Genomic DNA, 57,671 nt, shown 5'->3' with positions numbered 1-57,671 from the left:
TTGAAGAGTTTATCCACCGCCAGAGCAGCAGTGGCCTGTTGCTGATGCTGTGCGCTGTCATTGCGCTGGTGGTTGCCAATTCCCCCTGGCAGGTGGCCTACGAGCATATCCTGCACTTACCGGTCGGTTACAACTTCGGTGACTGGTCACTGTCGATGAGTTTCCATCACTGGATCAACGACGGCCTGATGGCCATCTTCTTCCTTTTGGTGGGGCTGGAGCTCAAGCGCGAGTTTCTCGTCGGCGAGCTGTCGGAACTCAAACACGCGGTATTGCCGGTAATGGCGGCGATTGGCGGTATGGTGGTGCCGGCACTGATCTTTGCGGCCCTGAACGGCGGCACCCCGTCTGAGCGCGGCTGGGGTATCCCCATGGCTACGGATATCGCCTTCGCGGTTGGCTGTATCGCGCTTCTCGGAAACCGGGTGCCTCGCGCGGTGGTGACCTTCCTGGTTGCGCTGGCCATCGTCGACGACCTGGGCGCGATTCTGGTGATCGCCGTCTGGTATACCGAAAGCGTGAACATGACCGCGCTGGCCGCGGCTTTCGGCCTCGTGGTGCTGCTGTGGCTGTTGAATGTTGCGGGAGTGCGTCGTTCCCCGTCGTATATCTTCGTGGGCATTGCCCTGTGGTACGCGCTTTACAAAACCGGGGTGCACGCCACCCTCGCCGGGGTGATTACTGCCATGGCGATTCCGGCGCGTCCCAAATACGACCCGGTGGCGTTCAGCACCTTCGTCAAGGACATCATTCGCAGCTTTGACCGCTGTTTCCGCCCCGGCGACAAGATCATCGCCAACGACGCCCTGCGCGCCCGTGTGTCCGCGCTGGATAACGGCATTCACCTGGTGCAGTCACCGCTGCAGCGGATGGAGACCCGTTTGCATACACCGGTGGCCTTTATCGTGGTGCCGATCTTTGCTCTGGCCAATGCCGGTATCCCGGTGGACAGCTTTACCAATCCAACGGCGGTCTTCAATCCGCTGACACTCGGTGTCATTTGTGGCCTGGTGTTCGGCAAGCTGATCGGTATCACCGGCGCAACCTGGATTGGCTGGAAACTGGGCTGGGGTTCACTGCCCAATCATGGGACTTTCCACCACATTATTGGTGTGGCACTGCTGGGCGGTATCGGCTTTACCATGTCGATCTTTATTGCCGAGCTGGCATTTACCGGGGAACAGGAAATGCTGATTCAGGCGAAGGCCGGTGTGTTGCTGGCATCGCTGATCGCGGGGGTTGCCGGTTTTATGGTACTGCGCCGCGCACCGGTTGATGAGTCTACCGACAGCAATGGTGAGCTGGAGCATGCGGAACATTAGCAGCGGGCCATTAGCCGCGCGCCAGTAGCGGTGTGATGTTGCCTGGCCCAGGGGGAGTACTCGGGGCCAGGCGGGTTTTTTTTCAGGCGGGCAGTGACCGCCAGCCGATGCCCAGTAACGCGGCCCAGGCGGCGACGGCGCAGGCCAGCTGCCAGGGACGCGGCGCCTTGGCGAGAATCCCTGAGCCGTACACCACGCCGATACAGAGCCCCAGCAACAGCAGACTAACCTGTGTGTGGCTGGGGGCCTGTCCACCGCGGTACAGCAGCACCGGCCAGAATGTGACGATCAGTGCCGCAATCAGGCATGTAATGAACGTGGTGACTCTCAAAGCATTCATGGGCTGTCCAGCGATTGCCGGCGATTAAATTCGCTTGCGGCGTTTTCTCTCATTCGTCGAATTCAGTCTGGCGGCGATCCATATCTTCCGTTACCTCAAGCCACAGGGCGTTGACGATGGCAAAGGCGCACGCCAGAAGTACGCCGAGAATCCAGGTGAAATACCACATAGTTCCGCTTCCTGTTCCGTTCCTTCAGTAGCTGCTGTGTGAGTTCTCTTCGATATATTCCTTGGTGACCCGGCCGAACATCTTGCGATAGCACCAGCTGGTGTAGAGCAGGATGAGGGGCACGAAAATTACCGCAGCGGCAAACATCAGTCCCAGGGTCAGCTGGCTCGAGGTGGCATCCCACATGGTGAGGCTGATGTTCGGGTCGCGGGAAGAGGGCATCACAAACGGGAACAGCGCCACGCCAGCGGTGAGAATCACGCAGGCGACACACAGCGAGCTGGACAGAAATGCCAGTGGCCTTTCCGCGCGGCTCAGCAGCAGGGTGATCGCCGCCATCACAAACCCCAGCAATGGAATTGACCACAGCAGCGGGTGTTGCAGGTAATTCGCCTGCCAGCCCGGATTGCCATAGGCCACCGTTTTCATCAGCGGATTGATTTTGTCGCCCACAGGTTTGCTGTCGACGACCTGCATGCCGTCAATACCCAGCAACAGCCAGATACCAGCGAGGACAAACAGAATGACCACCGCGGCTGCGCAGAGCTGGGTCATGGACTGGGCCCGCATCAGCAGCAAGCCGCGGGTTTTCAACTGCAGCCAGGCGCCGCCCTGCATGGCCAGCATGGCCACCGCCAACAGTCCGCAGATCAGCGCGAAGGGGTGGAGAAGCTGCCAGAAGGCACCGTGGTAACTGGGGCGCAGCAGCGGATCCAGCTCGAACGGAAGCCCCAGCATCAGGTTGCCGAAGGCCACGCCAAATATCAGCGGCGGTACCAGGCTGCCGATGGTCAGGCCCCAGTCCCACAGGTTGCGCCAGCGCGGGTCATCGATTTTCGAGCGGTAATCGAAACCCGCCGGGCGGAGAAACAGTGCGCACAGGGCGATGATGAGCGCCGCATACAACCCGGAAAACGCCGCCGCGTAGACCATCGGCCAGGCGGCGAAAATGGCACCGCCGGCGGTGACGAGCCACACCTGGTTGCCTTCCCAATGCGGGCCCACGGTATTGATCATCACCCTCCGATCCATATCGGTCTTGCCGATGACCCGCAGCAGCATGCCCACGCCCATAACGAAACCATCGGTAATCGCAAAACCGATCAGCAGTACCCCAATGAGCGCCCACCAGATCAGCTTGAGTGTTTCGTAGTCCATGGGGATTGCCTCTCCTGCCGATATTCCTAAGCCTGGGGTTCGGGTTTGCCGGCCAGCTCAAAGTGGTACTTGCCGGTGCCCAGGCTCGACGGCCCGAGGCGGGTAAAACGCAGCATCAGGTATACCTCCACCACCGCCAGTGCCGTGTAGAAGGCGATGATCGCCGTCAGGCTGCCAATCACTTCACCGCGGCTGATGGAAGAGGCCGACATGTAGGTGGGCAGGACTTCAGCGATGGACCAGGGCTGGCGGCCGTATTCCGCCACGATCCAGCCGCACTCTGCGGCAATCCATGGCAGCGGCAGTGACCACAGGCTGGCATACAGGATGGCGCGGCTGCCGGCACTGCGGTGACGGGCGGACTGGATAAATGCGGCGATAAAAACAAACAGCATGATAAAGCCGGCGCCCACCATGATGCGGAACGTCCAGAACAGGGGAGCGACCCTGGGGATGGAATGTTCCGCGGCCTGTTTGATCTGCTCGTCGGTCGCATCGGTAATATTTTCCGTATAGCGCTTCAGCAGCAGCCCGTAGCCGAGGTCGAACTGCATGTCGGCAAAGGCATTTTTGGTTTCCTGGCTGGTGTCGCCGGCGCGCAGTTTTTCCAGCAGGGTATAGGCTTCGATCCCGCGCCGGATACGCTTTTCGTTGTCCGGGATAATGCGGTCGAAGCCGACCACTTCTTCATCCAGTGAGCGGGTTGCAATCAGTCCCAGGGCCCAGGGCACTTTCACTTCGAAGCGGTTCCGCCTTTCCTCCTGATCCGGTATCGCAAACAGGGTGAAAGACGCGGGCGGTTTCTGGGTTTCCCACTCCGCCTCGATGGCGGCGAGTTTCACCTTCTGCACATCGCCGACGGTGTAGCCGCTTTCATCCCCGAGCACGATCACCGACAGAATCGATGCGAGGCCGAAGCTGGCGGCGATGGCGAACGAGCGCCGTGCAAAGGGAACATCGCGCTTTTTCAGCAGGTAGTAGGAAGACACGCTGAGCACGAACATGGCCCCGGTCACATAACCCGCTGCCACGGTGTGCACAAATTTGACCTGGGCGACCGGGTTGAACAGCACATCGGAGAAGCTGGCCAGCTCCATGCGCATGCTCTCGTAATTGAATTCTGCGCCAATGGGGTACTGCATCCAGCCGTTGGCAATCAGTATCCAGAGCGCAGACAGGTTGGAGCCGATGGCCACCAGCCAGGTACAGATCAGGTGCTGTACCTTGCCCAAGCGATCCCAGCCGAAAAAAAACAGGCCGATGAACGTGGACTCGAGGAAAAAGGCCATCAGTCCCTCGATTGCCAGCGGCACCCCGAAGATATCGCCCACATAGTGCGAGTAGTAACTCCAGTTAGTGCCGAACTGGAACTCCAGGGTGATGCCGGTGGTGACGCCCAGTGCGAAGTTGATACCGAACAGCTTGCCCCAGAACTTGGTCATGTCCCGGTAAATCGTCTTGCCGGACATCACATAGCAGGACTCCATGATCGCGAGGATGAATGAGAGCCCCAGCGTCAGCGGCACGAATAGAAAGTGGTAGAGCGCCGTCAGTCCAAATTGCAGCCGGGATAAATCGACAACAGCTTCATCAATCACTTAACGCTCCTTGTCACCGTGATCACGAGGTGGGGTGTTGGCTTCCGAATGCAGCAGGCGAGCAGGCACCGGCTCGACTTTTTCCGGATCAGGGCTGAAAAAGAAAATTTTGAGCAGGGCGATCAGGATCAATTTGATAATCAGCACCGCGCCAAGCTCCAACAGCAGGCGACGATCGGCAAGGGTCATGGGAATTCCGCCTGTTCATCCGGGCCACGTTATTTTGGCCGAGTCATTCGGGAAGAGACGCTGCGCGCAACCAGCCTAGCAACGATGTGGCGACAGCGGCATTCGGCGGGGCACTTTTGGCGCGGCAGTTTGCTTCTAGTCTGTGTTAGCATCGCAGCGGTTATTTTTGGTCAGGCCAAAAGGTGGCTGTGCATGTTTTTGGTCGGCTGGTTTCATGGGGCGTTTAATGCAGGGGAGGGAAGTCGATGCGAACTGGAATGAGCCGGGGCCGGGTACTGCTGGCGTTCAGTGTGCTCTTGTTTGCGGCTGTGGCCGAGGGCAAGCCGGTGGGCGAAGGATTCCCTGTGGATAACAGCTTTACCCTGGACAAGGCCTTTGCCAAGTACCGCAGGGACTTCCCGCACATTGAGATAGCCCGGGTAGCGCCGGCCGCCGGCGTTGCGGTTGAGCGCGGCCTTGTGTACCGCCAGCTCGGCAAACGGCCGTTGCACCTGGATCTGTTCCGGCCGGCGCCAGGGACAGAAGTCCATGGTGCTGTGCTGTTAGTCCATGGCGGTGGCTGGCGCTCGGGTAATCGCACACTGCAGGAGCCCATGGCCACCTTCCTGGCCAACCGGGGTTTTGTGGCGGCCACGCTGGAGTACCGCCTGTCACCGGAAGCCCGCTATCCCGCTGCGGTTGTGGATATCAAGGCGGCGCTGCGCTGGCTGCGGCAGCGGGCCGGGGATTACGGCTTTGATCCGGGCAATCTGGCGATACTCGGCGCTTCGGCAGGCGGCCAGCTGGCCAATCTGGTTGGGGTTACGCCGGGCGTCGAAATCTTTGGCGGAGACGGTGATCCCGCGGCCGAAGCCGTGAAAGCCATCGTCAACCTCGATGGGGTGGTCAGCTTTACCACGCCGCTGGCGCTTAAATATGAAAACGACCCGCGCAAGCAGCCTTCGGCGGCGGGCGCCTGGTTTGGCGGAACCTATGAAGAAGTGCCGGAACTGTGGCGGCAGGCATCGCCGCTGGTCTATGTGGATAACCCGGGCCGCGGCGAAGGTGGTGCCGGAGAGGGTTTGGAAAAGGCTGGGGAAAACCTGGTGCCGACGTTGTTTGTTAACAGCAGCCAGCCGCGCTTCCACGCCGGGCGGGATGACTATCGGGCAAAACTGCAGCGGGCCGGTGTGGCCACAGAGGTGATGACCCACCCGCAAACGCCCCATGCGTTCTGGCTGTTTGAGCCCTGGTTTGCGCCGACGGCCGCCCGCGTCGAAGCCTTCCTGCAGCAGCATTTTTCCCGCTGACTGACGGTCAAAATGGCCGGGCTGCAACGCGCTAAATAACTGTCGCCGTGGCGAAGGATTGCTGGATATACTCGCTGCCCATTACCTACTTTCTTGTGGAGGCGACAGGCCCATGCAGCAGGCCGACCAGTTTATCGATTTGCTCAAGTTACTGGTGCGCAGCCCCAGTGTTGTGGGCGCAGAGCACTCGTTTCTCCGCGTCCTGCAGCGGGAGCTGGAAGAGCGCGGTGCGAAGGTGACCTGGTACGAGGGCCTGCTGGTGGCACAGGGCAGCCGTCCCCACAGCGCGATGTTTTCCGCACACATCGACCGCCATGGCCTCATCTGTACCGGCCCTAATGAGTTCCAGTACGCGGCGTTTGTGTCCGGGCGTCGCTCCGACCTGCTGGGTAACTCGGTTTCCGAAAAGCTGATGACGAAAATCGTCGACCGCTTCCGGGGCGTCCCGGTAACCGCGTACGAACCCTGGTCCGGCTCTTATTTTGGCTCCGGCGTGATCCGCCGCGCCTATGTGTGTGAGTACCGCAATAACCTGATCTTTGAAGTGACCGGCCTCGAACACCTGGTGGCGGGGACGCCGGTGGCGTTTACCGATCGCCTGCGCATGGCCGATGGCATCCTCAGTGCCCAGCTCGACAACGTGCTGACCGCTGCTCACCTGGTTCACCTGTTTTCGCTCGGATTTGAAGGCACGGCCTTTTTTACCGCTCAGGAAGAGTCCGGCAGTAGCTGGCGCTATCTGCTGGAATGGTTCCGCCGGTTCAACGGCGGTACGGACAATCTGATTGTGGTGGATACCAGTCCCTATCCGGATCGCCGCGCGGCGGACCTGCAGCAAGTGGTGCTGCGGCGCCGGGATGCCAACGCCGAGTTTCACCGCGACACTACCACGCGGCTGGAGAAACTGTGTCTGCAGAACGATATTGCCTACAGCTTCAAGGACGCCTATATCGACGAGCAGAACAGTATCGCCCTGGCGCAGGGGCAGGAGCCGCAATCACTGGGCAGTACCGAGCTGGGGCGGATCGTGGCGGCCTCCAGTGGCTACGTGCAGGGCACCACCCTGCAGATTCCCACCACCGGCTATCACACCATGGAAGAGTCGGCAGCCATGAGCGCCAACAGTGCCTTCAGCGAACTGCTGGTGGCGATTGCTGCCGAGGGCGACGGCTTCAGAACTCTTCGCTGAGTGAATACTGGTTGCAGCGATTGTTGCAGTAGGGCCGGTCTGACCGAATAACGCCAGTTTCCGGGTGTACCGTAAGCTGGCGTTTTTTATTGCCGTGATAGGCGACCACGTTCCAGTAGCCGTTGCGGAAGCTGATGCTGCTGAAGCTGTGGAACCCGAGGCGCTGCAGGCGGGTTCGCACCAGGCCGGCACTGAGTGCCACCTCTGAAGGCGTGTTGCCGTCCAGGTCGGGGCCATACAGGTGCGGCGGGATCTGGGTCTGCCCCGAGGGGCCGGAAAACTGGAAGTCATTGGCGGTGAACGGGCCCGGTTGCTGGGCGGCCGCACCGGATCCCAGCCCCAGGGCCAGGAAAGCAGCGGCGGCGAAGGCCGGAAGCCGGTGTCGCAGGGCGTCGGCAAACTGCATGGAATTCCCCAAATTGCCTTTATCAGGACATTGGTAGGGTGGGGTACCCAGGAATCCAAGGGGAATATTGCCCTGCGAGGAGGAATGGCACCGGCAGGCTGTGGATACGACCAGTGGAGCCGCTGGCACGTTGGCCGAGGCCCTATAGAATGGCCGGTCACGGAAACGCTGCTAGAATGGCGCGCTATTTATCATTTTCGATGAGAATGGCGTCCACTATGACTCTAAAAACCCTCTGCCGTCGCCTGGGGACGGTGTTGCTCGGATTTGCCGGCAGTACTGCGGCAATCGCCGCCGACCCCCTCAATGTAACCGGTGACAAGTTCCGCCAGCTGGAAGAGCTGCTGCCCACCCCGAATACCTACCGCGCGGCCTCCGGAGCGCCGGGACACGCCTACTGGCAGCAGCAGGCCGACTACGACATCAAGGTCTCCCTCGACGACGAGAAGCAGCGCATCACCGCGTCTGAAACCATCACCTATATCAACAACTCCCCGGACACCCTGCGCTACCTGTGGCTGCAGCTGGACCAGAACCGCTTCAAGCCCAACTCCTCGGGCAACCTGGCGGCGCCGGTGGATGTTGAATCCATCGCCCCGGACACCATTCCCTTCGGCAGCTTCCGCCGCGAAGTGGTTTCCGCGGAGTTCGATGGCGGTTACCAGATCACCAAGGTGGCCGACGCCAATGGCCGCGACCTGCGCCACACCATCGTCGACACCGGCATGCGCATCGATCTGCCGCAGCCGCTGAAGCCGGGTGCCAAGGTCAGCTTCCGAGTGGACTGGGCCTACAACGTGATCGAGCAGAAGGCCCTCGGCGGCCGTTCCGGCTATGAGTTCTTCGAGCGCGATGGCAACTACCTGTATGAGATTGCCCAGTGGTTCCCGCGCATGGCGGCGTACAACGATGTCAGCGGCTGGCAGAACAAGCAGTTCCTGGGCCGCGGCGAGTTTGCCCTGGAGTTCGGCAATTACCGCGTGGCCATCGATGTGCCGGCGGATCACGTGGTGGCTTCCACCGGTGTGCTGCAGAACCCGGAAGATGTCCTGACCCGTGAGCAGCGCGAGCGCCTGAAGAAGGCCCGCACGGCGAAGAAGCCGGTGATGATCATCACCAAGGACGAAGCGCTGGAAAACGAGAAGAGCCGCAGCAAGCAGCGTAAGACCTGGGTCTTCGAAGCTGACAATGTGCGCGACTTCGCCTGGGCGTCCTCGCGCAAGTTCCTGTGGGACGCGCAGGGCTACAAGAAAGGCGGCACCGACACCATGGCGATGTCTTTCTACCCGGAAGAGGGTACGCCGCTGTGGGACAAGTACTCCACCGAGTCCATCATCCACACCATGGATGTGTACAACCGCTACAGCTTTGATTATCCGTACCCCACCTCCATCTCCGTGAATGGCCCGGTCGGCGGTATGGAATACCCGATGATCACCTTCAACGGCCCGCGCCCGGAGATCGACGAGGAAGACCGCAGCAAGCGCACCTACTCCCGTCGCACCAAGTACGGACTGATTTCTGTGATCATCCACGAGGTAGGCCACAACTACTACCCGATGATCATCAACTCCGATGAGCGCCAGTGGACCTGGATGGACGAAGGCCTCAACACCTACGTTCAGTTCCTCGCCGAGCAGGAGTGGGAAGAGAAGTACCCGTCGCGCCGCGGCGATGCGCGCAAGATTGTCGAGTACATGAAGAGCGAGAACCAGGTTCCGATCATGACCAACTCGGAATCCATCCTGCAGTTCGGCAACAACGCCTACGGCAAGCCGGCCACTGCACTGAACATCCTGCGCGAGTCCATTATGGGCCGCGAACTGTTCGACTTCGCCTTCCGTGAATATGCCGAGCGCTGGAAGTTCAAGCGCCCGATGCCGGCGGATTTCTTCCGCACCATGGAAGACGCTTCCGGTATGGATCTGGACTGGTTCTGGCGCGGCTGGTTCTACACCACCGACCACGTGGATATCAGCCTGGACCAGGTGCGTCACTACAACGTGGGCACCAAGAACCCGGATATCGAGAATCCCTGGAAGCGCAAGAAGTTCGAGCAGGAGCCGGAGACGGTGACCGAGCGCATCAACCGCGCGAACAAGATGACCCGTATTGTTGATGGCAAGCCGGAACTGGCTGACTTCTACAACGAACACGACGAGTTCGATGTTTCCAACGCGGACCGCAACAGCTACACCGGCATGCTGGAAGGTCTGGAAGACTGGGAAAAAGACCTGCTTAAGGTCGAGAGCAATGTGTACGTGCTCGACTTCAGCAACATTGGTGGCCTGGTTATGCCGCTGATCCTGAAGCTCGATTACGAAGACGGCAGCAGTGAGGAACTGCGTATCCCGGCCGAGATCTGGGCGCGCAATGCCCAGAAGACCTCCAAGATGCTGGTGCGCGGCAAAGACAAGGTACTGAAGTCTGTGGTGCTGGATCCGCATTGGGAGACGGCGGATGTGGACGTGGAGAACAACTACTTCCCGCGCCGTATCATCAAGTCCCGCCTGGAGCTGTTCAAGGACGAGGAGTCCCGCAACCTGATGAAGGATTGGGAAGCCGAGCTCAAGGAAGACTGATCAACGCCCTGATCTACCGGGGTGGCCGTTCTGGCTGCCCCGCCTTTTCCTTACACTTCCATAACCGTTTGCCCGCATTCCGGGAACCATGTCCGGATTCTTTGCGGCAACCAGAGGTTTTCAGCCATGCATAAAGCATTCGCGCGTTTCTTCAGTTTCAGTGTTATTGCACTGGCCACTTTCCTGCTGGCGGCGCAGGCCCAGGCGCACCGCTACCACTTCGGTATTACCGAGCTGGCGGTGAATGAGCGCACCCAGTCCCTGGAAATTTCCCACCGCTTTTTTGTCGCCGATATGGAGCGCGCGCTGTCACTGAGTGCCAGCAAGGAAATCAAGGACGCGCAGCAGCCGATGGAGGCTTACGTGAATGAGCGCTTCCAGATCCGCACCGCCGACGGCGAAATCCTGAAGCCCAAGTGGGTGGGGGTGGAGTCGGATGTACACGATGTGTGGGTCTACCAGGAACTGCCACTGGCTGCGGTGCAGGGCAAGACATTGCAGGTGCGCCAGTCCATGCTGATGGAAATTGAGCGCGACCAGGTCAATACGGTCAACCTCACCCGCGCGGGCAAAACCGAGAGCTTTACCCTGAAGCCGGGCGCCAGTGAGGTCGCGATCAGCCTGTAACTGGCAGTCGCTAAGGGACGTCAGCCGCAGCTGCAGCAGCGCCGGGTCTTGTCGGTTTTGCCAATGCCCGGGTTGAAGGTATTGGTAGGATCCAGTTGTTCAAAGAACTGCCGCTGCGCGTCTGATGCCTGGTACAGGTGCCCGACGTTATGTTCTGCCGGGAAGCGCGCACCGCGCTGTTCGAGCAGTGCCAGCATGGCGTTTTTGACCGCCTTGGTATCGGCACCTTTTTTCAGGATGTAATCCTGGTGGAACACATTGCACAGGAAGTGCCCGTAGTACAGCCGGTGTTCTATCTGGCTGTCGATCTCCGGCGGCAGCTGTTCCTCCCAGTTGAGGTCGTTGCGGCGCAGGGCAATGTCCAGCGCCAGCAGCTCGCCCACTTCCCGGTGGTGCACGTTCTGGTAACGCATGGCCGCGCCGGCGGAAACGAAACGGTGCAGCATGGCCTTGGCCGCTTCCTGCTCCGTGCATTCAAAATAATCCCCGCTGTTTTCCCCATTGCTGAAGAACCTGTTCAGCCACTGCCGTGTGGGCTCTATGCCGTCGTCGGCCACTTTCAGGATCAGGTGGTGTTCATAGGCTTTGCGGTATTCAAGCATCCTTGCCGGCAGGTGCTGCGGCAGTAGCTTGCTGAACGCCTGCAGCAGCCGTTCGGTTAAAAACGTGGGCAGGAAACGGCGCTTTTCCAGCCACGCATCCAGTCTTCCCTTGGTGCTGAAAAACTGCGGCATATTTTCAGTACCCAGTTTTTCGATTACAAAGAAGTTGTCTTTGCCGTACTTCGCCGCCAGATCAAACATGTTTCGGTGCAGGTACTCGCCGAGTACCGGCAGCGTCGGCAGTTCCGAGAGCAAACCGCGCCGCAGGCGGGCAAATACCGCGGGATCATTGCTGCCGATGTAGAACGTCTGGGTGGCCTGTGGCGTGGGATAGGTATCCAGGCGCACGGCAAACACCGCGACCTTGCCGGCGCAGCCACTGGCTTCGAACAGCCGCCGCGCGTCGCCGTTAAAGCGGGAAGGGGTGTCGGCATGCACTTCGCGGATGCGCTGCAGATATTCCCGGTCTGAGGCCATGCGGGGGGTGGGGTCGGTTGTGGATCGGGGGAGGTCGCCTACTGCCTGGAATTTGCCGCGCTCAAGATTGTGCAGCATTTCTTCCGGCGTTTTGCCGAGGTCGATGCCCAGGTGATTGACGAGTTCCAGCTGGCCGTCTGCGTTGACCTGCGCATACATCGCCAGCTCGGTGTAGGCCGGGCCCCGCTGGCACAGGGCGCCGCCGGAGTTATTGGCAATACCGCCAACAATCGACGCACCGATACAGGACGAGCCGATCTCCGAGTGGGGCGCGCGCCCGATTGGCCCGAGCATTTTTTGCAGCTTGTGCAGGGTGGCGCCGGGCAGGGCGACCACCTGGCGGCCGTCGTCCAGCAGGTGAATTGCGTCCATTTTTAGCGTGCTGATAATCACCACCGGGCGATCGTAATCGCTACCGCTGGGCGTCGACCCTTCGGTGAGCCCGGTATTGGCCGCCTGCAGGATAATAATGGCTCCGGCATCGACACAGCATTGCAGTGCGCGCCACAGATCCACCAGCCGTCGCGGGAACAGAACCGCAAGCGCGTCGCCCTCTCCGGAGCGGAACCCCTTGCGGTAGTGCTCGGTGCGCACGGGATCCGTGAGTATGTCCCTGGTATCCAGGATGTCCTGCAGTTGGTCTATCAGTGTGTGCATAAAGTCTGGCTGTTCCGTGCCGGCCGTGGCGAGCGTTTATGAGTGCACGGCAAGCGCCATGTGCACACTCACTCTGTATCTGTTTTGGACTCCAGGATCTCGCCACTGTTGGGATCGACGAGGAGTTCGTACTTTTCCCCTTCTTTGAACGCCTCAATCTCCCAGCGCTCCTTCTCCAGGGACACCTCAATGATCGGGGTAAAACCCTGCTGCTCCAGCTTGGTGAGCACCACCGACAGCGCCATGGCGCCGGGAGGTGGTTTTTCATCTGCGAGCAGCGGTTGCGCGAATGCCAGAGTGCCGAGGGCCATCCCGGCCAGCGTCGTGCGGAGTTTTTTCATCTGATCACCATGTCGTTGAATGTCTCAGATCTGGGTTGTCGGTGCAATTCACTCTTGGTCGGAGCCGGTTGGTGAAAGTCGCTGTTGCATCATGAAACACCACTCATCGCTGCCGCCGTCAGGCCCGTGCGCGCCATCGCCGCCGGTGAGCTTGTCGACCGCAGCAAACCACTCGTCACTGCCGACCGCCGGCAGTCCGGATGGATACTGGTTGGCGACGTCCTGGCTGTGGATACTGAGCACCTGCTGGTTGACCCACTCAAACCACGGATCCGTGCAGATGAGCTGTCCCATTGAGTTCGGGCCAGAGTTCTGGCTGTCGACAGATGAGTCGTCAGCTGAGCTTTCAGTGCCCGCACTGCTGTCGCTCTGTGATGCGGCATCATTGTCTTCCTGACCGGGGCTGGTCGGCTGGGCGGCGGGGGCTACGTCGGGATCGTGGGTTTCCGTTTGCCTGCCACAGCCAGCGAGGGCGAGAGTGGACAGCAGGGCAATGATCCAAAGGTTGGATCCCGCGGATACTCTCTTCATCGATGCTCTCTTCATGGATACTCCATAGGCATTGCGGTTATCCGGTTCGCTAGTAAGCATAGGTTGAAATTTGCGACTTGCTAAATCGCATTTTCAGTGTCCCCGGGCATCGCGGGCACCTGGCCGCGCGACAGGCCTTTGTGCGGCAGATGATTGACTTTACTGTGGCTTTTAAATGAGAATCCTTCTCAAATTGAGACATGCTAAGGATCAAAAATGGATATTCGGTCGAGAATTGCTGCGTTGGTTTGTGCCCTGGGCGCGATGTCCGGGCCGGTGGCTTCGGTGCACGCCGCAGAACAGGTGAACATCTACTCCTACCGCCAGCCGTTTCTGATTCAACCGGTGCTGGACAAATTTACCGAAGAGACCGGTATCGAGACCCGGGTGGTATTTGCCAGCAAGGGGCTGAATGAGCGGTTGCAGCGGGAAGGGCGCAACAGCCCCGCAGATGTGGTGCTGACTTCCAATACCAGCAACCTGACCGAGCTGGTGAGCAAAGGCCTGGCACAGCCCGTCGAGAGTGAGATCCTGGAGAAAAATATCCCGGCGCAGTTCCGCGACCCGAAAGGCGAATGGTTTGGCCTGACAACCCGGGCGCGCCTGATCTACGCGTCTAAAGACCGGGTAAAGCCCGGTGAAATCACCCGCTATGAAGACCTGGCCGATCCCAAGTGGAAGGGGCGCATCTGCACCCGCAGCGGCAAGCACCCGTATAACCTCTCGCTGTTCGCTTCGATGATTGCCAACCACGGCGTCGAGGAAACCCGCACCTGGCTCGAAGGCGTCAAGGCGAATTTGGCGCGCAAGCCGCAGGGCAATGACCGTGCCCAGGTCAAAGCGATCAGCGAGGGCGTGTGTGACCTGTCGCTGGGCAACAGCTATTACTTCGGCAATATGATTACCAACACCGAGCAGCCGGAACAGATCGAGTGGGCCAAGTCCGTCAATCTGGTATTCCCCAACCAGCAGGATCGCGGAACCCACATGTTCATTTCCGGTGCGGCGGTGACCAAGCACGCGCCGAACCGCGACAACGCGGTAAAACTGCTGGAGTTCCTGAGCGGACCGGGCGCTCAGCACCTGTATGCGGAAATGAATTTTGAATTCCCGGTACGCCCCGGCACGCCGCGCTCTGCGCTGATCAATCAGTACATTGGTGACTTCAAGGAAGACAGCATGAGCCTGACGGAAATCGGGGCGCATGTACCGGAAGCGTCCAGGCTTGTGGATGAAGTGGGCTTCGATTTCTGACGTTGTGGATAAACGCCTTTAGAATGCCGGGTCAATGCCCGGCATTTTTTTGTTTGCGAGATGTGATATTCCCGTGCTGAATCTGTTCAAAACCCGATGGGGACTGACGGTCGCCCTGATCGCTGGCGTGGTTGCGCTGCCAGTGCTGTCCATTTTCTGGCTGGCGTTCTCCCCGGAGGAGAACATCTGGCCGCACCTCTATGAGACAGTGCTGTTCCACTACGTAGGTGCCACGCTGGTGCTCGCTGCCGGGGTCGGTCTGCTGACACTGGTTGCGGGGGTAGGCGCGGCCTGGCTGGTGACCATGTGCCGCTTTCCGGGGCGGGGTTTCTTCCAGTGGGCGCTGTTACTGCCATTTGCGGTGCCCGCTTACGTGATCGCCTACGTGTACACCGACCTGCTCGAGTACGCCGGGCCGGTACAGCGCGCGCTGCGCGGCTGGTTTGGCTGGCAGAGCAGCCGCGAATACTGGTTCCCGGAAATCCGCAGCATGGGCGGCGCCATCGCCATGCTGTCGCTGGTGCTCTATCCCTATGTGTATATGCTCGCGCGCGCCGCCTTCCTCGAACAGTGCGGCACCATTCGCGCGGCCAGCCGGGTGCTCGGTTGTTCGCCGTGGCACAGCTTCCTGCGTGTCTCCCTGCCCATGGCGCGGCCGGCGATCGCGGTGGGCCTCTCGCTGGTGTTGATGGAAACCCTGAACGATTTCGGCACGGTGGATTTCTTCGCAGTGCGCACCCTGAGCGTGGGTATCTACGATACCTGGCTCAGCCGCGGCAACCTGAGTGGCGCCGCGCAGATAGCCTGCAGCACACTGGTGTTTGTGGTGCTGCTGGTAGCACTGGAGCGGCTGGGGCGCCGGCGCCAGCGGCATTTCACCAGCGCGAGCTCGCGCCGCGACGACAGCTACACCTTGCGCGGCAGCCGGGCGCTGGCGGCAGCCGCCTTCTGTTCCCTGCTGGTCACCGGTGGCTTCGGTATCCCGCTGCTGGTACTGGGCAATTATGTCCTGCAGAACTTCGCCAGCTACTGGGATTCCCGCTTTATCGAAATCGCCGGTAACAGCCTGTTATTGTCGGTCGCAGCCGCTGCGGCAACCGCCTTTCTGGGGTTGCTGCTGGCCTATGGACGGCGCCTGCAGCCCGGCCGCTCGATCTCGGCTCTAGTGGGACTGTCCAAGCTCGGATATGCGATGCCCGGGGCGGTACTGGCGATCGGTGTGCTGATCCCGCTGGCGGCGTTCGACAATGCCCTGGATGCTTTCCTGCGCACACATTTCGACGTATCCATCGGGCTGCTGCTCAGTGGCAGCCTGTTCGCGGTGCTGTTTGCCTACACGGTGCGATTCCTCGCGGTGGCGGCCGGAGCCATCGAAACGAGCCTGGAAAAGGTCACGCCGTCCATGGATCGCGCGTCGCGCTCACTGGGGCGCAACAGCTGGCAGACGCTGTGGCAGGTACACCTGCCCTTGATCCGCGCCGGTGTGCTGAGCGGTGCACTGGTGGTGTTCGTGGACTGCATGAAGGAGTTGCCGGCGACCCTGCTGCTGCGGCCATTTGGGTTCGAAACCCTGGCTACGTACGTGTACCAGTTTGCGTCGGATGAAATGCTCGAGCGCTCGGCGCTGGGGTCACTGATGATCGTGCTGGTGGGGCTGCTGCCAGTGATTTTGTTGAGTCGGTCGATGGGGCGCTCGAAAAGTCGGCAGTCGGAAACCGCGGACGTGGTGGAAAGTACCGAAGCGCCTTCTCTGGGCTAGGCAACGGATCGGCCGGGCGATTGGCCGCCGGGTTTCGATGGTCAGCTCCCGGCGCTGGGCGCGACGCAAAAAAAATCCCGGAAGTTTCCGGGATTTTTTTTGCTGGATAGGGAAGCGCTTACAGTGCGGATGCCGCGCCTGCCGCCTCAGCGCCGGCGGCATCCACCAGTGCGGGTCCTTCGTCATTCGCTGCCGCGGCCGCCAGGCGCTGCTCTTCGATACGGCTGTTCCAGGTCAGGAGTGCCTGGTAATGGCGGATGTTCTGCACGTAGGTGACCGGCTCCCAGCCACGGGCGTAGCCGTGTTTCAGGTGTTTGTAGTACTGGCGCTTGGCAAGCAGGGGCAGGTGATCGCGCACATCGGGCCAGCGATCCGGGTTGCCGCCCAGCTTTTCGGTGAGGATCCGTGCATCTTCCAGGTGGCCATAGCCGACGTTGTATGCGGCCAGTGCCATCCAGGTGCGATCCGGCTCGCGGATACGCTCGGGGATCTTGTCGCGCACCTGCAGGAAATAGCGGGTACCGCCATCGATGCTTTCGAGCGGGTCGAGGCGGTTCACACCCATTTCCTTCGCTGTGGCGCGGGTCAGCATCATCAGGCCGCGCACGCCGGTAGGCGACTTGGCGCGGGGGTTCCAGTGGGATTCCTGGTAGCTCAGTGCGGCCAGCAGTTCCCAGTCGAGCTCGTATTTCTCCGCGGCCTTCTGCAGCTCATCCCGCCAGCGGGGCAGGCGTTCACGGGTCAGCTGGGCGAACGTCTGGGCGCCGCCTACGTTCATTTTGCTCACGTGGCCAAAGTGCAGCTCCCGCAACTCCGCAACCAGGCCGCCGGTGTTCGCCCGCAGCATGAAGTTGCGCGCGGCGCGGTACAGGGTGTCGTCGTCACTTTGCGGGAAGGCCCAGGATACCGGCTGGTATTGGGTCAGGTTGAAGGCCACGTAGGTGTTGGGGTAGAGACCGCGGTGTACCGCGTAGGCGTTGGAGTCAACCACGGCGTAGTGGAACTTGCCTGAATTGACCATATCCACCAGCTCCATGGCGTCGGCATCGGAGACTTCTTCCCACTGCAGGCCCGGATAGCGCTCGGACAGCTTGCGGAGCTGCTCGGCGTGGGCACTGCCGGCGATGGTGGCCACCGTTTTACCTTCCAGGTCAGCGATGCTGCGGGGGCGGGTCTCACCGAGGCGGTAAATCACCTGCTGGCGGATCTCGAAATAGGAGGGGGCAAAGCGTACCTGCTCGCGGCGCTCCGGGGTGACGGTCAGCGCGGCGGCGGCCAGATGGGCATCGGAGTCCGGGCTGCTGAGTTCGCGGAACAGGTGCGGCAGGTCGTGCACATCGCGGATTTCGAGCTTGACCCCGAGCTCGCGGGCAAACGCCTTGAGCATGTCGTACTCGAAGCCGGTGTAATGACCGTTGGCATCTTCGTAATAGGTGGTGGGGCCGTTTTGGGAGAGAACCACCAGGGTGCCTGACGCCTTGACCTTCTCAAGCGTGCTCGGCGCCTTGCTGGCCACCAATAGCGAGGCACAACAGGCCAGAGCAGCCCCTTTGAGGAGGCGGCGGCTGTAGCGCAGCAGTCGGCTTTTCATGATCATAGGCAGTTCCCTCGAGTCCGTTCTTTGCTTTATTTTCAGTGACGTCGCACCTAGCACCGGGGGCTCCCGGGGCGCGTCCGTCTCGCGGTCAGCTATCCTTTGCTACCCGCGTTCGGTACCCGGCTGTACATAATTTGGTCTGGCTCGGGTCAAAAGCGCGGCAATTTTACCCTAAACCCAATCCGAAAGACCAATCCCAAAGATATGGCGTTTATTGCTTTGTGAACAGTCGGCTTGTTTTGCCCCGTTAAGTGTAGTAGGTCGCGCCGGTGTGAAGTTTGTACCGGGGCAGTCGGGGTTGTCCGATGCGCCAGGAATTACTCCTTATGCCGGCCGACGAACTAGCTTGTCTATATATGCTCATCTTTACTGGCAGAGCAGTGTTGGAGACGCTGAGCTTCAGGTACAATGCGCGCGCTCCGATTCCCGGTGCCTCTGTGGGGCCTTATAAGCCACTGTTCCCAGTCCCGCAGGTGCTCAAAATCCAGACAAGAGGCCAACTCCCGCGATGCTAGTTCTGCGTGGTGCTCCCGCACTGTCGAAATTTCGCCATCAAAAACTTCTCAACCAACTCCGTGCGTTGCAGCCAGCCATTGCCGACGTCTATGCCGAGTTTGTCCACTTCGCCGACAGCAAGAAGCTGAGCAAGAAAGACCAGGCGCTGCTGGAGCGCCTGCTGCAGTACGGTCCCACCGAGGAAAAGCATCAGCCAGAGGGCGAACTGCTGTTGGTTGTACCGCGCCCCGGCACCATCTCGCCCTGGTCTTCCAAGGCGACGGACATTGCCCACAATGCCGGCTTGACCCAGATTCACCGTCTGGAGCGGGGTCTTGCCTACTACATTAGTGGAGTCAAATTAACCGAGGCTGAACGAGCCGAGCTGGCGGCCGAGCTGCACGACCGCATGGTTGAGAGCGTATATTTTGAGCTGACGCAGGCCGAGCAGCTGTTCCAGGTGGAAAAAGCCCGCCCCATGGGCAGTGTCGACGTGCTGAAGGGCGGCCGCAAGGCGCTGGCCGAAGCCAACGTAAGCCTGGGCCTGGCACTGGCGGAAGACGAGATCGATTACCTGCTGACCAGCTTCGAAGAGCTGGAGCGCAACCCCACTGATGTGGAGCTGATGATGTTCGCCCAGGCGAACTCTGAGCACTGCCGCCACAAGATCTTCAACGCCAGCTGGACCATCGATGGCGAAGAGATGCCGCACTCCCTGTTCGGCATGATCAAGAACACCTACCAGAAGGGCGGCGAGAACGTCCTGTCGGCCTACGCGGATAACGCTGCGGTAGTTGTGGGCCATGAAGCGGGCCGCTTCTACCCGGATCCGGAGACCAAGGAATACGGCTTCAGCCAGGAAGCCATCCACCTGCTGATGAAGGTGGAAACCCACAACCACCCGACCGCCATTGCACCTTTCTCGGGTGCGGGTACCGGTGCCGGCGGTGAAATCCGCGACGAAGGTGCGGTAGGCCGCGGCTCCAAGCCGAAAGTGGGCCTGACCGGTTTCACCGTGTCCAACCTGCAGATCCCGGGTCACCTGCAGCCGTGGGAAGTGAACTACGGCAAGCCCGAGCGCATTGTGACCGCACTCGACATCATGATCGAAGGCCCCATCGGCGGTGCCGCGTTCAACAATGAATTTGGCCGTCCGAACATCTGCGGCTACTTCCGTACCTTTGAAGAAGACTTCGGCGGTGAGCGCCGCGGTTACCACAAGCCCATCATGCTGGCTGGTGGTTACGGCAATATCCGTGAAGAACACGTAGACAAGCCGCCGTTCCAGCCTGGTGCCAAGCTGATCGTCCTCGGCGGCCCGGCGATGCTGATCGGCCTCGGTGGTGGTGCGGCCTCCAGTATGGCCAGCGGCACCAGCTCCGCGGATCTGGACTTTGCCTCCGTGCAGCGCCAGAACCCGGAAATCGAGCGCCGCTGCCAGGAAGTGATCGACCAGTGCTGGCAGCTGGGCGACAAGAACCCCATCGCCTTTATCCACGACGTGGGTGCCGGCGGCCTGTCCAACGCCTTCCCGGAGCTGGTCAAAGACGGCGGCACTGGCGGCAAGTTCGAACTGCGCAATGTACCGTCCGACGAGCCGGGCATGAGCCCGCTGGAAATCTGGTGTAACGAATCCCAGGAACGCTACGTGATGGCGGTGATGCCGCAAGACCTCGAGCGTTTCCAGAAGATCTGTGAGCGCGAGCGCGCGCCGTTTGCGGTCGTTGGTGAGGCCACCAGCGAGAAGCACCTGACCCTGAACGACAAGCAGTTCGATGCCAAGCCGGTAGACCTGCCCATGTCCGTGCTGTTCGGCAAGCCGCCGAAGATGCATCGCGTGGCGGAAAAGGTGGAAGTTGAGACCACCGCATTCGATACCAGCAAGATCGACCTGAACGAAGCGGCCGAGCGCGTACTGCGCCTGCCCACCGTTGCCAGCAAGAACTTCCTGATCACCATCGGCGACCGCACCGTAACCGGCCAGGTCGCTCGCGACCAGATGGTTGGCCCCTGGCAGGTACCGGTTGCCGACTGCGCCGTGACCACCGTGGCCTACGACAGCTACGCCGGTGAAGCCATGTCCATGGGCGAGCGCACCCCGGTAGCACTGTTGGATGCGCCCGCATCCGGCCGCCTGGCGGTGGGTGAAGCGATCACCAACATCGCCTGTGCCCCGATCAAGCAGCTGTCTGACATCAAACTCTCCGCCAACTGGATGTGTGCTGCGGGCCACCCGGGCGAGGAAGAGAAGCTGTACCGCACCGTGGAAGCGGTGGGTATGGAGCTGTGCCCGGATCTCGGCATCACCATCCCGGTGGGTAAGGACTCCATGTCCATGCGCACCGCGTGGAACGACGGTGGTGTAGAAAAAGCCGTTACCGCGCCGCTGTCGCTGGTGATCTCCGCGTTCTCGCCGGTGAGCGACGTGCGCAAAGTGGTTACCCCGCAGCTGCGCCGCACCAAGAAAGGCGAGAGCGAACTGCTGCTGATCGACCTGGGTGCCGGTAAAAACCGCCTCGGTGGTTCCTGTCTGGCACAGGTCTACAACGAGCTGGGCGACAAGCCGGCCGACCTGGACGACGCCAAGCGTCTCAAGGGCTTCTTCGAAGTGATGCAGGAGCTGCTCGAGGAAGACAAAGTCATCGCCTACCACGACCGCGCCGACGGCGGCCTGTTCGCCACCCTGGCGGAAATGAGCTTTGCCGGCCGCGTGGGTATCGACGCAGAAGTATACGATCTGGGCGAAGACCCGGTTGCTGCGCTGTTCAGTGAAGAACTGGGTGCGGTACTGCAGGTGCCGGCTTCCGAAGCGGAAATGCTGGTGATGCGCTTTGCTGCGGTGGGCGTGCCCGCGCACCAGATCGGCCAGCTCAACGACAAGGAAGAGCTGCGCATTACCCGCAACGGCAAGGTGATCTTCAACCGCAAGCGCGCCGACCTGGAGCAGATCTGGAGCGAAACCAGCTACCGTATCCAGGCCCTGCGCGACAACGCCGACTGCGCCAAGCAGGAATTCGATGCCATCGCCAAGACGGCCGAGCAGGATCCGGGCCTGTCCGTGAACCTGACGTACGACATCAATGAAGATATCGCTGCGCCTTACATCAAGAAGGGCGTGCGCCCGAAAGTCGCGATCCTGCGCGAGCAGGGCGTGAACAGCCAGGTGGAAATGGCGCATTCCTTCCACCGCGCTGGCTTCAACGCCGTCGACGTGCACATGAGCGATATCCTCGCCGGCCGCGTTGAACTGGATCAGTTCAAGGGCCTGGTAGGCTGTGGTGGCTTCTCTTACGGTGACGTACTTGGCGCCGGTGAAGGCTGGGCCAAGACCATCCTGTTCAACGACCGTGCCCGCGACCAGTTCGAAGCCTTCTTCAACCGCAAGGACACCTTCGGTCTCGGCGTATGTAACGGCTGTCAGATGTTCTCCGTGATCAAGGAGCTGATCCCGGGTGCGGATCACTGGCCGCGCTTTGTGCGCAACCTGTCCGAACAGTACGAAGCGCGCTTCGCGCTGGTGGGCGTGGAGGACTCCCCGTCGGTGCTGTTCAAGGGCATGGCCGGATCCTACATGCCGGTAGCGGTTGCTCACGGCGAAGGCCGCGTGGAGTTCGCCAGCCAGCAGGCACTGGAAGCCTGTGAGCAGTCCGGCACCATCGCCATGCGTTTCCTGAACAACAACCAGCAGATTACCGAAACCTACCCGGCCAACCCGAATGGCTCGGTAAACGGTATTACCTCTCTGTGTTCCGAAGACGGCCGCGTGACCATCATGATGCCGCACCCGGAGCGTGTTGCCCGTGCCGTCAGCAACAGCTGGCACCCGGACGACTGGCAGGAGGACTCCGGCTGGATGCGCCTGTTCCGCAACGCGCGGGTATTTGTCGACTAAGGCAATATTCGCGAGTCCGCTTGCAGAGGAACAAAAAGCCCGCTCAATCGAGCGGGCTTTTTTATTGTTCCGAATACACTTTCCGTTTACCCTCTTGAGGGGCTTATCCCGTTAATTACAGTCGGCAGCAGTGTCCGTCAGATCTGCTTTTCCCGAGGAAGCAAACTCGCCGAATAATAAAATTTATAAAAAGTCGAATGGCCAAAAACCTGATCGAAGACGCAAAGTCTCTTGGGCAGGATGCGTTAATGCTGGCCAAATAAAAGCGGAGACATTATGAAGAGTAGGGTTGCAACATTGGCGTTATGTCTGTCCTTTGTCGGTTTGCTGCCTGCATGCGCAGAGCTAAAAGATACCGGAAGAACAATTGGGCATGGCACAAGAGATGTTGCCAAGGCGATAGGTCACGCCAGTCGGGATACCGCTAAAGCCATTGGTAAAAACACGAAAAAGATTGTGGATGATATCGATAACGAAGACGAACAATAATAGCGAAAGGATTTAACGTTGACTTACCCGCTGGCGAGTTATCCTGTGATATCTCAGGGGTTGAAGTAGAGAAACATAATGGATGAAGCCGTAGCGGCTGATTGCCGAAAACGATGCTTGTGCAGCTATAAATCTGCTAACCCACGGTAAAGCCCACTAAATTCAGCGGATTTTTTTGTGGGTTAGCTATTTTTACGACCATATACTGCGTGATTTTTAAAAAATCATTTGGGCGTATTCAGCGAAGCAAGAATCTTGGCTATCGAACTGTTTTGCAGCTTACCCGTTGGCGGCATAAAGCCAGATTCGCTGGTGAGCTTTCGTTCCAGTAACGTCACGCCATCGGCTTGTTGCAACCATCCGTCCTCTCGGTTCAGCAGTTGCCCGGGGTTTCCCTGGAGTTCATTGTGGCAACCGGCGCAATTTTCCAGCAGAAGGTGTTTTACCGGGCCGTCAAAGTTGATGCCGTCGATAGCTGCTTGCTGAATCCGAGGCTGTTTGCCAACGTAGGGTTGGCCATTGGATAGGCGCAGCAGCGCCTTGTTCTTGTCATCCACAATTAGTATTGAACCATCCTGCAGCTCTAGCAGGCCCACCGGGGCACCTTCCGGCCTTACGCCTTGTTGCTGATTCCACTGGCCGATTACTTCCGTGTGCTGGGCATCTGCGCCGCTACCATCGCGCGGCGCGAGGGTGTGCGAAGTGAATGCTTGCTCCGGCGGGATAGGATCCCGCTGGTAGGTCACGCGATCACGCAGTAGCGGCAATCCTTCCGCATTAACGGGGTAGCTCACCAGGCGATTACCGATAACCCGATAGCCGTGCCAGCTGACGAGCAACTGGTTTTTCAGCGCGGGAATGCGGTCACCGCGGTAATAGATCATATCCAGGGGTGCTACATGGGGCGGCATCAGGCTGTAGGGCTCCACGTAATCCGGTTGATTACAGCCGTCTGCAATGTAGCCTGTGTCCAGCTTCCTGTTGACGCAATAGGGCCAACCGTAAAATCCACCGCGGCGAATTATGTTGATTTCTTCGTGGGGCTCCTCCGCATCCTTGAGATCTGTACTGTTCTCCGCCTGTAGTATGGTTCCACTTGGGTGTACCAGTAGTGCGACGGAATTGCGCAATCCACTGGCGTAGAGCTCGAAGTTTGCGTCCCAGCGACCGGTCTCGGGCAGGTAACGGTATCTTCGCAGTCCGACAGCCGCAATTTCGTCACAGCGCTGCTGGCCGGCTGCCAAACCGCAGTCGTCAGTCCTGGAGCCCGCATTCACAAGCAGGTCACCATTTGCAAGGAATACAAAACTGGTCAGCGGGTGCAGGTGTTTGCCCGCTGCAAAGGGCAGGTTGTCGACGATGGTTTCTGGCGGCGTCAGTTCGCCGCCTTGCAGGCGAAAGCGGGTGATCCGGTCGGCCTCACCGAGGTAGATGTATCCACCGGGGCCAAACTTGATGTCGTGGGGTAAGTTCAGGCCTGTGGATAACTTGCGTGCGCTGAGCAACTGGCTGTACTGATCATCGGAAAATTCCAGCGACCAGAGCATTCCGCGTTTCGCGCCCCAGCCCCCCATATCGGTAACCAGTAATTGCCTTTGCGGTGAAACTTCCAGGGCCTTGCGTGGTTTGATAAAGGCCGCACCGCGGGCAGCATTTGCAACCAGGCCGAGGCAGGTATTCTCCATTGTGCCCACCGCCAGTTGCGGTAGGCCGTCACAGTTGCTGTCCAGGGGCTGATAATTTGCGGAGGAGAGGGATGCATAAAGGCCGAACACCAGCCCAGTCATCCATGTGCGGGGTAAATCCATAACTCAAAAACTCTTACAATCCGATCACCGGCAGTCGTGGCCAGTGGATTGGTCGATCTGACCGGGGCGGCAAGTTAGCGGATCTTTCTTGGTCTGTTAAGAGAAACTTGGATCAGCGACTGTATATATATTGGTTGGAAATAAAACGGTAATATTGCCGGCCTCGAATTCAAGGATGTAACAGGGCAGGATGACAATGGATCTGCAATATCAGTACCGCAAACGGCGCGTAACTCTGGATCGGAAAAACGAATTCCGTTTTGGCGAAGGGAAAATCAGCGGCTATGCCTCAGTATTCCTGGGTGCTTTGAGCCTGCTCGCTGTTCTTGCTTATCGCTATCCGGCGTACCTCACTACCATTGAACTTCGCCAGGTATACGATGCGGAATTCCTGCAGCAGATACTGAAGTACGGTATGTACTTTTCGCTGCTGTTTGGCGTTCTCACTTTTATATTTGGTCGTCACCGCCGTATGGGCACGGCAGGAATCAGCCTCACGTTGCTGGGATTTGCCCTGGGTGGATATAACATCCCGGTTGGTCCGGTGGAGCCGGTGCGACTCTCACTGGGCGTCGACTGGCTGATCCTCGCCTTTCTCGGATCCGTCGGCGTGTTCATGACCCTGGAAAAGCTGTTCCCGAAATATCGCAACCAGGTCATCCTGCGGCGGGAATGGGATCTGGATCTTTTCTACTTCTGTTTCAACCACCTGGCGATTTCCGCCATTCTCATTTATGGCAACTACCACGCCAGCCATTTTGACTGGGCCCTAAGCCCGGCGGTACACGATGTGGTACAGGGCGTACCCATCTGGCTGCAGGTAGTGTTGATCGTACTGTGCGCGGACTTTGTACTGTATTGGGAGCACCGTCTCTACCACGAGGTACGCTGGCTGTGGCCTGTGCATGCGGTGCATCATTCGGTGGAGCAAATGGACTGGCTCGCGGGTTCCCGTGGGCATTTTTTCCAGGTGTTTTCCGAGCGCGCGCTGGTGATGATACCGCTGTATCTACTGGGGGCCGACAAGACCGCGCTGGATATCTATGTGGCTTTTGCGGCCTTGCAGGCGATCCTGATTCACTGCAACGTCCGTTTTTCGTTTGGATTCCTCAGATACATTTTTGTGACGCCGCAATTTCACCACTGGCACCACAGCTCGGAAAAGCCGGCGATCGACACCAACTATTCGGCGCACACAGTACTGTTTGATCGCCTTTTCAATACCTACCATATGCCCGGGCAACACTGGCCAGCGGAGTATGGAACCACCGTGCGTCTGCCGCGTTCATTTATTGGCCAGTTACTTCACCCACTCAGGGCTGTGCAGAAAATGCGCAGGTCGCGTAGCGTCGGGTAGGTGGGTTAAACGGGGCAAGCGAGTAGCGCAGTAAATGAGTCAGGGGCGGGCAGGGCCCCTGACGTCGAATTTGGAGCGCTGCGTACTGGTGTGATGCCATTTGCTCCGGGACGCCATGCGCAGCGTGGCGGGCAAATTTCATATTCTCGTCTACACTTAAAACAATAACGGCAATAACTTTTTACGCATGGTGAAACTTCCGCAATTACTTGCCGAGTATATTTCAGCACTTCCTCGCGAGCGTCGTGAGCGAATTGCCGCCGTGCAACGAATGAGTGTCGCGCATTTCCCCCTGGCGCGGCTTCCCCAGAAGTACCAGATGCCTACCTGTGAACAGGGCAATGGCTGGGCCGCCAGCGGCAACCTAGCGCACTATGTGTCACTGTATACCGGCGAGCGGCGGCGTATTCAGCTATCTCTGGATGCCCCTCAGCCACGAAAGGTGGCACAGGCTGCCACAACTTTCGCGATAGCGACCTCATCACTAAACAGGAATTACGTCCGGTGTCGGCCTCTGCGTTCAGCAAAGGCAGGCACGCCGCGGCGAGTGCAGGATCTGTAGCAAGGATTGGTGACCCATAAGGAGACGGCAATGGGATATAACAAACTGCTGGCGGAAAAGGTGCGCGACTTGCTGAAGCCGAATGACGGCCTGAGCGAAAAGCAGATGTTTGGCGGTCTCGCGTTCATGTTGAACGGCAATATGGCGTGTGGCGTGGTTGGTGAGGAGTTGATGGTGCGGGTCGGCCCCGAGAATTACGACGACGCCCTCAGTGAGCGCTATACCCGCCCCATGGACTACACGGGCCGGCCCCTCAAGGGCATGGTTTATGTAGAAGAAGATGCGATTGCCGAGGATCTTGATGCCTGGGTTAACAAGGGCGTCGAGTTTGCCGGTAACCTGCCGCCAAAGTAAGTCGCGCGGCGGCGAGCGGTATCTTGATTGCGCCGACGCAGGAGTGCTTCGGCGCATTGGCATTGGATAATCCCCCACGCTGCCGGCTCAGAGTCCGCGTTCCAGCTGTTGCGGGTCATCCAGCTTGGATGGCGCGGCAATACCGTCAATTTCAATAGTCAGGTGAAACACTTGCGGACACCGCTGTTTCAGTGCGGCTTCCAGAGAGTCGATGACCTGTTCTGTCGCTTCCAGCGTCGCCTGAATCGTGGCCCGGGTTTCGGCGTATTCAATCACCGCATCGGTGCGGCGATGTTCCGGTACGCGCTCCAGTAATTCCCGCTCATGGGTAGCGATACGCTCACGCATATTGCGCATCAGCACTTCCTCACGCAACTCTATTTCTGCCACCACTACGGTGTGGGTGTCGTCCACGATCACTGAGCGCAGGTCGTGGTAGCGCTCGATCTCACGGTGGTGTTTCACAATATCGTGAAACGCCCGTTCGGCGCCCTGGTCGCGCACGCTGGTAAGGTAACGCATATTGATCTTGCCGAGAAAGATTGCGGTGAGCCCCAGCATCAAAGCGATCAACACGGAAAAGCCGATATCCCACTTTGGGTTACCGGTGGTGTAAGTCATGGCGATACCGGTAGCCGCCAGAATCACACCGGTCACCGCGATGGAGTCTTCCAACAGCACCGCGAGCAGGGTTGGATCGTCTGCCGACATCAGGTAAGCAAAGGGATTGCGTCGACCAGCCGCGCGCATGCGTGAGAAAAATTCCTTGCCCGCCACCAGCAGCACGTAGCCCTCGAGTAAAAAGGCGATGACCAGAACCACCGCCGATATCCACACCGGCGCAATCTCCAGTCCCAGAAAAGAAACCGACTCCGGTGCCTGGGAGTGTCCGAGTTTGTGCCAGGAGTGCCAGGCGTGTGCCAGGCCGAGACCACAGCCGATGGAAAAAAGCCCGATCGCACTCCACAGGTTCCACAGGTACTTTTTCTGCCCGTGGCCGAATGCATACTCCTGGTCTGCCGGAAGCCCGCCGCGCTTGAGTCCAATCAGCAGGAAGATCTGATTCAGCGTATCCATGAGGCTGTGAACCGCCTCATTCATCATTGCCGCAGAGTGGGTCACCAGTGCCGCGATGGTTTTGAGCACCGTAATGATTGCATTGACACAAATCGCGTAAAGGACAGCTTTCTTTGAGCCTTGCGCCATGGTTTCCCCCAATCGCCGGATGCAGGTGCGCTGTGGTTGCGGATTGAATGTTGTAGCGCCAACGAGGATCGCTGTCGCGCGATGATCCAAAAGTATAGGAAAAATACTGTGAAAATTACGTTTGATTAAGGAATGTATGGAACGTCATTAAGCGATTGAGATGATTTCCTCTGCCTATACTTCCCTCGGATTTGTAATTTGATTTTTGTCGCGGCTGTTTTTTCAGAGGGAGAATATGAAAAACACGTTTCACTTATGGTTGATGGCGATAGCGCTTTTTGCCTCGATGTCTGCAAGCGCCGCAGATAAGCCCAATATCCTCATCATCTGGGGGGATGACATTGGCATGTGGAATGTCAGCGCCTATCACCGCGGTATGATGGGTGGTTCAACCCCCAATATTGATCGCATCGCCAAAGAAGGCATGATTTTCATGGATCATTATGCCCAGGCATCCTGTACTGCGGGGCGGGCAGCCTTTATTACCGGCCAGTATCCCATACGTATTGGCCTCAGTACGGTGGGTTTGCCTGGCGCTGAGCAGGGTTTGAAAGCAGAGACGCCAACCCTGGCAGAAATGCTCAAACCTCATGGTTATGTTACCGGCCAGTTTGGCAAGAACCATCTGGGCGACCGGGATGAGCATCTGCCAACTGCTCACGGTTTTGATGAATTTTTTGGCATCCTCTACCACCTGAATGCCGGTGAATACCCAGAGCAATACGACTATCCCAAAGACCCCGCAGTCCAGAAACAATTCGGGCTGAAAATGCGCGGCATTATCCACTCGAAGGCAATGGCCGATGGCAAGCAGAAAATCGAGGACATGGGCGCCTGGGGAAAAGAACGGCAGCGCAATATCGATCAGGAAGTACTGGAGCAATCCAAGCGCTTTATTACCGATGCGGTGAAAGCCAAAAAACCATTCTTCGTCTGGCACAACACGACACGTATGCATTACCGCACCAACCTGAGTAAGGAATATGCGGGAAAAAGTGGCTATGGCATCTACGCCGACGGCATGATGGAACTGGATGATGACGTCGGTGAGCTACTGGATCTGCTCGACAAACTCGGGGTGGCCGACAATACGCTGGTCATGTTCTCCACCGACAACGGTGCGGCGTCGAACTCCTGGCCCGATGGTGGCAACCAGCCGTTCCATGGGGAAAAAGGTGTCGGCGGCTGGGAAGGCGGTTTTCGCGTACCGATGCTCGTGAAATGGAAAGGCCGTATTCCCGCAGGTGTTTCCACCGGTGAATTTATGACCATGGAGGATTGGGTGCCGACCATCATGGCCATCGTCGGTGAAAAAGACATCAAGGAAAAGCTGCTTTCGGGAACCAAGATCGGCGACAAGAGCTTCAAGGTGCATCTCGATGGTTACGACCAGACAGACTTGCTGCTAAAGCAGGGAAAAACCAAGCGCAAGGAATTCTACTACTTCACCGAAACCACCTTCCACGGCATGCGCCATGGCGACTGGAAGTTCCTGTTCATCGATCAGGAAGAATGGTTCCGGGGAAGTCAGATACCCCTGACTACCCCATATATCGTCAACCTGAAACTGGATCCGTTTGAACGCTTTATCGACGCCCGCGGTTACGATGAGTGGGCGGAAAACCGCAGCTGGACGCTCGGCCCGGCCGGTGCACAGATCCAACAGTTCGTTAAAAGCTTCCAGGAATTTCCGCCCGTGCAGAAGAGCTTTTCTGCGCAGGTTGGGGAGGTCAGCACGCTGATCAATTCACTTGCGGGCCAGCAACGGTAGCAGCATGTAGGTTGATAACGTACTAAAGGCGTAGTTTTTGCCCCGTCACTATACGCGATCGCCACTGACTCTGGCGTTGCCCATGGTGCGGGGCAAACTTCATTAAACACATGAAAATTCGAAGGCCGGTATGAATAAGCAAGGATGGGGTTTTTCGGTTCTCGCTGCGGTTATTGCGTTGTCTGCCTGTAGTGGAGAGAAACAGGGGAAGCCAGCAACCGAAGTCGAAATTACAAAAGAGACGACACGGGCAGAAGGGAAGCCTCAAATAGAGACCGGCACACAGTCTACGACCGATGATTCGACGAAAAACGAGAAAATCATCAGTGAAGAACTCGGTTCCGATACTGAACGTTCCAGCTATCCAACCCAGGCTTACTTCGGCGATACCCATGTGCACACTGGCTGGTCGGCCGATGCGGGTATGGACGGCGCCATTCTTACGCCAGAGGATGCCTATCGATTTGCCCTTGGTGAAGAGGTGACTTCCAACAGCGGGCTCAAGGCCAAGCTCGCGCGCCCATACGACTGGTTCATGATTACCGACCATTCCGATGGCATGGGCGTGATCAATGAACTCATCGCCGGCAATCCGGAAATGATGTCGGATCCGATGCTGAAGCGCTGGAATGAAGCGCTCAATTCAGGCGATGAAAAAAAAGCGGCGGATGCCAAGAGCGAACTCATCGTGATGCAGTCCGAGGGCAAGCTGCCCAAGGAAGTGATGGATCCCAAGTGGATGAAGTCCGCATGGGAGAAAACCGTGGACGCCGCGGAGAAGTTCTACAAACCCGGCGAGTTTTCCACATTCATTGCCTACGAGTGGACGGTGAATGCGGATGGCGGTGACAACCTCCATCGCAATGTGATCTTCCGCGACGATGCCAGCAAGACCCGCAGCCTGTTGCCTCTCACCACATTCGAGACGCAGGATCCGGAAAAACTCTGGGCGTGGATGAAAGCCTACGAAGACAAGACCGGCGGCCGGGTGCTGGCGATCCCGCACAACGGCAATATGTCCAATGGCCGCATGTTCGAGGAAAAACGCTTCGACGGCTCGCCCATGACCAGGGAGTGGGCGGAAATGCGTGCCCGCTACGAACCGCTGTACGAAGTTACCCAGATCAAGGGCCAGAGTGAATCCCACCCGAGCCTGTCGCCGGAAGATGAGTTTGCCAACTGGGATCTGTGGGATCGCGGCAATCTGATCCTGAAGCCCAAGCCGCCCGGTTCCTTCCCGTACGAATACTGGCGCCCCGCGCTCAAGGCCGGGATGCGTCTCGAAAAGGAACTCGGCACCAATCCATTCCAGTACGGGGCAAATGGTGCAACCGATACGCACACAGGCCTCTCCACGCCGGATGACGATAACTTCTTCGGAAAATTCAAAACCCTGGAACCCAGTAACAAGACCCGCTGGGACTTTCCGCTGTTGAGCGGGCCCACCGACAGCTACATGGGCTGGGAAATGGCGGCGTCAGGCACGATGGGCGTGTGGGCCAGGGAGAATACCCGCGAGGCCATCTGGGACGCGATGATGCGCAAGGAGACCTTCGCCACCACCGGCCCGCGCATGACAGTGCGTTTCTTCGGCGGATTTGATTTCGAACAGGCTGACGCAGAAGGGGATCTGGCCGAAGCAGGTTACGCCAAAGGTGTACCCATGGGCGCCAAACTGAGCGGCGGTAAAGCCGGTCAGAAAATCAGGTTTCTGGTCGCGGCGATGAAAGACCCTGAAGGTGCCAACCTGGATCGGGTGCAGATCGTCAAGGGCTGGGTCGATGACGACGGCGAAACCCATGAAAAAATCTACAACGTCAAGTGGTCCGGCGACCGCAAGCTGGACGGGCAGGGGCACATCCCGCCTGTGGGGGACTCCGTTGATCTCGAAAACGCGACGTATAAAAACGATATCGGCGACGCCCAGCTACTGGGTTATTTCGAGGATGTGGATTTCAATCCTGCGCACAAAGCAGTGTATTACCTGCGCGTGCTGCAGATCCCCACACCGCGCTGGACTTTGTACGACAAAGTGCGCAACAAAATCGAAATGGACAAGAAGGTACCCATGGTGCAGCAGGAACGCGCCTTTTCCAGTCCCATCTGGTACACGCCATAAGGGCACCTGGATCATAAATTAAGGATTGAGGACTCCCCATGCGTATTTTTCTTTCACTGATACTGGCAGCTCTGATGGCTGCCTGTGGTAGTAAATCTGAACCGGAAAAAACCGCAGCCGATAAAAATCTCGGGCTGGATGTCACCTCTGAGATTGATGAGCCAGAAGCCACCGGGCCGAAAGACAGCGCTTCGGCATCAGCCGGCACGGCAGCCGATACTACAGGTGATACAAGCGGTGATGATGTTCGGAAAAATCCGCTGCGGGACGCCTACTTTGGCGAGCTGCATATTCATACCGCCTATTCCCTGGATGCGTATATCTTCGGCAATGCCCTGAACGATCCCTTTTCCGCCTATCGGTTTGCCAAAGGCGAGACGGTGAAGCTGCCTACTGGCGTAGAGAAGAAAATCGTAGCGCCGCTGGATTTTGTCGCCGTTACCGACCATGCGGAAGCGCTGGGAGAGTATGAAATCTGCACCAATCCGGAGATGAAGGGTTACGACACTGAAGTCTGTAAAGGCATACGCGCCAATGAAATGAAAATCTTCCAGGAGGTTTTCGCCGGGGTGTCAAAAGTCCCTGCAAAGCGGCTGGTGGAGATCTGTGGTGACGATGGAAAAACCTGTGTGGAAGCAGTGTCCAATCCATGGTCTCGTATCCAGCAGGCGGCCGCTGAAAATTATGAGCCTGGAAAATTTACGTCGTTTGTCGCGTTCGAATACTCGGCCGGTGCGCCGGAAGGCGGCGGTGGCATGATGCACCGCAATGTGATTTTTCGCACAGACAAAGTGCCGGAGACGGTGTTCTCCGCTTTTGAGGGTAAACCCGAAGACCTGTTGCGCTGGCTCGATAGCAGTTGCACCGGTGATTGCCAGGTACTCACCATTCCGCACAACCCGAATTTCTATTGGGGGCGCCTCTACTGGGGCAAAAATTCGGATGGAACCGAATGGACCCAGGATATCGTCGAGCTGCGCGAGCGTATGGATCGGCTGGTAGAAGTGATGCAGGTCAAGGGCAATTCCGAATGCCAGGATGGCATCATGACCTCGGATGAGGCCTGCAATTTTGAAATGGTGTTTCAGAAGTGTACTGGCGACAGCTCAGTGAGCTGTACAAATGACTACGGGCTCGTGCGCAATGGTCTCAAATTCGGCCTGCGCCACCAGGAGGCACTGGGTGTAAACCCGTTCAAGCAGGGCATCATCGGCTCGACGGATAATCACAATGGCACGCCCAGTGATACCACTGAGAGCGATTTCGAGGGCCACTACGCAAATAACGACGCCACGCCGAAAGTGCGCCTGGGCATGGAGCTGAACCCTACCGCCCAGGCCATGGGGCTCAGTGCGGAGGACGATCCCACCAAACGCTACAACCCCGGTGGCATTGCCGGGGTCTGGGCGGAGAGCAATACCCGTGAAGGCATCTGGGATGCGCTGCATCGCAAGGAAACCTTCGGCACCAGCGGCACGCGCACTAAGATCCGGCTGTTTGCCGGCTACGACTTTCCCGCTGATCTGGCCACCCAGAACAACTGGGTGGAAGTGGGCTACCAGACCGGTGTGCCCCAGGGCAGTGATCTGGGTAAGGCGCCAGAAGGCAAGGCGCCGACCCTGATGGTGTGGGCGCAGCGCGATCCGAACAGTGCGCCGCTGGCGCGCCTGCAGGTCATCAAGGGCTGGCGCACCGCCGACGACAAGTTGGAAGAAATGACCTACGACGTGGCCTGTTCCGACGGCGCCGCGCCCGATCCAAAAACCCACCGGTGCCCGGACAACGGCGCTACCGTCAATCTGGAAGACTGTTCCATCAGCACCGACAAGGGCGACGCGCAACTGGCGGCCACCTGGACCGATCCGGATTTTGACCCTGCCGAACACGCCTTCTACTACGCCCGTGTGCTGGAAAACCCGGTGTGCCGCTGGAGCATGTACGACGCGAAAAAAGCGGGTGTGGAGCATCCCAAGGACTTGCCCAAAACCGTACGCGAGCGCGCCTGGTCTTCACCGATCTGGTATACGCCCTGAATCGGACTGGTACACGCGGGAAATATTCCCGCGCACTGCAGTTCAATGCTGATGCAGTGATTGAGTGCGACGAGCTGAATTTTACGTACAGAACAGCGTGTTCAAGGAACGGAAGCAGATGGCGAAGGTTAAAGTTGCGGCCATAACGGCTCTCGTGCTTTCCCTGGCAACGGTTGGTTGCTCCCGTGAGGCGGCGCCACCTGCATCCCGAAAGTGGCCGGGCCCTCCATGAAAAATGCTTTCTGGACTCTCACCGCCAACGTAAAAGCCGAGGGTGCCAAGAGCCAAGGTGTGATCCTTGCAGTGGGCGGCGTGGCCGTCGGACTGGTGCTGTATCTCGACAAAGGTGTGCCGGTGTTCGATTACAACTTCTTTGAAGAACACACCACGCTCAAGGGCAGCAAGGCGGTCTCCGGTGACGCCACCATTGAAGTGGACTTCGACTACCAGGGCGACAAGCCCGGCGGCGCAGCGAAGCTGACACTGAAGGTCAATGGCGAATCTGTGGCCACCGGCGAACTGAAACAGACCATTGCCGGCCGCTTCGGCATTGATACCTTCGGTATCGGCGAAGACACCGGGCAGCCGGTGACCCACGAATACGAGCCGCCGAATGCATTTACCGGCGAGATTGAAAAAGTCGTGGTGGAGATGAAGTAACTTCCCACAGAGTTTGCACCCGTTAGAAAAAAGGATTTTCCTGTGCGTCTTTTGCTTTCCCTCTTAATCATTCCACTGGCTATGGCCGGATGTGGCGATGACAATCTGGATTCAGAAATCAGTGCCCGGTTGCCCGGAGTGGCCACTGCGGAAGCCGCACCGCAACTGGACGAGGCGGCGTCGGACCAGACAGAGCCGGTCGCCGTCGAAACCACGACCACCAGCGCCAGCGGAAAACCGAATATCCTGCTGATCGTATCCGACGACACCGGCTACGGGGATCTGGGCCCATACGGTGGTGGCGAAGGGCGCGGGATGCCGACTCCGAATATTGATCGCATGGCGGCGGAAGGCATGACCTTCTTTTCATTTTACGCCCAGCCCAGCCCAGCTGCACGCCGGGACGCGCGGCCATCCAGACGGGGCGGATTCCCAACCGCAGTGGCATGACGACGGTGGCGTTCCAGGGGCAGGGCGGCGGCCTGCCAAAAGCCGAGTGGACCCTGGCATCCGTTCTGAAAACTGCGGGCTACAAAACCTACTTTACCGGCAAGTGGCACCTGGGGGAGTCGGATTACGCACTGCCCAACGCCCAGGGCTACGACGTGATGAAGCACGCCTTCCTCTACCATGCCAATGCTTATACCTATGCGGATCCCACTTGGTTCCCGGATATGGATCCGAAACTGCGGGACATGTTCAAGAAGGTCACCAAGGGATCTCTTTCCGGTAATGCGGGAGAAACAGCGAAGGAAGACTGGAAGGTAAACGGCCAGTACGACAACACCCCCGGCAAGGGCGTGGTCGGTCTGCCGTTCGTGGACAGCTATGTAGAGAAGTCTGGGATCGAATTTCTTGAGGACGCGGCGAAAAACCCCGGTACACCGTTCTTCATCAACATCAACTTTATGAAGAACCACCAGCCCAACATGCCGGCGCCGGAGTTCAAGCATACCTCCATGTCGAAGTCCAAGTACGCCGACGCGGTGGTTGAGCTGGATACGCGTATTGGCAATGTATTGGACAAGCTGCGGGAACTGGGGCTGGATAAAAATACCCTGGTCTTTTACACCGTGGACAATGGTGCCTGGCAGGATGTGTTCCCTGATGCGGGCTATACGCCTTTCCGCGGTACCAAGGGCACGGTACGCGAGGGCGGGAATCGGGTACCGGCAATCGCAGTCTGGCCCGGTAAAATCAAGCCCAACGTGCGCAACCACGATATCGCCGGTGGACTCGACCTGATGGCCACCTTTGCCTCGGTGGCCGGCGTGACATTGCCGACCGAAGATCGCGAAGGCCAGCCGATTGTTTTCGATAGCTTCGATATGACCCCGCTACTCACCGGAAGCGGCAAGAGTGCGCGCACAGCCTGGTTCTATTTCACCGAAGACGAGCTTTCACCCGGTGCCGCGCGGGTGGGTAACTACAAGGCGGTATTCAACCTGCGTGGGGATGACGGTGCGCATACCGGTGGCCTCGCGGTAGACAGCAATCTCGGCTGGAAAGGCGAGTCAAAATATGTCGCCACAGTACCGCAGGTGTTTGATCTCTGGCAGGACCCCCAGGAGCGCTACGACCTGTTTATGAATAACTTTACCGAGCGCACCTGGACCATGGTGTCGATCAGTAAGGAGATTGAAGATCTGGTGAAAACCTACGTCAAGTATCCGCCGCGGAAACTGCAGAGTGAAAGCTATTCCGGCCCCATTACGATCAGTGGCTACCAGCGGTTCCAGTGGGTGCGCGAGCAGCTGGAGAAGGAAGGCGTGAAGATACCTCTTCCCACCGGAAACTGACGGATATGTTGATAAAAAAGGCCCCGTATTCCGGGGCCTTTTTATGGTGTGGGCGGATGCACCGTTGTTAATGGGTCACACCTTCCGTGCCCGCCTTTAGCTGCTCCTCAATTTTTTTCAGGTTAAAGGACCCGGGCGTCTGGCTCGGTGGATAGTCTTTCATGGTTTGCAGGAACTGGCCGGCCATCTGTTGCAGAGGCACCAGCACAAAGGCGCGATCCATCAGCCAATTGTAGTAGCCGTTGGCGTTGTGCTGGGCGCGCTCCATGGGATCCCGGCGCAGGTTGAATATGAGCGGCACGCGCAGCTCGGTAAAGGGTTCCATCCATACACCAAAGGCTTTACCGCGGTTCTCCAGAAACACGGCTTTCCAGGCATCGTAGCGCATGGCCACAATATGGCCGTCATCATTGACGTAGATGAACTGTTTGCGCGGTGATTCTTCAGTTTTGCCCATGAAATAGTCCAGCATATTGGTACCGTCGATATAGTTGCGGTACTTGCGGCCATTCAGGTTCACACCTTTGAGCAGCTGTTCCTTGATTTTGGTGTTGCCGGCCACAGCCGCAAAGGTTGGCAGCCAGTCTTCATGACCCACGATACCGTTCAGGGTTGTGCCCGCAGGGAACTTGCCCGGCCAGCGCACGAAGGCTGGAACACGATAAGCGCCCTCCCAGTTGGAGTTTTTCTCGCTGCGGAAGATCGTGGTACCCGCATCCGGCCAGGTATTGAAGTGCGGGCCATTGTCGGTGGAGTAGAAAACGATGGTGTTGTCGGCGATCTTCAGTTCGTCGAGTAGATCCAGCAGTTTCCCAACATGCTGGTCGTGCTCGACCATGCCGTCGGCATACATGTTACTTTGCGGGCCGGCGAGATTTTTGTGGTCTTCCTTCACATAGGTGGGGAAGTGCATGCGGGTGGCATTCCACCATACGAAGAAGGGTTTGCCGGCATTGACCTGCTGTTTGATAAAGTCCATGGCCGCGGCGAGGGTTTCTTCGTCGACGGTTTCCATGCGCTTCATGGTTAGCGGCCCGGTGTCTTCAATCTTGCCGTCCGCGCTGGCTTTGATCACGCCGCGCGGGCCGAATTTTTTGCGGAAATTGGGGTCTTTCGGGTAGTCCCGGTTTTCCGGCTCCTGCTCCGCATTGAGGTGGTAGAGGTTGCCGAAGAAAACATCAAAGCCATGATTGGTCGGCAGGTGTTCATCGCGGTCACCAAAGTGGTTCTTGCCGAACTGGCCAGTGGCGTACCCCTGGCTTTTCATCACGGTAGCGATGGTGACGTCGGTCTCTTGCCAACCCTCTTTGGCGCCGGGCAAGCCAACTTTGGTCATGCCTGTGCGTATGGGAACGTTACCCCCCACAAATGCAGCGCGCCCCGCGGTGCAGGATTGCTGGCCGTAGTAATCGGTGAACGACAAGCCTTCTTTGGCAATGCGGTCGATATTCGGTGTCTTGTATCCCATCATGCCCCGGCTATTGAAGCTGATATTCCACACACCGATGTCATCGCCCCAGATCACCAGGATGTTGGGTTTGTCCTGTGCCTGGGCGGCACTATGGCCGAGGCACATCAGGGCTATGGAGGTAGCCGCTATCGGCAATCGTAACATTCGTTTAAGGTATGAACGAACCATTTTCTCCTCCGGGAGGAATACATCAAAAGGTTTTCAGTGACAGGGTTACTGCTTGGTTGGCGGGAAGACAGTTTTCCAGTCTTTTTGCATGTCGATGACGGTCCAGCCTTTTTTGCTGGCGTCATCGAGCCCTTTGTCTAGTTGGCCGATGTGAGAGTCGCGGTCGTAAGCCCATTCCCGTTTGCCATCGGTATGGTGCAGGATGATGCCAAAGCGTGGGCCATCACCGGCGGTTGCCCATTCCAGCATCTGGTAATCGCCATCGGAATTACCGGCCACAAATATGGGGCGCTGGCCTATGTACTGGTGAATACCGACGGGCTTACCTTCCTTGTCATCCACCAGATTGATCTCCGGCAGCTTGACGATCACCGGCTTGCCGTCGCGCACTTCGTATTTGGCCCTGAGGCTGGTACCCACCACCTGGTCCGGGGGAATGCCGTACGCCTGCTCTGCGAATACGCGGATAAAATCCGCCCCACCACCGGAGACGATAAATGTCTTGAAGCCATTCGCGCGCAGGTAGTCCAGCAGCTCAAGCATGGGCTGGTAGATCATTTCAGTGTATGGCCGGTTGGTTTTCGGGTGACGCGCGGTCTTGAGCCAATCGGCTGCGTTCGCCCGAAATTCCTCTGCGGTCATGTTGGCGTGGGTGGCGGCGATGACTTTCATCAGGCCTGCCTCGCCGCTCGCCAGCACCTTTTTGGTGTCGCCCTTGAGAATAGAGGCGAAGGGCTCCTCGGTTTTCCACTCCGGGTGCTGAGCAGCCATTTTCCTGACCTGATCCCGGCCATAGATGAACTGGAAATAGAGCGGCTGTTCTGCCCACAGGGTGCCGTCGTTATCGAAAGTGGCGATACGCTGATTTTCCGGCACGAAGTCCGGGGAACCATCCTTCGTCACTTTTTCCACAAATTCGACAATCGCGTCTTTGGTTGGCCCCGCATTCCAGGAGGGCAGCGGATCTGCAGCCTGGACTGCAGCGACGTTGGCCAGGCACAGGAAAAACAGGCTGGCGGCGAGCCATGAGTGAATCTTTAGTCGATCGAGCATGAAGGTTCCTCTACACAGCATGAGGATTTGGCGGATATAGCCTTGCTTCTATTTACCCTAGACGGAATTTTCCACTTGCGTATGTAAAGTTGCGCAAGGAATCTCGGGGGCAAGAATTTTTCAGGGGTTCAGTGGAGGCAGCGCGGCCTGAGGCTGGCCGGTTGCAGCGGGCTTCAGCGCGTCGATGGCCTGTGCCAGCTGCTGCCAGGCAGCGTCTGGGTTCGCCCCCGGAGATGCCAGGCCATACTGCGACGCGCCCAGTGTGAGCAGGGCTGGCTGCAGAGTTTTCGCGGAAGCCGGCTGGCGTACTTTGTACTCAGACAGGGCCTGTAGCACTGCCGGGTAATCGCGCGCGACACATGCTGTTTGCAGTTGTTGCCAGGCGAGTTTGCCGGAGGTTCTGGCGCGCTGTTCACGCTGCTTTTGCAGGGCAAGGACTTTTGGTCGTGCCCATTGAAACAGTAGCCAGATGCCGAGTGCTGTGGCCACAAGTATGAGAAGTTTTTCCCACAGGCTGGTGCCGGTTAATGGCCCGGATCCGCGGGCGTGCACTTTGATGGCGTCCACGCTGCTGGTTTTGATGGTTCCGTCGTCCAGGTCGTACCAGCGCAGGGTTACCGCGGGCAGTGTGCCGCGCACGCCGCTCTCTGCCACATAGGTCACGCGCTCGCTGCGGGTGCCGGTGGTTTCATCCGTGCGGGGATCGGTTGCGTCCCGGGCCTTGTGGGCATCGGCGTAGGCGGCCAGTCCTTCCGGACTGCGGGTATTCAACAGCTGTGGAATGAACATTACCGTCGAACCCTCGATGGTGGCGGTAACGGTGCGGGAAAAGGCGTCACCGGCGCGCAGTTTTTCCGGTTCTCCTTCAATTTCCTGCGTGAGAGTCAGGTCACGGGCGGCGATAAACGGATTTAGCCCTTCGGCGCCTTTCGGTGTGCCCACGCTGATGGGCGGCGGCGCAAGATCCAGCGTGGCTTGCAGGTCGTCGCCTCCGTCGGGGTTTTTGTAGGCAACTTTTATCTGTCCGGCGGGAAGGCGGTAGCTGCCCGGTGCCAGCGGTATGATCAGGTATTCGCGGGTGACCCCGGACCAGGTTTGGCCGTCGATCACCTGGCTCACCGCGAGGGATGAGCGGGCGGGCAGGGTGACGGAGAGATTCGGTTGGTCAAACTCCGGGAAGTCCGGAGGCTGGGTCATCCAGGTGGGCACCAGAATGGTGACGAACAGCGAGATGGACTCGCCGGGAACGGCTTTCTCATTGGACAGCTTGAACTCGATCTTGGGACTGTCCGCCGCCATGGCCATTACGCTGGTAAACAGCCAGAGTGCGATAGAAAGCAGCCATGGCTTCACGGACGGTTCTCCCCGCTATTGCTTTCATTGCTGTTCGCAGTGCTGGCTTCGGCGGCAAAGCGCTGCTTGAGATATTCGCTGGTACCGGTGTCGAGGGTGGACATCCACTGGTCTGCGCTGACCGGTTTGTCTTTTTTCCCCTTGTCCTGTTCCTGCTGTTCCTGCTCGGGCTGCTCCAGCTCGGATTCCTCGCCTTCTTCGTCAGACTTGGTCAGTTCCTCGTCTTCCTCCCCGCGGGTTTTCTCCATATAGGCGAGGATTTTTTTCGTCAACTCCAGGTTTTTCTGTGCGCCGGGAAATTCCGGATCCAGTTGCAACACATGCTGATAGGCGGCAATGGCGCCTTCGTATTGGCCGGTTTTGCTCATTGCCATGGCTCGGGTAAATACGGCTTCCGGCGTATCCAGCTCGGCGAGCACGTTGGCTGCGTCTTCAAACTGCCCGGCCTGGTAGAGCGCGTAGCCCTTTCGATATGGATCCTGAAAACTGGCGGCGGCGCGGCGATAGTCTTTGCGGAAGGTAAACCACTGGCCCTGTTGATCCGGGGTGAACAGCCATCCGAGCAACCCGCCGCCCCTGTTACTCGTCTGTGCAGTGGCACTGTCGGGGGAAAACTGCAGGCACAGCATAATCAGAATCAGGCTGGTGCTGACAGGGGCGGCTCTTCTGGACATGGCCCAGCCGCGGCGGAACCACAGCAGGGCCAGTAACGCCGCTGGCCACGCCAGCCACCAGCCGCGGTCTTCCCACTGCAGGTTCTTGTCCGACGCCAGCGCCTGGCGGAAGGCGCTGTCGAAAAAGCGGTTGAGAGCAGACAGGTCGCTTTGGTTGGGCGTCACTCTTTCCACCCTGGCTCCGCGCACTTTGGAAACCGCACCGCCATCCACATTACCGGGCGCCACCAGCAGGAAGCCCAGGCCATTGTTGCCGTCGCGCTGAGACATGGCGCTGGCATCGCCATCGCTGAGGGTGTCGAGCAAAAACAGGATGCCGCCGGGCGTCTCGTCCTTGGCGAGTATCTGCTCGGCAAGCTTGAGTGCCGCTGCGGCGTTTTCTCCCTTTACTGGCATCACCTCGGGACTCAGCCCGTCGAGGTAGGGGCGCAACAGTTCCGGGTCGTCAGTGAGGGGTACAACGCGGTGGGCGCTACCGGCGTAGGCCACCAGTGCGGTGGGTGCACCGTCGCGGGTTTCCAGCAGGTCGAGTACCTTCTGTTTGGCGCGCGCGAGGCGTTGAGGGGGAACATCTTTTTCCAGCATGCTGTCGCTGACTTTAAGCACCACCACCAGCGGTGTGGTTTTTGCCATCAGTGGGTCGGGCAGGCGCGTCCAGCTGGGGCCGGCGGTGCCGAGGATCAGCAGCGCGAGCAGCAGGGCGATCAGGTCCACCGGCTTGAAATGGGGCCTGGTTCGATCACCCACCGCGAGGGCTTTGGCCAGGTGCGGGGCGATCTGTCCGCTGGTTTCGGCACCACGGCGACGATCGCGGCGCAGGTACCACCACAGCAGCAGAACCAGTGGCAACAGCAGCAGCCATGCCGGGCGCAGGAAGTGGAATGCGGAAAGCCCCGCGAACAGGTTGCTCATGGTGCCGTCCTGCGCTGTCCGGATGGGCGCCAGCCAGCGCGTGGCAGCAGACGGCTGGCCAGACCGAGCAGGCTCAGTAGCAGGGCGAGACCCATGGGCCAGTGCGCCAGGGAGTGGTGGGGACGGTAGGTTTCGCTGTCGACCATTTTCGGTGCCAGCTGGTCGATCTGGTTATAGACCCCGGCCAGGGCTTTTTCGTCGTTGGCAAAAAAGAACTGGCCACCGGTGCGTTTGGCGATGGCCTTGAGGGTGTCCACATCCACACGGTTTTCTTTTTCTTCACTGTTTGGGTCACCCACACCGATGGTGAGAATCTTCACCTTGCGCTGGGCGGCAATGGCGGCGGCATTGACCGGGCTCATGGTACTGGCGGTATCGCTGCCGTCGCTCAGCAGGATCAGCAGGCGCTGTTCCACTTCACTGCTTTCAAACTGGCGTATGGCGAGGCCGATGGCGTCGCCCAGTGCGGTGTGCGGGCCGGCCATGCCCACATCGGTTTCCTGCAGCAGTTCCAGTAGGGTATCCAGATCGGTGGTCAGTGGTGCCTGCACGAAGGCCTTGGTGCCGAACACAATCAGTGCCACACGCTCGCCTTCGCGGCCTTCCAGAAACGGCTTTAGCACCTGTTTGACGCCGTCGAGGCGCTGCATTTTTTTGCCATCACTGGCAATGAAATCTTCCTGCTCCATAGACCCGGAAATATCCACGGCGACGATCAGGTCCCGTGCCGGTTTCTGCAGGCTCACCGCATCCCCCTCGTATTCGGGGCGCGCCAGCGCGGTGACGATCAGCGCCCAGATCAATGCGCCCAGCAGCCACTGCCATCGGCTGCGGTCGAGCACCACCGCACCGGAACCCGGCTGGATGCCGATGGCGGCGACCAACTGCCGGAAAAACGGCACCCGCAGGGCGCGCACCCGCTCGCGGTGGGCCGGTGCGAACTTCCACACCAGAAACGGCAGCGGCAGCAATAGAAAGGCCCATGGCGCGGCAAAACTGATCACGGGGCTTTCTCCATCGTCTCTGCAGTCTCCACGACCTTTCTCGGAAAAAACGAACTGAACAGCGTCGGACGGGTAACCCTGTGTCGGCGAATCCAGTCCCGAGCGGCCCTTGCCAGCTCGCTGGACTGTGCCGGCGCGACCTTGCGATAGGGGCCCTGTAACAGGGCGCGACCCACTTCGCCGGTAAACGCATCCCCCGGGTAGCCCTGGTTGAGAAAGGCGAGCCAGTCGTCGCCGGTCAGTCCAGCCACTTGCTCGCGGGGGTAGGCCGCCAGCGCAGTGCGGCGCAGTATTTCGGCGACCTGTGCTGGATCGTCCTGGGCCTGCTGCAATTCAGCGAGGGCAGCGCGGCGATAGGCGTTGGCGCGATAGATCTGTATTTGCCGCCAGATAAGCAACAGCAACAGTAGTAGCAGTAGCGCACTGAGACCTTTAGCGGCGGGCGTTACCGGCCACATTGAAACCGCCGGTGGCTCCGGCGGCGGTACCAGCTGCGCGAGCATATCCGGCAGGGTTTCTTCCGCGGCCGCAGGGTTGGTGTTTGCTGGATTCTCTCCCGGACCAGTTTCCTGTGGCGGGGATTTGGGGATGGTCTCCTGCATCGGCATTCAATCCTTTCCGGCTTGTGCGGTTCGCGCCGAGCGGGGCATCAGCCCCAGCAGCCGCTGCAGCTGGGGCAGGGTGTCTTCGCCGGTGGACAGTTGTGCGACCGGCAGTCCGTAGCGCAGGTGCCAGTCGTGGATGATCTGGCGGCGCTGGCGGTTGAACTGATCCATCGCGTTCTGGGTGTCGGTGCTGCGGGTATCCAGCGTGGCCTGCTGATCGCCGTCGGAAATGGCGCTCACCAGTGACCTGGGTACCGACTCACCGCTGGGATCCACCACCGGTACCAGAATCACGTCGTTGTGGCGGGCGATACCGCTCAGCAGCCGCTCGGTGCCCGGGCCCACCACATCGAAATCGCTGATCAGCAGTACCAGGTGATCGCGACGGGCGATATTCGCCACTGCCTGCAGCACCTGGTCGAGGGACGTGGGCTCGGCCACCGGGGCATCGGCGTGTAATGCCTGATTGGCGCGGGCCAGTTCGGTGAGAAAGCGCGTGAGGGCGCGGCGATTGCGCTGTGGGCGCTGGCGCAGCAATTGGGTGTCGGTCACCACAATGCCGCCCACGCGGTCGTCCTGTTCGAGAATGGCAAACGCCGCCAGTGCGGCCGCTTCTGCGGCGGTGACGGATTTCATCGCGTGGCGGGTACCGAAGAACATGGACATGCGCTGGTCCACCACGATCAGCGCGGGGCGGTCGCGCTCTTCCGAATACACGCGCACATGGGGCTCACCGGTGCGCGCGGTTACCTTCCAGTCGATGGTGCGCACATCGTCCGATGGCCAGTACTCCCGCAGCTCTTCAAAGTTGAGCCCGCGGCCGCGCAGGGATGAAGCATGGCGCCCGCTCAGTACACTGCGGGCTTTCTGTCGCGGCAGTAGTTGCAGTTGCCGTGCGCGGGCTTCCAGGGATTGCAGGTAGGCCAGATCCACATAGATACGCCGATCCTGCCCGGTGTCCTGCGTCTGTTTCGGCAGGACATCGGCGCGGGCGCGATTGCGGAAGCGGTCGTAGAGGCGGAACATACTGGTTACAACGCGGGTATCGGGGTTTTGCCAGAGGTTCAGGGGAGGGCCACGTGGCGCAGCAACTCGTCGATGGCATCGTTGGCACTGATGCCTTCGCCCTGGGCTTCAAAGGTGAGTCCCAGCCGGTGGCGCAATACATCGTGCGCGATGGCCTGGACATCCTGCGGGTCGACGTAGTCGCGCCCTTCCAGCCAGGCGTTGGTGCGGCCGCATTTATCCAGCGCGATGGAGCCGCGGGGACTGACGCCGATATCGATCCAGCGCGCGAGATTGTCGGAGATGTCCGCCGGCCGGCGGGTGGCGTCCACCAGATCAGCCATATAGCGCACCATGGCATCGGATACGTGAATGCTGGCGATTTCCCGGCGGGCGTCGAAGATCGACTGCTGCGGGATCACGCTTGCAGGGGCGGCCGCTGCTCCGCTCTGCGCGGCATTTGCTGCTGCCAGCACTTCCTCGCTGCGCACCAGGTTGATGACGTCCACTTCGTCGGTCACCGGGGGATAGGTGATCAGCACATGCATCAGGAAACGATCCATCTGCGCCTCGGGCAGGGGGTAGGTGCCCTCCTGTTCGATGGGATTCTGGGTCGCCATCACCATAAACAGCGGCGGCAACTTGTGGGTCTTGCCGGCCACGGTGACCTGCCGCTCTTCCATGGCTTCGAGCAAGGCGGACTGCACTTTTGCCGGCGCGCGGTTGATTTCATCCGCGAGCACCAGGTTGGCGAATATCGGCCCGGGGTGAAAGCGGAATTCTGAACCGGATGCCTCCTTGAACAGCACATCGGTACCGGTGACATCCGCGGGCAACAGATCCGGGGTGAACTGGATGCGGCTGAAGTCCGCCTCCAGGTTTTTTGCCATGGCCTTGATGGCGCGAGTCTTGGCCAGCCCGGGCAACCCTTCTACCAGCAGGTTGCCGTTTGCCAGCAGGCCGATCACCAGGCGCCGGATGACGTCCCGCTGGCCGATGATCGCCTGACCGACGCTGGCTTCCAGTTGCGCAATTTGCTCGCGGGCTGACATGAAAATTTCCTGGGCGCTGAATGAATGAAACCTAAGGTAGAACCTATAAAAATTAGCAGAGTTGCGGATGAACATGGTCTGGGTTGAATACCGCGTCGCGCAGTCGGCCGCTGGCGAAAACTGTGGCGACACACAGCTATACTGAAAGGCCGCTACAGAACACGCGGGCGCACCTGGCCCGCCACGATAAATGAATAACAATGTCTGGAAGCTCTATGCGCAACCTGTTGTGTTTCCTGCTGCCCGCACTGTTGCTGCTTGGCTGTGACAAGCAGAGTTCACCCGTCGACAGTCGTGCTGTGGTTGAACGTAATGAATCGAAGGCGCCGCCACCCGCCGACGAAAAGAAACTGGCCCAGGCCAAACGCACTTATGTGGGCGCCGAAGCCTGCGCCAGCTGCCACGCATCGGAATTCGAGTCCTGGCAAAATTCCCACCACGACATGGCAATGAAACTCCCGACGCCAGAGACGGTGGTGGGGGATTTCGACAATACAGAATTTGATTATTTCGGCACCGTGTCCCGCTTCTCCCGGCAAGGCGACAAATATGTTGTACGCACCGATGGGCCGGACGGAAAGCTGCAGGATTTCCCGGTGGCCTACACCTTCGGCATTGAGCCGCTGCAGCAGTACCTGATTGAGTTGCCCGGTGGCAAGTTGCAGGCGCTGTCGGTCGCCTGGGATTCCCGTAGCCGGGAAGCCGGTGGCCAGCGCTGGTTTCACCTGTACCCGGATGAAGAGATCAAACCCGGTGACCCGCTGCACTGGACCGGGTTGAACCAGAACTGGAATTTCATGTGCGCCGACTGCCACTCCACCAACTTCCAGAAAAATTACGATACCGCCACCAGAACCTTTGCCAGTGAATGGTCGGAGATCAACGTGGGCTGCGAAGCCTGCCACGGGCCGGCGTCGCGACATGTGGAATGGGCGAACGCAGCGGCGGATCAGCGGGCGGGCTATGGCGACAACCTGGGGCTGGAAATTTCCTATCGCGATCGTCTCACCGGCGTCTGGCAAATGGATGGGGAAACGGGCATCGCGCAGCTGGTGAAAAATACGGCCAGCGCGGACATTCAGAAAGAGATACAGGGCTGCGCCCAGTGCCATTCCCGCCGCAGTACCGCGTTTCCCGGTGCGCATCCGCAGAGCAAGTTCCTCGACCATTTCAATCCGGCACTGTTGCGCGATGGCCTCTATCACGCCGACGGCCAGATCAACGACGAAGTCTATGTGTACGGTTCCTTCCTGCAGAGCAAAATGCACGGTGCCGGGGTGACCTGCAGTAACTGCCACAACCCGCACACTACAAAGGTGCGCGCCGAGGGTAATGCGCTCTGTGCCCAGTGCCACCTGCCGCAAAAATTCGATACCGCTGATCATCACCTGCATCAGGCGGGTAGCGACGGCGCCCAGTGTGTCAGCTGCCACATGCCCGAGAAAACCTATATGCAGGTGGACGCGCGGCGGGATCACAGCTTCCGTGTGCCGCGCCCCGACCTGTCCATGTCGATTGGATCGCCGAATGCCTGTACCGGTTGCCACAGCGACAGGCCGGCCAGTTGGGCGGCAGAGGTTCTGGAAAGCAAGTTTGGCAAGCCGGATCCCCACTACGGTGAAGCACTGTTTGCCGGGCGTACCGGCGCACCGGATGCCGAGGGACGTTTGCTCAACCTGGTGATGGATGAGGCCCAGCCTGAAATCGTGCGCGCCACCGCCGTTTCCATGCTGCCGCATTTCCTCTCACAGACCAGTGCACAGGTATTGCAGGTGATTGCCCAGGGCGACGACGCGCTGTTGCACCTGGGGTTGGCACAGGCGCTGGAAAATGTGCCCGAGCGCATACGCCCGGCAGTGGCGATTCCGCTGCTGTACGAGGACGAAAAGGTGATCACGGCGCTGGCTGCCAATGCCATGGCCGGGGCGCCACTGGAACAGTATCCGGAAGAGGTTCGCCGGCAGTTCAATCGCGGCCTGGCGAACTACCAGCGGTCGGAAATTTTCAATGGCGACCGGCCCGAGTCGCTGGCGAACCTGGCGGGCCTGTTTTTCCAGCAGGGCCAGCCGGCGAAGTCGGAGAAATATTTCCGCGACGCCATTGCACTGGAGCCGGGCTATAGCCCGGCGTATATCAACCTGGCGGATCTCTATCGGGCTACCGGCAGGGAGCAGGAAAGTGAACGGGTGTTGCGCGACGCGCTGGCGACTGTCATGGATAAGACGCCGGTTGAGCACTCACTGGGCCTGTCCCTGGTGCGCCAGAAAAAAATGCAGGAAGCGCTGGGGTTCCTGCGCGCTGCCGCACACAGTGATACGGCGCCACCGCACTATGTGTACGTGTACGCCATTGGCCTGAATTCACAGGGAAAAGCGGACGAGGCCATTCGTGAGCTTGAGCGGGCTTTGGCGCGTTTCCCCGGAGACCGTCAGATAATTTCCGGTCTGGCATCCCTCAATCACGAGCAGGGCAACATGGCCGCGGCCGAAAAGTATCAACAGTTGCTGCAATAAAAGATCGGCGTGGGGTAAGGAAAAAGCGGGCAAAGAAAAAGCGCGGCCGGGTAGCCGCGCTTTTTTGTGAGAGGCAGGCCGTGTTAACGGTTTTCCGTGACTTGCGTGGCCTGTTTGATGGCCTCATTGATATTCAGCGAGGCGGCCTTCTGCCGGGGCGGGAACTCCTTGAACGTGGCCAGGTGCTCATTGAGTATCGCAATGGCCGGCTGGAATACCCAGCTCTTGCGCATGATCTGGTGGAACCCGGTAATGCCGTCATAGTGTTCCAGCGGATCTTTGCGCAGGTTGAACAGCTTGGGCATGGTGTGGGTGACCATGTCGCCAAAATACAGGCCATCAGGCTTGGTGGCGAAGTGCATTTTCCACGGGCCCACGCGCAACGCAGTCAGCTGCGACTCGTAGTAGTAGAAGAACTTGTTACGCGCGGATTTTTTGCTTTTGCCCGTCCAGTAATCGAGGTTGTTTTCGCCGTCGATATACACCTTGTCGGACTTCTTCAGCTTATCCCGCAGGTTCGGTTCTCCCAGTGCCGCGGCAATGGTGGGGAACACGTCCTCGTGCGAAGAAATGCCGTTGAGCTTCAGGCCCGCGGGAATACGGCCGGGCCAGCGCACCAGGAAGGGCACGCGCACGCCGCCTTCCCAGGTCGTCATTTTCTCACCGCGGAACTCGGTGGTGCCGGCATCCGGCCATGAGCTCTGTTCCGGACCGTTGTCGGTGGTATAGATGACGATGGTGTTATCGGCAATCCCCAGCTCATCCAGCTTGTCGAGCAGCTTGCCTACATGGCCGTCGTGTTCGAGCAGGCCGCTGCCGAAAAGGTCGTCTTCAGAGCTGATGTCGGTAGCCAGGTTGCGGCTTTCCGGCTTCAGGTGGATATACACATGCATGCGGCTGGTGGCGTGCCAGATAAAAAATGGCTTGCCGGCTTTTTTTGCCCGCTCCATAAAATCCAGGCTGCGTGACAGGATTTCCTCGTCAAAGGTTTCCATACGCTTGCGGGTGAGCGGGCCGGTGTCTTTGATACGGCCGTCGGCATAGGATTCAATTACCCCGCGTGGGCCGAATTTCTTTTTGAAATTCGGGTCTTTCGGGTAGTCCTCCTGCTCCGGTTCCTCGGACACGTTCAGGTGGTAGAGGTTGCCGTAAAACTCGTCGAATCCGTGTTTGGTGGGCAGGTGTTCATCCAGGTCCCCCAGGTGGTTCTTACCGTACTGGGCGGTCATGTAGCCCTGTGCCTTGAGGAATTCCGCGAGGGTGGGGTCGGCCTCCTTGATCCCCAGCGGGTTGCCCGGCTGGCCCACGGTGGTAAGACCCGTGCGCACCGGCAATTGTCCCATCAGGAATGCCGCGCGCCCTGCGGTACAACTGGGTTGCGCGTAGTGGTCGGTAAACAGCGCACCTTCGTTGGCAATGCGGTCGATATTGGGGGTGGGGTAGGTCATGCCGTGGGAGTAAGCGCTCAGCGAGATCGACGCCACGTCATCCACCATGATGGCGAGAATGTTGGGTTTCTCTGCCGCCTGTGTTGCTGCCGCTGCACCCAGGCCGATCAGCAGGGCGACAGAAGCAAACCGTTTACGTAGGTTGCCCAAAGGATATCCTCCTCTGTTGGGTAAGGATTTTCGATGACGGTAATACGTTTGAGCATAGCCAAGTAATTTCTTGTTATTGTTTTTTGCGACGAGAGACGGCTCAACAAAAGAACCTGGCAAGAACAGGTTTCCCGTAGGGGAGATGAATTTAATATTTTGATTTGGAATGGAAGTTGGGATTTTTATCGTATCTGGGTCAAACCCAGGAAGAGGGCATTGCGATGTTTCCAACTATGAATGAATGCTGATTTTAGGTGGCAATAAACGCAATAACCGAGCCGGCGTCGGTTGTGCGATCGGTGATGCTGTAAGTGCCCGCCGGTCTCTGGTAAACCCTTAAGGCTCTACCTGCGAGAGAGGAAAACGTTGCCGGTTAACCGGCGCTGCCCTGCTGATTTCGCCCTGCAACCATGGACGGGGGCAGCCCAAACCAGCGTCGGAAACTGCGACTGAAAACCGCCAGATCGGCATAACCCAGGTTGAGCGCGATACTGGTGAGCGACATGCTGCTTTTGAACACGGCGGTTTTAGCCACTTCCTTGCGGGTCTCCTCCAGCAATGCGCGAAAACTTGTGTTGGACGATTCCAGCGCACGCTGCAATTTCTTCGGATGCATGCCAAGGCAGAGGGCGACGTTGGTCTTGCTGCAGTCTCCAGTGGGCAGCAGGCCGAGGATGGCGTGTTTAACCAGCGGGGTAAGATCGTTATCCGCGCTGGTTTTCAACTGCTCGAACTGATTGAAAATGATCTCGTTTACCAGACCTTCCAGCGTGCGGGGTTTTCTCGCCAGCGTTTCGCGGTCGATATAAAAACCATCGTGCTCCGCATTGAATTCCACCGGGCAGGCAAACAGCTGAGTGTAGAGATCCCTGCCTTTTTCCGGTGGCGGGTGGCGGAAGAAAACCCGGCTCGAATGCCACTGTTGGCCGGCCATATCGCGGATCATTTGATAAACAAGCCCGATGCTGAGTGCCATCAGTTGAGGGAACCGGCCGGTCTGGGCAATCAGGATATCCAGCTTGAGCTCCGTTTCTCCGGTATGGGTGGGCTCCATGGTGAGTATGGCGCCCTGGGCATGCAGGTGGGTGTGTTTGCTGCCCACGGCCAGCGCGTTGGCAACACTGTCCTGTCGGGACATATAGGCACCAAATAGCCCCAGTACGCTCAGCCCCTGGCTGATGCCGAGGCGCAAGCCGAAGGTTTCGCTACCGGTTTCCCGGGCCGTGATCTCCAATAGCTTGCCGAGGTTTTCGTAGGGAATCAGGTTGTCGGGGTCGCGTAGTTGGCTTGAGGGGAGCCCCGCGGATTTCTGAAGCTGCACGGGGTTGGCACCCATTTTTCGCGTGAGCTCATCATATCCATTGAGGGATCCGGCTCTGACAAATTCAGTCATGCTCGGCTCTCATGTCGCTTCATTATTTTTATTAGTCGCTATGCCCTGGCTATGGTCGCGGTCTGGCGCCGCTTTATCCATATCGTGGTACAGCGAGTTGGATGACGCTGATGCCACGGTCTGTGAGCTTATCCCCGCTGTCCCATTTTGCAAAGCCCCTGTCCCAAAAAATCAAACCGACTCGCTCCGCGTCCATTAACCTCGGCATCGTTCCTGTAGCAGATATGGGCAGCAATGGTTCAGACCGGCTAGTCCCACCACATATAAAAATAACGCTAATTGAGGACACCTAGCGATGATTCAGTCACAGCTTAAATTCAAGCGTACCATTCTCAGTAGTCTGATTTTCACCCTGATTCATATGCCTGCGTTGGCGCAATCCAGTACGGACAGTGACGAACGTGACAATAACGGTCGCGTTCTGGAAAACGTTACCGTTACCGCGCAAAAGCGCGAGCAATCCCTGCAGGATGTACCTCTGTCGGTTTCTGCAATGACTGGAGAGTCCATACAAGAGGCAGGAATTGAACGCTTCGAGGATATGTCCAGCTATATCCCCAATATGTCGGTCACCAAGAGTTCGATTTCGGATCAGCTCAACATTCGCGGTATGCAGTCCGGCGCGCAGGCTGGCTTCGAGCAGTCTGTGGGCACGTTCATGAACGGCATCTATCGCGGCCGTTCCACGCAGTCGCGCTTCGCTTTTGTGGATGTGGAGCGGGTGGAGGTGTTGCGCGGTCCCCAGAGTATCCTGTTTGGGAAAAATACGGTGGCCGGTGCGCTGAACGTGACTTCCGCTCGCCCGACTGAAGACTTTACTGCGCGGCTGAGTGCTGGCTATACCCCTGAGTTCGAGCAGAGTGAACTGGAAGGCATGGTGTCCGGCGAGCTGGCCGATGGGGTGCGCGGTCGCTTTGTGGTGTTATCCCGCGAGATGGACAAGGGTTGGGTGCACAACCAGTTTTACGATACCCACGACCCGCGCAGTGATGAGCTGATGGGCCGCGCGACCCTCGAATGGGATGCGTCTGACAATACCGTGATTACGGCGATCGCAGAGAGCGCCGACTTTGATATTGGTGCCTTCCCCCACGCGACCATGCAAGCCGGTCCGCTGGCGGCCCTTGGCGCCATCGAGGGCACCGACGTAACCCGCATGGGTAATACCAACCCTGTACTGGATTTCGGCTCCACCCAGAAAATGAGCGGCAGCCACAACGAATTCACCATCATGAGTGAGACCGAACTGGAATCCGGTACGCTCAATATTGTTGCCGGGCACTCTGCCTACGATTACGAGCGCTACCTGGATGCGGACTATTCGCCGCTGGACGGTCTGCGCTTTGACGACACCGAAGATTTTTCCCAGAACAGCGTGGAAGTCCGCTTTACCGCCAATGCAGGGGACAACTTCGAATACATGACCGGTCTCTACTGGCAGAAGCAGGACATGACGGTCGACGGCCTGTCGCTGTTCAACATCCCGGTTCTGCAGCAGGTGCTTTACGGTGGCTGCGCCGCGGGCGTCGGTGCCATGGGTGGTGACCTGTCGGCGCTGTATGTGGGTGGCAATGCGGTGGCCACTGGCCTCGGCGTAATTGGCCTTGGCGCGCCCGCCGGTGTGGTGAATGCCTGTGGTACTGCAGCAGCCTTCGACGGTCTCCCCGACGGGGTTGGGCGCTATGCGCGTCTCGATCAGCAGACCGATACCCTGGGAGCGTTCGCCCAGGGCACCTGGCACATTACCGACAGTTTCCGCACCACTCTCGGCCTGCGCTACACCAGCGAAGAGAAGTCCGCAGCCAAGGCCACTTACGCAGTCGATTTTGCTGAACGTAATACCACGCCCTCCCAGCAGGCCTGGGTGAACGGCGTTGCTCAGGCGGTGGGCGAATTTGCCAACCATGAGTTCACTGCGAATGACCCGGGGATGACCCGCAAGGAAAACAGTCCGACCTGGTCCGTGAATGTACAGTACGACCTCAACGACGACATCATGACCTACGCCACCGTCTCCACTGGTTTCAAGGCGGGCGGTTTCAATTCCTTCTACATGCGCAGTCCGACCCGTGGCAACGGAGCCTTCTCCGAGGATGTGAGCTTCGAGGAAGAAAAAGCCACTTCGTTTGAGCTCGGCCTTAAGGCGAAGTTGCTGGGCGGTGCGGCAGAGCTGAATGTGGCTGCGTTCGAAACTCGCTTTGAAGACCTGCAGGCGGCGATCTTCAGTGGCAACACCACGTTTGAAGTGCAGAACGCGGCAGAGGCTACTTCCCGCGGTATTGAGATTGACGGTCGCTGGCTCGCCACCGACAACCTGACGCTGTCGGGGGCGATCGGCCTGCTTGATTTTACTTACGACAAGTTCCCCAACCAGGCCTGTACCAGTAACCAGTTCCTCAGTGAGCGCGAAGCACTGTACCAGGCCGCTGGTGCCGCCGGGGATATCGTCGGTCAGCTGGGCGCGGCGCTGGGTTACAGCAACGCACTGTGCGCCGCGGCCGGCATCAATGACATGGCCGGACGCACCACATCCAATGCACCCGATACCACCGGCTCCCTGATGGCGAGCCATTTCCTGCCTCTGGGTAGCTATGAGCTGAAGTCGAACCTGGCGGTCAATTACTACAGTGATACCTATCGCGTGGACGACCTTGATCCCATTGCGCTTGAAAAAGGCAAGGCGTTTGTAAATGCCGGCCTGATCTTCATGCCGACCGATGGTGCCTGGCAGCTGGCCCTGACCGGTAAGAACCTTACCGACCGGGATCACTTTAACTACATCAATGATGTGCCGCTGTTCGCCGGTGCGCATAACTATATGCCGCTTGCGGGACGCTCGTGGAACGTCAAGTTCATCTACACACTGGGCAACTGATGACGGCCCGGCGGCACTGACTTTGCGCAGTGCTGCCAACACAGAAGCCAAGCGTCATTGCCAGGATTTATGCGGTAACCCCCCGCGTGGCGCGATACTTTTTTGTCCTCTGGAAGAATAAAAATAGCGAGAGAAATTATGCAAACCATGCAATCAATCGTGCTGCGCGATGGCAGCATCCAGCTGGAAACCGTTGACGTTCCGCAACCGGGTCCGGGGCAGGTACTGGTTAAGTCCCTCGCCTGCGGTATCTGCGGATCCGACCTGCACCTTACCCGCCACTCCGACGAAGTGTTTGGCCTGTATAAACAAATGGGCCTGATGCCGGCGGAACTCGAGGTCAACCCCGAGATCATGCTGGGGCACGAGTACAGCGCCGAAGTAGTGGCTTACGGCCCCGGCACCAAGGGTGAACTGCCGGTGGGCAGCAAGGTCACCAGCGTGCCAATCCTGATGTCCCAGAATGGTGCCGGCATCGGTGTCACCCCGGGCGTGAATGGGGCTTACTCCGAGTATTTCCTGCTGGATGAGGCGCTGATGCTGCCGCTGCCAGAGGGCGTGTCTCCACAGGCGGCGGCGATCACGGAACCGCTGGCCGTCGGCCTGCATTCCGTCAACCGCTCGGAAATCGGCGAGAACGATGTGGCGCTGGTGGCCGGTTGTGGCCCCATCGGTCTGGCAGTGATTGCAGCACTGCGCCTGCGCGGTGTGCGTCATATCGTCGCCTCCGATCCGCAACCTTCAAGCCGTGCGATGGCACTGGAATTCGGCGCAACCGAAGCCGTGGATCCGACTCAGGAAGACGAGGTGGTGAAAGCCGCAACCCTCGCCGTGGAGGGGCGTGTGGTGATATTTGAATGTGTGGGTATCCACACATTGCTCACCAGTTTCATCAAGCGTGCTCCGGAAAAATCCCTGCTGGTGGTTACCGGGGTTCATACCGCGGAAACCCCGGTGAACTTCGCCTTCGCGCTGGTGAAGGAAATGGACATCAAGTTCACCTACTACTACGCACCGGAAGAGTTTGCCGAATGCCTCGATCGCATAGCCAAAGGGCTGGTGAACTGGAGAGCGCTGTGGACCGGCACTGTGGGTATCGATGGTGTACCGGCCGCGTTCGACACCCTGATGCAACCCAATGCACACATCAAGGTGATCGTGGAGCCGTGGCGCTCGGGCGAGCTGGAGCACGCGTAACAGGGCGAGGGGATTCACCATGGAAAATGTATTTGTTACCGGTGCCGGCGGTTTTATCGGCCGGCATCTGGTGGCGCAGTTGCTCGCACACGGCTGTAACGTCACCGCATTGATGTTGCCGGGAGAACCGGTACCGGAAAACTGGGGCGGGCGTGTGCGTGTGGTCACCGGTGATGTGCGCCAACTCGAAGGTCTGTTCGAAGAGATTGGTGAGGTGGATACCATTTTCCACCTGGCAGCCGTGGTCAGCGACTGGGGCTCACGTCAGGAGCATGTGGACATCACTGTGCGTGGAACCGAGCAGGCCATTTTGCTGGCGCTGAGATGGGATGCCCGCTTCGTGGTAACCACCAGCATTGCCGCGTTTGCCAGTGCCATGGGTGCCGGGAAGTTGAATGAATCCACGCCGCGCGGGATACCCGCTTCCAGCTATGAATTCGCAAAGCAACAGCAGGAAGATGTGACCCTGCTGGCGGTGCGCGAGCACGGCCTGCACGCGGTCATCATCCGGCCTGCCAATGTCTACGGCGTTGGCAGTGTGTGGGTTAACCGTTTTCGAGAGTTCCTGGCCGAGAAAAAGCCGTCGCTGATGGGCAGCGGTGACTGGGATGCCGGGCTGGTGCATGTGCATAACCTGGTCCGGGCACTGGTGCTTGCGGGCACTCGTGACGGGGTCGACAACGGGGATATTTTTGTGATCTCTGATGGCCACGGGGTGACCTGGAAACAGTACCTGAACGCGCTGTCGCAGACGCTATCCCTGCCGGCGCCGAAGAGTATTCCCAATGTTATCGCTCGGGTACTGGCACCGGTGCTGGAGTTTTTCGGCACGCTGTTAGGCCTGAAAGAAGCCCCGCCGGTGACCCTGCTTGCCTATCGCCTTACCGGTATGGAAAGCATTTTTGATGCGACCAAGGCGCGGGAAAAACTCGGTTACCACCCATCTGTAACCCTGGAGGAAGCCATGCAGGAAATCCGCCAGGCTTACTCGCAAAAAAACAAACCAAGCGTAGAAAAAAACAATCAGAGCGTTAGAGGATAAAAAAATGGTACTGCCAATTCCCTTCCATTCGCAGGACTCCCTGCTGACCCTGGACACCAGCAAACTGCCACTGATCCGCGATGTGCTGCCCGGGGTACACGTTTACCCCTGCTTCCTGGATGCCGAGAACGGCGTCTGGGTACTGCGGGTGTTGTTTGAGCCCGGCGTTACCCTGCCCAGGCACTTCCACACCGGCGCGGTACACCTGTACACCATGAGTGGCAGCTGGCACTACGTTGAGTACCCGGATCAGCCGCAGACCGCGGGCAGCTATTTATATGAACCAGGCGGTTCCGTCCACCAGCTGCACGTACCGGAGAGCAATGGCGAAGTGACCGATACATTCATGATGGTGACCGGAGCCAATATCAATTTTGACGAAAACGACGAGTTCATGAATGTGATGGACGCGGGCTGGATTGAAATGATGATCCGCGAAGCGGCGAAAGCACAGGGTATTGTCCCGCGGTATATCAAGCCGGTCTCTGGCGCTGGCTACTCAGACGAGTGATGCCAAGGCCTCTCTAAATCTCCCCCAAAAAATTGCGACCTGTCCCGTTACCGGGGCGGTCGCAGTTTTTTATCCCTGGCGACACAAGCAATCACTTCACCGGATAAGCAATAACGAGAGAAAACGGATGCGACATATTTCTGGTATCTGCCTTTTGGCCCTTGGCCTGGTAGGGTGCGGCGAACAGGTGGCAAACGAAGCACAGCAAGCAGCGGCGGCAGAGTCGGTTGTTGAGCAATCGGCACCGGGTGTTAACGACCGTCATTCGTCCACTGCAAATGAGCCGGCGGGGAGAGCGAAACTCGCTGAAAATGTCTACTTCGGGAATTTTCACGTACACACCAGTTATTCCTTTGATGCCCTGACCAACGGTGCCAACACCACCCCGGCCGATGCCTACCGCTGGGCGAAGGGCGAGGCGATCCCGGCTGCAGCGGCTGCCGGTGTTATGCAGATCAAGCGGCCACTGGATTTTTACGCGGTGTCCGACCACTCCGAATACCTCGGTGTGTTCAAGAAAATGCAGGATCCGGACAACCCCGCGAGCAAGTTGCCGATTGCCAAAGAAATTCTGTCAAAGGACAGGAAAGTGGCGTTTGATGCCTACGCGCGG

Annotated in this window: 45 protein-coding genes (2 of these 45 cut by a window edge); 23 read left to right on the top strand and 22 right to left on the bottom strand. The window is 58.9% G+C overall.

The annotated features are described in order from the left end of the window. On the top strand, window positions 1–1,322 hold the 3' portion of the coding sequence (gene nhaA, locus ACNKU7_RS07040; RefSeq protein WP_418296266.1) for a Na+/H+ antiporter NhaA. It extends 94 nt beyond the left edge of the window; only the last 1,322 of its 1,416 coding nucleotides appear in the window; the start codon falls outside the window, past its left edge; it ends in the stop codon at window positions 1,320–1,322. A gap of 82 nt (window positions 1,323–1,404) precedes the next feature. Here nhaA and ACNKU7_RS07035 read toward each other — a convergent pair whose 3' ends face one another. Genes ACNKU7_RS07035 through cydP form a run of 5 tightly spaced genes read right to left on the bottom strand, consistent with a single transcriptional unit; the run spans window position 1,405 to window position 4,776 of the window. Beyond that, window positions 1,405–1,662, bottom strand: a complete 258-nt coding sequence (locus tag ACNKU7_RS07035) for a cyd operon YbgE family protein (protein ID WP_418296265.1) — start codon at window positions 1,660–1,662, stop codon at window positions 1,405–1,407. 49 nt (window positions 1,663–1,711) lie between these two features. Continuing rightward, a complete protein-coding gene (gene cydX, locus ACNKU7_RS07030; protein WP_418296264.1) occupies window positions 1,712–1,831 on the bottom strand; it encodes a cytochrome bd-I oxidase subunit CydX in 120 nt (39 codons plus the stop codon). A 24-nt stretch (window positions 1,832–1,855) separates the two neighbouring features. Beyond that, window positions 1,856–2,989, bottom strand: a complete 1,134-nt coding sequence (cydB, locus tag ACNKU7_RS07025; RefSeq protein ID WP_418296263.1) for a cytochrome d ubiquinol oxidase subunit II — start codon at window positions 2,987–2,989, stop codon at window positions 1,856–1,858. A 26-nt stretch (window positions 2,990–3,015) separates the two neighbouring features. Beyond that, complete coding sequence (locus ACNKU7_RS07020; protein WP_418296262.1) at window positions 3,016–4,587, bottom strand: cytochrome ubiquinol oxidase subunit I; 1,572 nt, start codon at window positions 4,585–4,587, stop codon at window positions 3,016–3,018. After that, window positions 4,588–4,776 (bottom strand): cytochrome oxidase putative small subunit CydP, encoded by a 189-nt coding sequence (gene cydP / locus ACNKU7_RS07015; RefSeq protein WP_418296261.1) that lies wholly within the window; start codon window positions 4,774–4,776, stop codon window positions 4,588–4,590. It lies immediately after the preceding gene. Between the two features lie 245 nt (window positions 4,777–5,021). Here cydP and ACNKU7_RS07010 point away from each other — a divergent pair, with 245 nt between their 5' ends. After that, entirely contained in the window at window positions 5,022–6,065 is a 1,044-nt protein-coding gene (locus tag ACNKU7_RS07010) for an alpha/beta hydrolase fold domain-containing protein (protein ID WP_418296260.1), read from the top strand. 112 nt (window positions 6,066–6,177) lie between these two features. After that, window positions 6,178–7,254: a peptidase M42 gene (locus tag ACNKU7_RS07005; protein WP_418296259.1), complete on the top strand. Its 1,077-nt coding sequence runs from the start codon at window positions 6,178–6,180 to the stop codon at window positions 7,252–7,254. Here ACNKU7_RS07005 and ACNKU7_RS07000 read toward each other — a convergent pair. Further along, window positions 7,238–7,660: a hypothetical protein gene (locus ACNKU7_RS07000; protein ID WP_418296258.1), complete on the bottom strand. Its 423-nt coding sequence runs from the start codon at window positions 7,658–7,660 to the stop codon at window positions 7,238–7,240. The two genes, ACNKU7_RS07005 and ACNKU7_RS07000, sit on opposite strands and share 17 nt — an antisense overlap. A gap of 218 nt (window positions 7,661–7,878) precedes the next feature. Here ACNKU7_RS07000 and ACNKU7_RS06995 point away from each other — a divergent pair, with 218 nt between their 5' ends. Then, a complete protein-coding gene (locus ACNKU7_RS06995) occupies window positions 7,879–10,242 on the top strand; it encodes a M1 family metallopeptidase (protein WP_418296257.1) in 2,364 nt (787 codons plus the stop codon). Between the two features lie 126 nt (window positions 10,243–10,368). After that, window positions 10,369–10,869, top strand: coding sequence for a DUF6702 family protein (locus ACNKU7_RS06990; protein ID WP_418296256.1), 501 nt, complete (start codon window positions 10,369–10,371; stop codon window positions 10,867–10,869). Between the two features lie 20 nt (window positions 10,870–10,889). Here ACNKU7_RS06990 and dld read toward each other — a convergent pair whose 3' ends face one another. The 3 genes from dld to ACNKU7_RS06975 all read right to left on the bottom strand — a co-directional run bounded on the left by dld (window position 10,890) and on the right by ACNKU7_RS06975 (window position 13,477). Further along, window positions 10,890–12,605 carry a D-lactate dehydrogenase gene (gene dld, locus ACNKU7_RS06985; protein WP_418296255.1) on the bottom strand — a complete coding sequence of 572 codons (1,716 nt, stop codon included), beginning with the start codon at window positions 12,603–12,605 and terminating at the stop codon, window positions 10,890–10,892. A 68-nt stretch (window positions 12,606–12,673) separates the two neighbouring features. Continuing rightward, window positions 12,674–12,946, bottom strand: a complete 273-nt coding sequence (locus ACNKU7_RS06980) for a PepSY domain-containing protein (RefSeq protein ID WP_418296254.1) — start codon at window positions 12,944–12,946, stop codon at window positions 12,674–12,676. A 48-nt stretch (window positions 12,947–12,994) separates the two neighbouring features. Next, window positions 12,995–13,477 carry a hypothetical protein gene (locus ACNKU7_RS06975; protein ID WP_418296253.1) on the bottom strand — a complete coding sequence of 161 codons (483 nt, stop codon included), beginning with the start codon at window positions 13,475–13,477 and terminating at the stop codon, window positions 12,995–12,997. Between the two features lie 216 nt (window positions 13,478–13,693). On the opposite strand from ACNKU7_RS06975, the gene ACNKU7_RS06970 reads away from it, so the two are divergent. Both ACNKU7_RS06970 and ACNKU7_RS06965 read left to right on the top strand, forming a co-directional pair. Further along, window positions 13,694–14,731, top strand: a complete 1,038-nt coding sequence (locus tag ACNKU7_RS06970; RefSeq protein WP_418296252.1) for a Fe(3+) ABC transporter substrate-binding protein — start codon at window positions 13,694–13,696, stop codon at window positions 14,729–14,731. A 73-nt stretch (window positions 14,732–14,804) separates the two neighbouring features. Beyond that, entirely contained in the window at window positions 14,805–16,490 is a 1,686-nt protein-coding gene (locus tag ACNKU7_RS06965; protein ID WP_418296251.1) for an ABC transporter permease, read from the top strand. A gap of 118 nt (window positions 16,491–16,608) precedes the next feature. Here the strand turns inward: ACNKU7_RS06965 and mltF are convergent, their stop codons facing one another. Further along, entirely contained in the window at window positions 16,609–18,087 is a 1,479-nt protein-coding gene (gene mltF / locus ACNKU7_RS06960; protein ID WP_418296250.1) for a membrane-bound lytic murein transglycosylase MltF, read from the bottom strand. Window positions 18,088–18,595: 508 nt separating this feature from the next. On the opposite strand from mltF, the gene purL reads away from it, so the two are divergent. Together purL and ACNKU7_RS06950 are read left to right on the top strand one after the other, a co-directional pair. Continuing rightward, window positions 18,596–22,474 carry a phosphoribosylformylglycinamidine synthase gene (gene purL / locus ACNKU7_RS06955; protein ID WP_418296249.1) on the top strand — a complete coding sequence of 1,293 codons (3,879 nt, stop codon included), beginning with the start codon at window positions 18,596–18,598 and terminating at the stop codon, window positions 22,472–22,474. A 276-nt stretch (window positions 22,475–22,750) separates the two neighbouring features. Further along, the gene (locus tag ACNKU7_RS06950) at window positions 22,751–22,963 is read left to right on the top strand and encodes a hypothetical protein (protein ID WP_418296248.1); all 213 of its coding nucleotides are present in this window, start codon (window positions 22,751–22,753) and stop codon (window positions 22,961–22,963) included. A 224-nt stretch (window positions 22,964–23,187) separates the two neighbouring features. Here the strand turns inward: ACNKU7_RS06950 and ACNKU7_RS06945 are convergent, their stop codons facing one another. Continuing rightward, on the bottom strand, window positions 23,188–24,771 hold the full coding sequence (locus ACNKU7_RS06945) for a PQQ-dependent sugar dehydrogenase (protein ID WP_418296247.1): 1,584 nt from the start codon (window positions 24,769–24,771) through the stop codon (window positions 23,188–23,190). 196 nt (window positions 24,772–24,967) lie between these two features. Between ACNKU7_RS06945 and ACNKU7_RS06940 the strand changes: the two genes are divergently transcribed. Beyond that, the gene (locus tag ACNKU7_RS06940) at window positions 24,968–26,128 is read left to right on the top strand and encodes a sterol desaturase family protein (protein WP_418296246.1); all 1,161 of its coding nucleotides are present in this window, start codon (window positions 24,968–24,970) and stop codon (window positions 26,126–26,128) included. Between the two features lie 592 nt (window positions 26,129–26,720). Further along, entirely contained in the window at window positions 26,721–27,044 is a 324-nt protein-coding gene (locus tag ACNKU7_RS06935) for a TfoX/Sxy family protein (RefSeq protein ID WP_418296245.1), read from the top strand. Between the two features lie 87 nt (window positions 27,045–27,131). Here ACNKU7_RS06935 and ACNKU7_RS06930 read toward each other — a convergent pair whose 3' ends face one another. Further along, window positions 27,132–28,250: a cation diffusion facilitator family transporter gene (locus tag ACNKU7_RS06930; RefSeq protein ID WP_418296244.1), complete on the bottom strand. Its 1,119-nt coding sequence runs from the start codon at window positions 28,248–28,250 to the stop codon at window positions 27,132–27,134. A 235-nt stretch (window positions 28,251–28,485) separates the two neighbouring features. On the opposite strand from ACNKU7_RS06930, the gene ACNKU7_RS06925 reads away from it, so the two are divergent. From ACNKU7_RS06925 to ACNKU7_RS06900, 6 genes are all read left to right on the top strand, one after another. Beyond that, window positions 28,486–30,021 carry an arylsulfatase gene (locus tag ACNKU7_RS06925; protein WP_418296243.1) on the top strand — a complete coding sequence of 512 codons (1,536 nt, stop codon included), beginning with the start codon at window positions 28,486–28,488 and terminating at the stop codon, window positions 30,019–30,021. 130 nt (window positions 30,022–30,151) lie between these two features. Then, the gene (locus tag ACNKU7_RS06920) at window positions 30,152–32,140 is read left to right on the top strand and encodes a DUF3604 domain-containing protein (protein WP_418296242.1); all 1,989 of its coding nucleotides are present in this window, start codon (window positions 30,152–30,154) and stop codon (window positions 32,138–32,140) included. 38 nt (window positions 32,141–32,178) lie between these two features. After that, window positions 32,179–34,173 (top strand): DUF3604 domain-containing protein, encoded by a 1,995-nt coding sequence (locus tag ACNKU7_RS06915; RefSeq protein ID WP_418296241.1) that lies wholly within the window; start codon window positions 32,179–32,181, stop codon window positions 34,171–34,173. A gap of 228 nt (window positions 34,174–34,401) precedes the next feature. Next, the gene (locus ACNKU7_RS06910; RefSeq protein ID WP_418296240.1) at window positions 34,402–34,833 is read left to right on the top strand and encodes a LamG domain-containing protein; all 432 of its coding nucleotides are present in this window, start codon (window positions 34,402–34,404) and stop codon (window positions 34,831–34,833) included. Between the two features lie 42 nt (window positions 34,834–34,875). Continuing rightward, the gene (locus tag ACNKU7_RS06905) at window positions 34,876–35,283 is read left to right on the top strand and encodes a hypothetical protein (protein ID WP_418296239.1); all 408 of its coding nucleotides are present in this window, start codon (window positions 34,876–34,878) and stop codon (window positions 35,281–35,283) included. Further along, window positions 35,202–36,632: an arylsulfatase gene (locus ACNKU7_RS06900; RefSeq protein WP_418296478.1), complete on the top strand. Its 1,431-nt coding sequence runs from the start codon at window positions 35,202–35,204 to the stop codon at window positions 36,630–36,632. Before ACNKU7_RS06905 ends, ACNKU7_RS06900 begins: the two co-directional genes overlap by 82 nt. 67 nt (window positions 36,633–36,699) lie before the next feature. On the opposite strand, the gene ACNKU7_RS06895 is transcribed toward ACNKU7_RS06900, so the two are convergent. The 8 genes from ACNKU7_RS06895 to ACNKU7_RS06860 form a co-directional block, all read right to left on the bottom strand. Continuing rightward, window positions 36,700–38,271 carry an arylsulfatase gene (locus tag ACNKU7_RS06895; protein ID WP_418296238.1) on the bottom strand — a complete coding sequence of 524 codons (1,572 nt, stop codon included), beginning with the start codon at window positions 38,269–38,271 and terminating at the stop codon, window positions 36,700–36,702. Window positions 38,272–38,316: 45 nt separating this feature from the next. Next, window positions 38,317–39,324: an HAD family hydrolase gene (locus tag ACNKU7_RS06890; RefSeq protein ID WP_418296237.1), complete on the bottom strand. Its 1,008-nt coding sequence runs from the start codon at window positions 39,322–39,324 to the stop codon at window positions 38,317–38,319. 120 nt (window positions 39,325–39,444) lie between these two features. Continuing rightward, entirely contained in the window at window positions 39,445–40,677 is a 1,233-nt protein-coding gene (locus ACNKU7_RS06885) for a BatD family protein (protein ID WP_418296236.1), read from the bottom strand. After that, window positions 40,674–42,263, bottom strand: coding sequence for a VWA domain-containing protein (locus tag ACNKU7_RS06880; protein WP_418296235.1), 1,590 nt, complete (start codon window positions 42,261–42,263; stop codon window positions 40,674–40,676). Before ACNKU7_RS06880 ends, ACNKU7_RS06885 begins: the two co-directional genes overlap by 4 nt. Further along, window positions 42,260–43,267 (bottom strand): VWA domain-containing protein, encoded by a 1,008-nt coding sequence (locus ACNKU7_RS06875; RefSeq protein WP_418296234.1) that lies wholly within the window; start codon window positions 43,265–43,267, stop codon window positions 42,260–42,262. The genes ACNKU7_RS06880 and ACNKU7_RS06875 overlap by 4 nt, the downstream gene beginning before the upstream one ends. Further along, a complete protein-coding gene (locus ACNKU7_RS06870) occupies window positions 43,264–43,869 on the bottom strand; it encodes a DUF4381 domain-containing protein (protein ID WP_418296233.1) in 606 nt (201 codons plus the stop codon). The genes ACNKU7_RS06875 and ACNKU7_RS06870 overlap by 4 nt, the downstream gene beginning before the upstream one ends. Before the next feature lie 6 nt (window positions 43,870–43,875). Continuing rightward, a complete protein-coding gene (locus ACNKU7_RS06865) occupies window positions 43,876–44,898 on the bottom strand; it encodes a DUF58 domain-containing protein (protein WP_418296232.1) in 1,023 nt (340 codons plus the stop codon). A gap of 38 nt (window positions 44,899–44,936) precedes the next feature. Further along, complete coding sequence (locus ACNKU7_RS06860; RefSeq protein ID WP_418296231.1) at window positions 44,937–45,929, bottom strand: AAA family ATPase; 993 nt, start codon at window positions 45,927–45,929, stop codon at window positions 44,937–44,939. 200 nt (window positions 45,930–46,129) lie between these two features. On the opposite strand from ACNKU7_RS06860, the gene ACNKU7_RS06855 reads away from it, so the two are divergent. Beyond that, complete coding sequence (locus tag ACNKU7_RS06855) at window positions 46,130–48,442, top strand: tetratricopeptide repeat protein (RefSeq protein ID WP_418296230.1); 2,313 nt, start codon at window positions 46,130–46,132, stop codon at window positions 48,440–48,442. Window positions 48,443–48,525: 83 nt separating this feature from the next. On the opposite strand, the gene ACNKU7_RS06850 is transcribed toward ACNKU7_RS06855, so the two are convergent. Both ACNKU7_RS06850 and ACNKU7_RS06845 read right to left on the bottom strand, forming a co-directional pair. Then, complete coding sequence (locus ACNKU7_RS06850) at window positions 48,526–50,040, bottom strand: arylsulfatase (RefSeq protein WP_418296229.1); 1,515 nt, start codon at window positions 50,038–50,040, stop codon at window positions 48,526–48,528. Between the two features lie 373 nt (window positions 50,041–50,413). Then, a complete protein-coding gene (locus tag ACNKU7_RS06845; RefSeq protein WP_418296228.1) occupies window positions 50,414–51,433 on the bottom strand; it encodes an AraC family transcriptional regulator in 1,020 nt (339 codons plus the stop codon). Between the two features lie 295 nt (window positions 51,434–51,728). On the opposite strand from ACNKU7_RS06845, the gene ACNKU7_RS06840 reads away from it, so the two are divergent. The 5 genes from ACNKU7_RS06840 to ACNKU7_RS06820 all read left to right on the top strand — a co-directional run. Beyond that, window positions 51,729–54,308, top strand: a complete 2,580-nt coding sequence (locus ACNKU7_RS06840) for a TonB-dependent receptor (protein WP_418296227.1) — start codon at window positions 51,729–51,731, stop codon at window positions 54,306–54,308. 138 nt (window positions 54,309–54,446) lie between these two features. After that, the gene (locus ACNKU7_RS06835) at window positions 54,447–55,505 is read left to right on the top strand and encodes a zinc-binding dehydrogenase (RefSeq protein ID WP_418296226.1); all 1,059 of its coding nucleotides are present in this window, start codon (window positions 54,447–54,449) and stop codon (window positions 55,503–55,505) included. A 19-nt stretch (window positions 55,506–55,524) separates the two neighbouring features. Next, a complete protein-coding gene (locus ACNKU7_RS06830) occupies window positions 55,525–56,547 on the top strand; it encodes an NAD-dependent epimerase/dehydratase family protein (RefSeq protein ID WP_418296225.1) in 1,023 nt (340 codons plus the stop codon). Window positions 56,548–56,551: 4 nt separating this feature from the next. Further along, window positions 56,552–57,058 (top strand): 2,4'-dihydroxyacetophenone dioxygenase family protein, encoded by a 507-nt coding sequence (locus ACNKU7_RS06825; RefSeq protein ID WP_418296224.1) that lies wholly within the window; start codon window positions 56,552–56,554, stop codon window positions 57,056–57,058. Window positions 57,059–57,185: 127 nt separating this feature from the next. Continuing rightward, on the top strand, window positions 57,186–57,671 hold the beginning of the coding sequence (locus ACNKU7_RS06820) for a DUF3604 domain-containing protein (RefSeq protein ID WP_418296223.1). It continues 1,461 nt past the right edge of the window; 486 of the gene's 1,947 nt are visible here — the first part of the coding sequence; it begins with the start codon at window positions 57,186–57,188; its stop codon lies beyond the right edge, outside the window.

The organism is Microbulbifer weihaiensis (genome assembly GCF_048323715.1).
Classification (GTDB): Bacteria; Pseudomonadota; Gammaproteobacteria; order Pseudomonadales; family Cellvibrionaceae; genus Microbulbifer.
This window is presented reverse-complemented; position numbering and strand designations above follow the sequence as displayed.

What these genes read in the sequence shown, in the direction of transcription:
- ACNKU7_RS07035 (WP_418296265.1), bottom strand. Translation starts at nt 1,662, where the DNA reads ATGAATGCTTTGAGAGTCACCACGTTCATTACATGCCTGATTGCGGCA.
- cydX (WP_418296264.1), bottom strand. Translation starts at nt 1,831, where the DNA reads ATGTGGTATTTCACCTGGATTCTCGGCGTACTTCTGGCGTGCGCCTTT.
- cydB (WP_418296263.1), bottom strand. Translation starts at nt 2,989, where the DNA reads ATGGACTACGAAACACTCAAGCTGATCTGGTGGGCGCTCATTGGGGTA.
- cydP (WP_418296261.1), bottom strand. Translation starts at nt 4,776, where the DNA reads ATGACCCTTGCCGATCGTCGCCTGCTGTTGGAGCTTGGCGCGGTGCTG.
- ACNKU7_RS07010 (WP_418296260.1), top strand. Translation starts at nt 5,022, where the DNA reads ATGCGAACTGGAATGAGCCGGGGCCGGGTACTGCTGGCGTTCAGTGTG.
- ACNKU7_RS07005 (WP_418296259.1), top strand. Translation starts at nt 6,178, where the DNA reads ATGCAGCAGGCCGACCAGTTTATCGATTTGCTCAAGTTACTGGTGCGC.
- ACNKU7_RS07000 (WP_418296258.1), bottom strand. Translation starts at nt 7,660, where the DNA reads ATGCAGTTTGCCGACGCCCTGCGACACCGGCTTCCGGCCTTCGCCGCC.
- ACNKU7_RS06995 (WP_418296257.1), top strand. Translation starts at nt 7,879, where the DNA reads ATGACTCTAAAAACCCTCTGCCGTCGCCTGGGGACGGTGTTGCTCGGA.
- ACNKU7_RS06990 (WP_418296256.1), top strand. Translation starts at nt 10,369, where the DNA reads ATGCATAAAGCATTCGCGCGTTTCTTCAGTTTCAGTGTTATTGCACTG.
- dld (WP_418296255.1), bottom strand. Translation starts at nt 12,605, where the DNA reads ATGCACACACTGATAGACCAACTGCAGGACATCCTGGATACCAGGGAC.
- ACNKU7_RS06980 (WP_418296254.1), bottom strand. Translation starts at nt 12,946, where the DNA reads ATGAAAAAACTCCGCACGACGCTGGCCGGGATGGCCCTCGGCACTCTG.
- ACNKU7_RS06975 (WP_418296253.1), bottom strand. Translation starts at nt 13,477, where the DNA reads ATGAAGAGAGTATCCGCGGGATCCAACCTTTGGATCATTGCCCTGCTG.
- ACNKU7_RS06970 (WP_418296252.1), top strand. Translation starts at nt 13,694, where the DNA reads ATGGATATTCGGTCGAGAATTGCTGCGTTGGTTTGTGCCCTGGGCGCG.
- mltF (WP_418296250.1), bottom strand. Translation starts at nt 18,087, where the DNA reads ATGATCATGAAAAGCCGACTGCTGCGCTACAGCCGCCGCCTCCTCAAA.
- purL (WP_418296249.1), top strand. Translation starts at nt 18,596, where the DNA reads ATGCTAGTTCTGCGTGGTGCTCCCGCACTGTCGAAATTTCGCCATCAA.
- ACNKU7_RS06950 (WP_418296248.1), top strand. Translation starts at nt 22,751, where the DNA reads ATGAAGAGTAGGGTTGCAACATTGGCGTTATGTCTGTCCTTTGTCGGT.
- ACNKU7_RS06945 (WP_418296247.1), bottom strand. Translation starts at nt 24,771, where the DNA reads ATGGATTTACCCCGCACATGGATGACTGGGCTGGTGTTCGGCCTTTAT.
- ACNKU7_RS06940 (WP_418296246.1), top strand. Translation starts at nt 24,968, where the DNA reads ATGGATCTGCAATATCAGTACCGCAAACGGCGCGTAACTCTGGATCGG.
- ACNKU7_RS06935 (WP_418296245.1), top strand. Translation starts at nt 26,721, where the DNA reads ATGGGATATAACAAACTGCTGGCGGAAAAGGTGCGCGACTTGCTGAAG.
- ACNKU7_RS06930 (WP_418296244.1), bottom strand. Translation starts at nt 28,250, where the DNA reads ATGGCGCAAGGCTCAAAGAAAGCTGTCCTTTACGCGATTTGTGTCAAT.
- ACNKU7_RS06925 (WP_418296243.1), top strand. Translation starts at nt 28,486, where the DNA reads ATGAAAAACACGTTTCACTTATGGTTGATGGCGATAGCGCTTTTTGCC.
- ACNKU7_RS06920 (WP_418296242.1), top strand. Translation starts at nt 30,152, where the DNA reads ATGAATAAGCAAGGATGGGGTTTTTCGGTTCTCGCTGCGGTTATTGCG.
- ACNKU7_RS06915 (WP_418296241.1), top strand. Translation starts at nt 32,179, where the DNA reads ATGCGTATTTTTCTTTCACTGATACTGGCAGCTCTGATGGCTGCCTGT.
- ACNKU7_RS06910 (WP_418296240.1), top strand. Translation starts at nt 34,402, where the DNA reads ATGAAAAATGCTTTCTGGACTCTCACCGCCAACGTAAAAGCCGAGGGT.
- ACNKU7_RS06895 (WP_418296238.1), bottom strand. Translation starts at nt 38,271, where the DNA reads ATGGTTCGTTCATACCTTAAACGAATGTTACGATTGCCGATAGCGGCT.
- ACNKU7_RS06890 (WP_418296237.1), bottom strand. Translation starts at nt 39,324, where the DNA reads ATGCTCGATCGACTAAAGATTCACTCATGGCTCGCCGCCAGCCTGTTT.
- ACNKU7_RS06880 (WP_418296235.1), bottom strand. Translation starts at nt 42,263, where the DNA reads ATGAGCAACCTGTTCGCGGGGCTTTCCGCATTCCACTTCCTGCGCCCG.
- ACNKU7_RS06870 (WP_418296233.1), bottom strand. Translation starts at nt 43,869, where the DNA reads ATGCAGGAGACCATCCCCAAATCCCCGCCACAGGAAACTGGTCCGGGA.
- ACNKU7_RS06865 (WP_418296232.1), bottom strand. Translation starts at nt 44,898, where the DNA reads ATGTTCCGCCTCTACGACCGCTTCCGCAATCGCGCCCGCGCCGATGTC.
- ACNKU7_RS06860 (WP_418296231.1), bottom strand. Translation starts at nt 45,929, where the DNA reads ATGTCAGCCCGCGAGCAAATTGCGCAACTGGAAGCCAGCGTCGGTCAG.
- ACNKU7_RS06855 (WP_418296230.1), top strand. Translation starts at nt 46,130, where the DNA reads ATGTCTGGAAGCTCTATGCGCAACCTGTTGTGTTTCCTGCTGCCCGCA.
- ACNKU7_RS06845 (WP_418296228.1), bottom strand. Translation starts at nt 51,433, where the DNA reads ATGACTGAATTTGTCAGAGCCGGATCCCTCAATGGATATGATGAGCTC.
- ACNKU7_RS06840 (WP_418296227.1), top strand. Translation starts at nt 51,729, where the DNA reads ATGATTCAGTCACAGCTTAAATTCAAGCGTACCATTCTCAGTAGTCTG.
- ACNKU7_RS06835 (WP_418296226.1), top strand. Translation starts at nt 54,447, where the DNA reads ATGCAAACCATGCAATCAATCGTGCTGCGCGATGGCAGCATCCAGCTG.
- ACNKU7_RS06830 (WP_418296225.1), top strand. Translation starts at nt 55,525, where the DNA reads ATGGAAAATGTATTTGTTACCGGTGCCGGCGGTTTTATCGGCCGGCAT.
- ACNKU7_RS06825 (WP_418296224.1), top strand. Translation starts at nt 56,552, where the DNA reads ATGGTACTGCCAATTCCCTTCCATTCGCAGGACTCCCTGCTGACCCTG.